The 53,432-nt window shown below is 65.8% G+C and carries 60 protein-coding genes and 1 riboswitch (2 of these 61 running past the window's edge); of the genes, 35 read left to right on the plus strand and 25 right to left on the minus strand.

All coding sequences use genetic code 11. The features are described 5' to 3' along the window. The 3 genes from murJ to G9Q80_RS17385 all read right to left on the minus strand — a co-directional run. Nucleotides 1-1,339, minus strand: the 5' portion of a protein-coding gene (gene murJ, locus G9Q80_RS17375) for a murein biosynthesis integral membrane protein MurJ (RefSeq protein WP_088714770.1). The gene continues 209 nt to the left of window position 1, outside the view; only the first 1,339 of its 1,548 coding nucleotides appear in the window; its start codon is at nt 1,337-1,339; the stop codon falls past the left edge of the window. Nucleotides 1,340-1,407: 68 nt separating this feature from the next. Next, nucleotides 1,408-2,007, minus strand: coding sequence for a hypothetical protein (locus G9Q80_RS17380; RefSeq protein WP_088714771.1), 600 nt, complete (start codon nt 2,005-2,007; stop codon nt 1,408-1,410). Then, a complete protein-coding gene (locus G9Q80_RS17385) occupies nt 2,004-2,753 on the minus strand; it encodes a hypothetical protein (RefSeq protein ID WP_088714772.1) in 750 nt (249 codons plus the stop codon). Before G9Q80_RS17385 ends, G9Q80_RS17380 begins: the two co-directional genes overlap by 4 nt. A gap of 256 nt (nt 2,754-3,009) precedes the next feature. Here G9Q80_RS17385 and G9Q80_RS17390 point away from each other — a divergent pair, with 256 nt between their 5' ends. Further along, nucleotides 3,010-3,444 carry a hypothetical protein gene (locus G9Q80_RS17390; RefSeq protein WP_088714773.1) on the plus strand — a complete coding sequence of 145 codons (435 nt, stop codon included), beginning with the start codon at nt 3,010-3,012 and terminating at the stop codon, nt 3,442-3,444. Here G9Q80_RS17390 and G9Q80_RS17395 read toward each other — a convergent pair. Both G9Q80_RS17395 and G9Q80_RS17400 read right to left on the minus strand, forming a co-directional pair. Then, on the minus strand, nt 3,441-6,236 hold the full coding sequence (locus G9Q80_RS17395) for a [protein-PII] uridylyltransferase (RefSeq protein ID WP_069208240.1): 2,796 nt from the start codon (nt 6,234-6,236) through the stop codon (nt 3,441-3,443). The two genes, G9Q80_RS17390 and G9Q80_RS17395, sit on opposite strands and share 4 nt — an antisense overlap. Next, nucleotides 6,196-7,383 carry a penicillin-binding protein activator gene (locus G9Q80_RS17400; protein WP_088671085.1) on the minus strand — a complete coding sequence of 396 codons (1,188 nt, stop codon included), beginning with the start codon at nt 7,381-7,383 and terminating at the stop codon, nt 6,196-6,198. Before G9Q80_RS17400 ends, G9Q80_RS17395 begins: the two co-directional genes overlap by 41 nt. 99 nt (nt 7,384-7,482) lie before the next feature. Between G9Q80_RS17400 and rsmI the strand changes: the two genes are divergently transcribed. The 4 genes from rsmI (at nt 7,483) to G9Q80_RS17420 (ending at nt 10,671) form a co-directional block, all read left to right on the plus strand. Beyond that, nucleotides 7,483-8,370 carry a 16S rRNA (cytidine(1402)-2'-O)-methyltransferase gene (gene rsmI / locus G9Q80_RS17405; RefSeq protein WP_074623089.1) on the plus strand — a complete coding sequence of 296 codons (888 nt, stop codon included), beginning with the start codon at nt 7,483-7,485 and terminating at the stop codon, nt 8,368-8,370. Further along, entirely contained in the window at nt 8,360-8,746 is a 387-nt protein-coding gene (locus G9Q80_RS17410) for a YraN family protein (RefSeq protein ID WP_088714774.1), read from the plus strand. The genes rsmI and G9Q80_RS17410 overlap by 11 nt, the downstream gene beginning before the upstream one ends. 90 nt (nt 8,747-8,836) lie before the next feature. After that, entirely contained in the window at nt 8,837-9,772 is a 936-nt protein-coding gene (gene gshB, locus G9Q80_RS17415; protein WP_088714775.1) for a glutathione synthase, read from the plus strand. Next, the gene (locus G9Q80_RS17420; RefSeq protein WP_088714776.1) at nt 9,769-10,671 is read left to right on the plus strand and encodes an alpha/beta hydrolase; all 903 of its coding nucleotides are present in this window, start codon (nt 9,769-9,771) and stop codon (nt 10,669-10,671) included. The genes gshB and G9Q80_RS17420 overlap by 4 nt, the downstream gene beginning before the upstream one ends. Here the strand turns inward: G9Q80_RS17420 and G9Q80_RS17425 are convergent. Next, nucleotides 10,637-12,151: a YifB family Mg chelatase-like AAA ATPase gene (locus tag G9Q80_RS17425; protein WP_088714777.1), complete on the minus strand. Its 1,515-nt coding sequence runs from the start codon at nt 12,149-12,151 to the stop codon at nt 10,637-10,639. The genes G9Q80_RS17420 and G9Q80_RS17425 overlap by 35 nt on opposite strands. Before the next feature lie 97 nt (nt 12,152-12,248). Next, a complete protein-coding gene (locus G9Q80_RS17430; protein WP_043141109.1) occupies nt 12,249-13,121 on the minus strand; it encodes a glutathione S-transferase in 873 nt (290 codons plus the stop codon). 212 nt (nt 13,122-13,333) lie between these two features. Between G9Q80_RS17430 and G9Q80_RS17435 the strand changes: the two genes are divergently transcribed. The 6 genes from G9Q80_RS17435 (at nt 13,334) to G9Q80_RS17460 (ending at nt 19,987) form a co-directional block, all read left to right on the plus strand. Continuing rightward, the gene (locus G9Q80_RS17435; protein WP_043141111.1) at nt 13,334-14,212 is read left to right on the plus strand and encodes an RNA polymerase factor sigma-32; all 879 of its coding nucleotides are present in this window, start codon (nt 13,334-13,336) and stop codon (nt 14,210-14,212) included. Next, nucleotides 14,209-14,994, plus strand: a complete 786-nt coding sequence (locus tag G9Q80_RS17440) for a ChaN family lipoprotein (protein WP_088714778.1) — start codon at nt 14,209-14,211, stop codon at nt 14,992-14,994. Before G9Q80_RS17435 ends, G9Q80_RS17440 begins: the two co-directional genes overlap by 4 nt. Nucleotides 14,995-15,089: 95 nt before the next feature. Continuing rightward, nucleotides 15,090-16,337 carry a bifunctional phosphopantothenoylcysteine decarboxylase/phosphopantothenate--cysteine ligase CoaBC gene (gene coaBC / locus G9Q80_RS17445; RefSeq protein ID WP_088714779.1) on the plus strand — a complete coding sequence of 416 codons (1,248 nt, stop codon included), beginning with the start codon at nt 15,090-15,092 and terminating at the stop codon, nt 16,335-16,337. A gap of 4 nt (nt 16,338-16,341) precedes the next feature. Then, nucleotides 16,342-16,812, plus strand: a complete 471-nt coding sequence (gene dut / locus G9Q80_RS17450; RefSeq protein ID WP_088714780.1) for a dUTP diphosphatase — start codon at nt 16,342-16,344, stop codon at nt 16,810-16,812. Continuing rightward, nucleotides 16,812-17,864: a HesA/MoeB/ThiF family protein gene (locus tag G9Q80_RS17455; protein ID WP_088714781.1), complete on the plus strand. Its 1,053-nt coding sequence runs from the start codon at nt 16,812-16,814 to the stop codon at nt 17,862-17,864. Before dut ends, G9Q80_RS17455 begins: the two co-directional genes overlap by 1 nt. A gap of 101 nt (nt 17,865-17,965) precedes the next feature. Further along, entirely contained in the window at nt 17,966-19,987 is a 2,022-nt protein-coding gene (locus tag G9Q80_RS17460) for a M3 family metallopeptidase (RefSeq protein WP_088714782.1), read from the plus strand. A 35-nt stretch (nt 19,988-20,022) separates the two neighbouring features. Here G9Q80_RS17460 and G9Q80_RS17465 read toward each other — a convergent pair whose 3' ends face one another. Beyond that, nucleotides 20,023-20,205, minus strand: a complete 183-nt coding sequence (locus G9Q80_RS17465; protein WP_074623097.1) for a hypothetical protein — start codon at nt 20,203-20,205, stop codon at nt 20,023-20,025. 77 nt (nt 20,206-20,282) lie between these two features. Next, nucleotides 20,283-21,308 (minus strand): TraB/GumN family protein, encoded by a 1,026-nt coding sequence (locus tag G9Q80_RS17470; protein ID WP_088714783.1) that lies wholly within the window; start codon nt 21,306-21,308, stop codon nt 20,283-20,285. A 53-nt stretch (nt 21,309-21,361) separates the two neighbouring features. Here G9Q80_RS17470 and G9Q80_RS17475 point away from each other — a divergent pair, with 53 nt between their 5' ends. Continuing rightward, nucleotides 21,362-22,036, plus strand: coding sequence for a DUF2161 domain-containing phosphodiesterase (locus G9Q80_RS17475; RefSeq protein ID WP_088714784.1), 675 nt, complete (start codon nt 21,362-21,364; stop codon nt 22,034-22,036). On the opposite strand, the gene G9Q80_RS17480 is transcribed toward G9Q80_RS17475, so the two are convergent. Both G9Q80_RS17480 and G9Q80_RS17485 read right to left on the minus strand, forming a co-directional pair. Continuing rightward, on the minus strand, nt 22,033-22,950 hold the full coding sequence (locus G9Q80_RS17480) for a DMT family transporter (RefSeq protein WP_223306195.1): 918 nt from the start codon (nt 22,948-22,950) through the stop codon (nt 22,033-22,035). The two genes, G9Q80_RS17475 and G9Q80_RS17480, sit on opposite strands and share 4 nt — an antisense overlap. 81 nt (nt 22,951-23,031) lie before the next feature. Continuing rightward, nucleotides 23,032-23,961, minus strand: coding sequence for an L-lactate dehydrogenase (locus tag G9Q80_RS17485; protein WP_088714785.1), 930 nt, complete (start codon nt 23,959-23,961; stop codon nt 23,032-23,034). A 154-nt stretch (nt 23,962-24,115) separates the two neighbouring features. Here G9Q80_RS17485 and G9Q80_RS17490 point away from each other — a divergent pair, with 154 nt between their 5' ends. From G9Q80_RS17490 to G9Q80_RS17530, 9 genes are all read left to right on the plus strand, one after another. Beyond that, nucleotides 24,116-24,460, plus strand: coding sequence for a hypothetical protein (locus G9Q80_RS17490; protein ID WP_074623099.1), 345 nt, complete (start codon nt 24,116-24,118; stop codon nt 24,458-24,460). After that, complete coding sequence (locus tag G9Q80_RS17495) at nt 24,453-25,073, plus strand: DedA family protein (RefSeq protein WP_088714786.1); 621 nt, start codon at nt 24,453-24,455, stop codon at nt 25,071-25,073. The genes G9Q80_RS17490 and G9Q80_RS17495 overlap by 8 nt, the downstream gene beginning before the upstream one ends. Before the next feature lie 146 nt (nt 25,074-25,219). Next, nucleotides 25,220-25,531 carry a co-chaperone GroES gene (locus tag G9Q80_RS17500; RefSeq protein WP_043141133.1) on the plus strand — a complete coding sequence of 104 codons (312 nt, stop codon included), beginning with the start codon at nt 25,220-25,222 and terminating at the stop codon, nt 25,529-25,531. A gap of 70 nt (nt 25,532-25,601) precedes the next feature. Continuing rightward, nucleotides 25,602-27,245, plus strand: a complete 1,644-nt coding sequence (groL, locus tag G9Q80_RS17505) for a chaperonin GroEL (protein WP_043141135.1) — start codon at nt 25,602-25,604, stop codon at nt 27,243-27,245. 186 nt (nt 27,246-27,431) lie between these two features. Further along, a complete protein-coding gene (gene clpS, locus G9Q80_RS17510) occupies nt 27,432-27,737 on the plus strand; it encodes an ATP-dependent Clp protease adapter ClpS (RefSeq protein ID WP_069208226.1) in 306 nt (101 codons plus the stop codon). A 170-nt stretch (nt 27,738-27,907) separates the two neighbouring features. After that, nucleotides 27,908-28,237: a hypothetical protein gene (locus G9Q80_RS17515; RefSeq protein WP_043141140.1), complete on the plus strand. Its 330-nt coding sequence runs from the start codon at nt 27,908-27,910 to the stop codon at nt 28,235-28,237. A 91-nt stretch (nt 28,238-28,328) separates the two neighbouring features. Continuing rightward, a complete protein-coding gene (locus G9Q80_RS17520) occupies nt 28,329-29,453 on the plus strand; it encodes a hypothetical protein (protein ID WP_088714787.1) in 1,125 nt (374 codons plus the stop codon). A gap of 43 nt (nt 29,454-29,496) precedes the next feature. Then, nucleotides 29,497-30,126, plus strand: a complete 630-nt coding sequence (rnhB, locus tag G9Q80_RS17525; protein WP_043141142.1) for a ribonuclease HII — start codon at nt 29,497-29,499, stop codon at nt 30,124-30,126. Nucleotides 30,127-30,214: 88 nt separating this feature from the next. Beyond that, nucleotides 30,215-31,324, plus strand: coding sequence for a site-specific DNA-methyltransferase (locus G9Q80_RS17530; protein ID WP_043141145.1), 1,110 nt, complete (start codon nt 30,215-30,217; stop codon nt 31,322-31,324). Nucleotides 31,325-31,435: 111 nt separating this feature from the next. Here G9Q80_RS17530 and G9Q80_RS17535 read toward each other — a convergent pair whose 3' ends face one another. Then, nucleotides 31,436-32,044, minus strand: coding sequence for a 3'-5' exonuclease family protein (locus G9Q80_RS17535; protein WP_088714788.1), 609 nt, complete (start codon nt 32,042-32,044; stop codon nt 31,436-31,438). A 154-nt stretch (nt 32,045-32,198) separates the two neighbouring features. On the opposite strand from G9Q80_RS17535, the gene G9Q80_RS17540 reads away from it, so the two are divergent. From G9Q80_RS17540 to G9Q80_RS17550, 3 genes are all read left to right on the plus strand, one after another. Next, a complete protein-coding gene (locus G9Q80_RS17540; RefSeq protein ID WP_088714789.1) occupies nt 32,199-32,882 on the plus strand; it encodes a cupin domain-containing protein in 684 nt (227 codons plus the stop codon). Between the two features lie 57 nt (nt 32,883-32,939). Then, entirely contained in the window at nt 32,940-33,830 is an 891-nt protein-coding gene (locus tag G9Q80_RS17545; RefSeq protein ID WP_088714790.1) for a DMT family transporter, read from the plus strand. 133 nt (nt 33,831-33,963) lie between these two features. Then, nucleotides 33,964-35,976 carry a methyl-accepting chemotaxis protein gene (locus G9Q80_RS17550; RefSeq protein ID WP_157903808.1) on the plus strand — a complete coding sequence of 671 codons (2,013 nt, stop codon included), beginning with the start codon at nt 33,964-33,966 and terminating at the stop codon, nt 35,974-35,976. 6 nt (nt 35,977-35,982) lie between these two features. Here G9Q80_RS17550 and aroC read toward each other — a convergent pair whose 3' ends face one another. After that, nucleotides 35,983-37,086 carry a chorismate synthase gene (gene aroC, locus G9Q80_RS17555; protein ID WP_088714792.1) on the minus strand — a complete coding sequence of 368 codons (1,104 nt, stop codon included), beginning with the start codon at nt 37,084-37,086 and terminating at the stop codon, nt 35,983-35,985. A 56-nt stretch (nt 37,087-37,142) separates the two neighbouring features. Continuing rightward, nucleotides 37,143-37,367, minus strand: coding sequence for a hypothetical protein (locus G9Q80_RS17560; protein WP_074623106.1), 225 nt, complete (start codon nt 37,365-37,367; stop codon nt 37,143-37,145). 67 nt (nt 37,368-37,434) lie between these two features. Beyond that, nucleotides 37,435-37,546, plus strand: a riboswitch (TPP riboswitch). 44 nt (nt 37,547-37,590) lie between these two features. Between G9Q80_RS17560 and thiB the strand changes: the two genes are divergently transcribed. From thiB to G9Q80_RS17575, 3 genes are read left to right on the plus strand one after another with little or no spacing between them, the layout of a single operon-like run. Continuing rightward, nucleotides 37,591-38,577, plus strand: coding sequence for a thiamine ABC transporter substrate binding subunit (thiB, locus tag G9Q80_RS17565; protein WP_088714793.1), 987 nt, complete (start codon nt 37,591-37,593; stop codon nt 38,575-38,577). Further along, nucleotides 38,553-40,070, plus strand: a complete 1,518-nt coding sequence (locus tag G9Q80_RS17570; RefSeq protein WP_088714794.1) for a thiamine/thiamine pyrophosphate ABC transporter permease ThiP — start codon at nt 38,553-38,555, stop codon at nt 40,068-40,070. The genes thiB and G9Q80_RS17570 overlap by 25 nt, the downstream gene beginning before the upstream one ends. Then, complete coding sequence (locus tag G9Q80_RS17575; protein WP_416045623.1) at nt 40,057-40,761, plus strand: thiamine ABC transporter ATP-binding protein; 705 nt, start codon at nt 40,057-40,059, stop codon at nt 40,759-40,761. Before G9Q80_RS17570 ends, G9Q80_RS17575 begins: the two co-directional genes overlap by 14 nt. Before the next feature lie 81 nt (nt 40,762-40,842). Here the strand turns inward: G9Q80_RS17575 and G9Q80_RS17580 are convergent, their stop codons facing one another. From G9Q80_RS17580 to petA, 3 genes are read right to left on the minus strand one after another with little or no spacing between them, the layout of a single operon-like run. Further along, nucleotides 40,843-41,619: a cytochrome c1 gene (locus G9Q80_RS17580; protein WP_043141161.1), complete on the minus strand. Its 777-nt coding sequence runs from the start codon at nt 41,617-41,619 to the stop codon at nt 40,843-40,845. Between the two features lie 20 nt (nt 41,620-41,639). Further along, a complete protein-coding gene (petB, locus tag G9Q80_RS17585; RefSeq protein WP_043141163.1) occupies nt 41,640-42,986 on the minus strand; it encodes a cytochrome b in 1,347 nt (448 codons plus the stop codon). 12 nt (nt 42,987-42,998) lie between these two features. Beyond that, nucleotides 42,999-43,592, minus strand: a complete 594-nt coding sequence (petA, locus tag G9Q80_RS17590; RefSeq protein ID WP_043141165.1) for a ubiquinol-cytochrome c reductase iron-sulfur subunit — start codon at nt 43,590-43,592, stop codon at nt 42,999-43,001. A 225-nt stretch (nt 43,593-43,817) separates the two neighbouring features. Here petA and G9Q80_RS17595 point away from each other — a divergent pair, with 225 nt between their 5' ends. After that, the gene (locus tag G9Q80_RS17595) at nt 43,818-44,471 is read left to right on the plus strand and encodes an outer membrane protein (RefSeq protein WP_043141167.1); all 654 of its coding nucleotides are present in this window, start codon (nt 43,818-43,820) and stop codon (nt 44,469-44,471) included. A 73-nt stretch (nt 44,472-44,544) separates the two neighbouring features. On the opposite strand, the gene G9Q80_RS17600 is transcribed toward G9Q80_RS17595, so the two are convergent. The 3 genes from G9Q80_RS17600 to G9Q80_RS17610 all read right to left on the minus strand — a co-directional run bounded on the left by G9Q80_RS17600 (nt 44,545) and on the right by G9Q80_RS17610 (nt 46,851). After that, nucleotides 44,545-45,150 (minus strand): glutathione S-transferase, encoded by a 606-nt coding sequence (locus G9Q80_RS17600; RefSeq protein WP_069208268.1) that lies wholly within the window; start codon nt 45,148-45,150, stop codon nt 44,545-44,547. A 61-nt stretch (nt 45,151-45,211) separates the two neighbouring features. Beyond that, entirely contained in the window at nt 45,212-46,135 is a 924-nt protein-coding gene (locus G9Q80_RS17605; RefSeq protein ID WP_088714796.1) for a tyrosine recombinase XerC, read from the minus strand. 8 nt (nt 46,136-46,143) lie between these two features. Next, nucleotides 46,144-46,851, minus strand: coding sequence for a DUF484 family protein (locus G9Q80_RS17610; protein WP_043141171.1), 708 nt, complete (start codon nt 46,849-46,851; stop codon nt 46,144-46,146). Nucleotides 46,852-47,035: 184 nt separating this feature from the next. Here G9Q80_RS17610 and G9Q80_RS17615 point away from each other — a divergent pair, with 184 nt between their 5' ends. Then, nucleotides 47,036-47,353, plus strand: coding sequence for an antibiotic biosynthesis monooxygenase family protein (locus G9Q80_RS17615; RefSeq protein WP_043141174.1), 318 nt, complete (start codon nt 47,036-47,038; stop codon nt 47,351-47,353). A gap of 7 nt (nt 47,354-47,360) precedes the next feature. Here the strand turns inward: G9Q80_RS17615 and G9Q80_RS17620 are convergent, their stop codons facing one another. Beyond that, entirely contained in the window at nt 47,361-48,050 is a 690-nt protein-coding gene (locus tag G9Q80_RS17620; protein ID WP_043141176.1) for a winged helix-turn-helix transcriptional regulator, read from the minus strand. Between the two features lie 254 nt (nt 48,051-48,304). Between G9Q80_RS17620 and G9Q80_RS17625 the strand changes: the two genes are divergently transcribed. Beyond that, nucleotides 48,305-48,718, plus strand: a complete 414-nt coding sequence (locus tag G9Q80_RS17625) for a universal stress protein (protein WP_043141180.1) — start codon at nt 48,305-48,307, stop codon at nt 48,716-48,718. 31 nt (nt 48,719-48,749) lie between these two features. After that, nucleotides 48,750-49,301: a hemerythrin domain-containing protein gene (locus tag G9Q80_RS17630; RefSeq protein WP_043141182.1), complete on the plus strand. Its 552-nt coding sequence runs from the start codon at nt 48,750-48,752 to the stop codon at nt 49,299-49,301. A 12-nt stretch (nt 49,302-49,313) separates the two neighbouring features. Here the strand turns inward: G9Q80_RS17630 and G9Q80_RS17635 are convergent, their stop codons facing one another. Then, on the minus strand, nt 49,314-49,820 hold the full coding sequence (locus G9Q80_RS17635) for a HugZ family pyridoxamine 5'-phosphate oxidase (protein WP_088714797.1): 507 nt from the start codon (nt 49,818-49,820) through the stop codon (nt 49,314-49,316). 114 nt (nt 49,821-49,934) lie between these two features. On the opposite strand from G9Q80_RS17635, the gene trxC reads away from it, so the two are divergent. Then, nucleotides 49,935-50,360 carry a thioredoxin TrxC gene (gene trxC / locus G9Q80_RS17640; RefSeq protein WP_069208213.1) on the plus strand — a complete coding sequence of 142 codons (426 nt, stop codon included), beginning with the start codon at nt 49,935-49,937 and terminating at the stop codon, nt 50,358-50,360. 64 nt (nt 50,361-50,424) lie between these two features. On the opposite strand, the gene G9Q80_RS17645 is transcribed toward trxC, so the two are convergent. Continuing rightward, entirely contained in the window at nt 50,425-50,943 is a 519-nt protein-coding gene (locus G9Q80_RS17645) for a hypothetical protein (protein WP_043141191.1), read from the minus strand. A 251-nt stretch (nt 50,944-51,194) separates the two neighbouring features. On the opposite strand from G9Q80_RS17645, the gene G9Q80_RS17650 reads away from it, so the two are divergent. Then, complete coding sequence (locus G9Q80_RS17650) at nt 51,195-51,449, plus strand: TFIIB-type zinc ribbon-containing protein (protein ID WP_088714798.1); 255 nt, start codon at nt 51,195-51,197, stop codon at nt 51,447-51,449. Between the two features lie 60 nt (nt 51,450-51,509). Beyond that, nucleotides 51,510-52,109, plus strand: a complete 600-nt coding sequence (locus G9Q80_RS17655) for a rhodanese-like domain-containing protein (RefSeq protein WP_088714799.1) — start codon at nt 51,510-51,512, stop codon at nt 52,107-52,109. A gap of 6 nt (nt 52,110-52,115) precedes the next feature. Here G9Q80_RS17655 and G9Q80_RS17660 read toward each other — a convergent pair whose 3' ends face one another. Further along, nucleotides 52,116-52,499: a VOC family protein gene (locus G9Q80_RS17660; protein WP_069208210.1), complete on the minus strand. Its 384-nt coding sequence runs from the start codon at nt 52,497-52,499 to the stop codon at nt 52,116-52,118. A 250-nt stretch (nt 52,500-52,749) separates the two neighbouring features. Between G9Q80_RS17660 and G9Q80_RS17665 the strand changes: the two genes are divergently transcribed. After that, a complete protein-coding gene (locus G9Q80_RS17665) occupies nt 52,750-52,956 on the plus strand; it encodes a cold-shock protein (protein WP_043141202.1) in 207 nt (68 codons plus the stop codon). A 170-nt stretch (nt 52,957-53,126) separates the two neighbouring features. On the opposite strand, the gene G9Q80_RS17670 is transcribed toward G9Q80_RS17665, so the two are convergent. Further along, nucleotides 53,127-53,432, minus strand: the end of a protein-coding gene (locus tag G9Q80_RS17670; protein WP_088714800.1) for an endonuclease NucS domain-containing protein. The gene runs 486 nt beyond the window's last position; the window shows 306 of its 792 coding nt (coding positions 487-792); its start codon lies beyond the right edge, outside the window — the gene reads right to left on this strand; its stop codon occupies nt 53,127-53,129.

The following is a 53,432-nucleotide window of genomic DNA, read 5'->3' on the forward strand; positions in this document are numbered from 1 at the left end:
GCCAGAGCCTCTGGCGGAAACGGTCATCGAAATGCGCCACCTCGCCCATCGCCTTGGCGCCACGCGCCAGTTGCCAGACCATGACCCAGCCCGCCAGCGTGGTGGCGATGGCGGGGGCAAGCCAGCCGATCATGGGCGCCAGCCCGATGGCCACGGCTGCGTTGATCACCATAGCCCAGACCGCGAAACGGAACGGGCTGCGCGTGTCCTCGCGCGCGAAATAGAGCGGTTGCAGCACCTTCTGCAGCACGAAGGCGGGCAGGCCGAGGCCGTAGATCGCCACCGCCACGGCGATGGCGGCGCTATCATTGGCCGTGGTGGCGCCACGTTCGAAGAGGACCGAAACCATCGGCAGCGGGATCGCCACCAGCGCCACGGCGGCGGGCACGGTCAGCGCAAGGCTCAGTTCGCCGGCGCGGGAAAAGGCGTTGCGCGCGCCGCTGTCGTCCTGCGCTTTCAGTCGGCGCGACAGGTCGGGCAGCAGGACGATGCCCACGGCGATGCCCACCACGCCCAGCGGCAACTGGTACAGCCGGTCGGCGGCATAGAGCCAGCCCACCGCCTTGTCGAAATGGCTGGCGACCTGCTGGCCCACCAGCAGGTTGATCTGCATCACCCCGCCTGCCAGCGCGGCAGGCACCGCGATCACCACGAGCCGCTTCATGTCCGGTGTCAGGCGCGGGCGCCCGGGGCGGATGCGCACGCCCGCGCGGTCGGCGGCCACCCAGACCAGCGCCAGCTGCGCCACACCCGCCACGGGCACCGCCCAGATCAGGTATTGCACCACGTCCCCGCCAAGCGCCGCCCCCATCCCCATCGCCAGGCAGACAAGGATGTTCAGCAGCACGGGCGCGGCGGCGGCGGCGGCGAAATGGCCGGTGGCATTCAGCGCGCCGGAAAACAGTGCCGCCAGCGAGATCAGCAGGATATAGGGAAAGACCACCCGCCCGAAGCCCACGGTCAGGTCAAAGCGCGCATCCCCGGCAAAGCCGCCCGCGGTGGCCCAGACCAGCGCCGGCATGAAGATCATCGCCAGCGCGGTCAGCGCCAGCAGCACCGTGGCCAGCCCGTTGAGCGCGTCGCGGGCAAAGATCAGCGGGTCTTCCTCGCCTTCGTATTTCTTGGAAAACAGCGGCACGAAGGCGGCGTTGAAGGCGCCCTCGGCAAAGAAGCGGCGAAAGAGGTTGGGCAGGCGAAAGGCCGCGACAAAAGCATCCATCACCGGGCCGGGGCCGATCAGGGCGAGGATCATGACCTCGCGGACGACACCCAGAACCCGGCTCATCAGGGTCCAGAAGCCGACGGTCATGACACCGGCGACAAGGCGGATGGGTTTCATGGGCGTGCTCGCTTGCTGCTCTGGTCCCTCGCTTAGCCGAAAGGGCCGAAGGGCGGAAGGGGCGCGGATCAGAGCAGCGTCCGCATCAGCGCGATGGCTATTGCGGCGGCGACAGCGAGGCAGAGGGCGAGAAAGCCAAGCACCTGAACCCAGCGGCTGAGCCGTGCAGACTCTGCCGCGATCAGCCCGGCAGCGAAGGGTTGGCCGCTTATGGTGCTGAGGTTGTCGAAGTGTTCGCTTGCCTTTCGCCTGTTCAGGCGGCGCAGGGTCCTGTCCAGGGACTCATGCTGTTCGCTGTCGCAGTGCGGCTTCAGGCGGTCGACGATCGCTTGCGTGGTGTCGGGCCGTGGTGCGGCCCCCAGGGTCGTGCGCGGGCCGAAGTGGTCGCAGAACACAGCGGGCAGATCAAGCTCGCCGCGAAAGCGGGCCTTGACGAAATCGGCATAGGCGGGGCGCCCGGCTTTATCCTTTGGCGGGGCATGTTCGGTGCCATAGTCGCCGTTTGCCAGCCGGCGGGACAGATCGGCGCGGCGATCCGCAACCTGGGAGAGATACCACAGGGCGCGGTCGACCTCGGCACGGGGCGATTTCGGCTCGGTCTCGACCGGTGGCGAGGCCTGGTCGGGAAACGGGCGCCAGTCCAGCGCGTCGGGCTTGCGAGCGCTCATGTCACGTCCTTGAGATTGTGGAAATACAGCAGCAGCGTGACCGCCGTGACGGCGGCCAGGAAGACGCAGAGCCAAGCGAGCAGCTTGACCTGCCCGCGCAGTTTGTCGCGTCGCTGGCGCAGGCCGTGTGCCTCATAGTCTGCAAGGGAGACGGCCTTTAGATTTTCGAGATGGCGATCCGGCGGAATGGCTTTCAGCCGGTCCATTGCCCAGTCCAGATCCTTCAGCCTGTCCGGTTCGTTCTGCAGCGTCGAGGTCAGTTCGTCGATGCTGTTGGGGCTGTCGGGCGAACGAAAAAAGACGATCGTTTCGGACCCAAGCTCCTTGGCAAATCGTTGCCGGATGTAGCGGTCGTAGCCTCTGGACGCGCGCATTTCGGTATTGAGCGCGCCAAAAGCGCCGTTGGCGGGATGATGCGGACCGAGTCCGTCGCGAACCGCCTGGTCCAGTTTGACGCGTCGTTGCGCTAGTCGGACAGTTTCTGCGACGGTTGCCTTGGCGCCTTGGGCGCGGCGCAGAAAATAGGCGCCGATGGTGGCGTCGGACGGGACGGCAGGCTGTGCGCCCGGGCCCGGGGTGCCGGGCTGTGCATTGGCCTGAGCCTGCCGCATGCGTTGCGCGCGCTCTTGCTGTTCGCGGGCGTGGACGCCGGCCATCGAATGTGGGTCGGGCATGCCGCCGGCGCCGACGGTCGGGCGGCCGCTGTGATAGCCCTGTGCCGCTTTGTCGTGCGGACCCCCTGCCATGCAAAGCCTCCTTTTCAATTCACCTTGGTCAATGGGGCCACAGCCCAATTGATGCGGCATCGCAAGTCAACCCCGGACCCTTTCGCGACATCGGGTCCGGTCATCGGTGAAAAAAGCCAAGGGGAAGCGGGTTGATTTATCGGGTAGAGTTCCGGCAGGATTAATCAACCGGAGTGATGATCCGGTGCTGCCCAATATCTCGTGACGGGTGATGTCGCTGGTTGCCCCTGAAGTCACCCCAAAAGGTCGTGTTCGCGTGCCAGTCACTTTCGAGGTCCTGCCCGGGTTCAACCTGGTACTCGTGCATTTCCGCGGAGAGGTCGGGACCGAAGAGCATATCGAGTCCTTTCTCGAATATGCGGCGCATCCGCTTTACGACCGGCATCAGCACGCCCTGGTGGACATGGCGGACTGTACGCTGCACGACGCCTATTTCGCGGATATGCAGCGGCTGGCCTACCGGCTCAAGGGCTATTACGCGGAGCGCGATCATGCCTCGCGCACCTCGGTATATGCGCCGGGCGACGTGGTCTATGGCATGTCGCGGATGTACCAGTCGATCACCGATGGTCTCAGCCCCTGGGAAACCGGGGTGTTTCGGACACGGGACGAGGCGATGGCATTCGTGGACGTCGCCCCCGAAAGCCCGCAGGGCGCAAGCCTGCGGGCGATCTGGAACGCGGACCGTTAGCCGCGCGCGCGCTCGGCGCCTTCCTCGATGGCCGAGCGCAGCTTTTTCTCGATCTGGTCGCGCTTGACCTTCGAGTGCAGTTTCAGCCCGAACATGTCCTTGACGTAGAAGGTGTCGACCACCTGTTCGCCATAGGTCGCGATCACGGCGGAGGCGACATAGATGTTCAGCCCCGCCAGCGTGCGGGCCAGGTCGAACAGCAGGCCCGGGCGGTCTCTGGTGTCGACCTCGATGATGGTGAAGATCTCGGACCCGTCGTTGTCGAAGGTGATGTGGGTCGGAACCTTGAAGGCCTTCTCGCGCTTCTTGAGCTTGTCCTTGGGCTTCATCGCCTCGCGGGCGACGACCTCTCCCATCAGGGTCTTGCGGATGGTGTCACGCAGGCGCGGGATGCGGGTGTCCTCGTAGGGCGACCCCTCGGCATCCTGGATCCAGAAGGCGGCGGTGGCGTAGCCGTCCTTGGTCGTGAAGGTGCGCGCATCCACGACATTGGCCCCGGAGAGCGCCAGCGCGCCGGTCAGGCGAGAGAAGATGCCGGGGTGATCCTGCAGCGCGAAACAGGCGCGGGTGGCGTCGCGGTCCTCGTCGGGGTGGATGTCGATGGCGATCTCGTTGTCCTTGAGGTCGCGCAGCAGCCGGGCAAAGACCACATGGGCGGTGACATGCAGGCCCTGCCAGTAGGGGTCGTAGTGGCGGCTGGTTTCCGCAGCCAGCGCCAGCGTGTCCCAGTCCGACAGCGCCTCGCGCAGGTTCTGGCGCGCCTCGGTGCCGCGGTTCTCGCGGTTGAGCGCCTCCATCCCGCCTTCGAGCGCGCGGCGTGTCTGACGGTAGAGCGCGCGGATCAGCGCGGCCTTCCAGTTGTTCCAGGTGTCCGGGCCGACGCCGCGGATGTCGCAGACCGTCAGCACGCAGAGCAGGTCCAGCCGCTCGCGCGTTTGCACCGCCTTGGCAAAGCCGCGCACGGTGCGCGGGTCGGCGATGTCGCGTTTCTGGGCCATGTCCGACATCAGCAGGTGATAGCGGACCAGCCATTCGACGGTGGCGCTTTCGGATTTCGACAGGCCCAGGCGCGGCGCGACGGTGCGTGCGATGCGGGCGCCGAGGATCGAGTGATCCTCGTTCCGTCCCTTGCCGATGTCATGCAGCAAGAGCGCGACGTAAAGCACGCGGCGATTGATGCCTTCCTTGAGGATGGTCGAGGCGACGGGCAGTTCCTCGGTCAGGTTGCCGTGCTCGATCTCGGACAGGTTCCAGATGCACTGGATGATGTGTTCGTCCACCGTGTAGTGGTGGTACATGTTGAACTGCATCATCGCCACGATGGGCGCGAATTCGGGGATGAAGGCAGATAGCACCCCCAGTTCGTTCATCCGGCGCAGGGCGCGTTCGGGATTGCCGTGTTTCAGCAGCAGGTCCAGGAACAGGGTCCGGGCCTCGTCATCCTCGCGGAAGGCATTGTCGATCAGGTGCAGGTTGGCCTTGACCAGGCGCATGGCGTCCGGGTGGATCAGCAGGCCGGTGCGCAGCCCTTCCTCGAAGACCCTGAGCAGGTTCAGCTTGTCGGACAGAAAGGCCGCGTCATCGGTGATGGCCAGCCGGTTGTGTACGACCTTGTAACCGTCCTTGACCTGGGGCGGACGGTGGAACAGGCGCTGGATCAGCGGCGCGCCCTTGGTGTGATCGGCCTCGAGCGAGGTCAGCAGGATGCGCGTCAGGTCACCCACCGAGGTGGCATGGCGGAAATAGTCCTGCATGAACCATTCAACGGCGCGGCGTCCGCCGCGATCATTGTAGCCCAAGCGGCTGGCCACTTCGACCTGCATGTCGAAGCTCAGCAACTCGTTGGCGCGTCCGGCAGCCAGGTGCAGGTGACAGCGTACCGCCCAGAGAAAACGCTCTGCCTGGACGAAGGTTTCGTATTCCTCGGGCCGGAAGACGCCGGTGGTCACCAGTTGCGAGACATCGTCGGTGTGGTGGACGTATTTGATCATCCAGAACATCGACTGCAGGTCGCGCAGCCCGCCCTTGCCCTCCTTGACGTTGGGCTCGACCATGTAGCGCTGGCCCTGCTTGTCGTGGCGGGCGTCGCGTTCGGCCAGTTTCGCCTCGACGAATTCGCGGGCGGTGGCGTTGAACAGGTCGTTCCACAGGGTGCGGTCCAGGTCCTCGGCCAGGCCGGCGTCGCCGGTCAGGAACCGGCTTTCCAGCATGGCGGTCCGGATGGTGAAATCCTCGGCCCCCAGCCGCAGGCAATCGCGCACGGTGCGCGAGCTGTGGCCGACCTTCAGCCGCAGGTCCCAGAGGATGTAGAGCATCGATTCAATGACGCTCTCGGCCCAGGGGGTGATCTTGTAGGGGGTCAGGAACAGCAGATCGACGTCCGAGAAGGGGGCCATTTCCCCGCGCCCGTAGCCGCCGACCGACAGCACCGACAGGCGTTCGGATTCCGTCGGGTTGGGCAGGCGGTGCAGCACCTCGGTTGCGACCTCGAAGGCCAGGTGCACGATGCAGTCGGTGATCCAGGTATAGGACCGCGTGGTGCGGCGCGAGCCGAAGGGTTCGGCGGCAAAGGCCTCTGCCACCTTGACGCGGCCTGCGTCGAAGGCCGCGCGCAATGTCTTGACCGTGTGCTTGCGCACGTCCGTTTCCGGCGCGCCCTTGGGCATCCCGGCGAAAAGCGTGCCGCGCACCGCCGGCAGATCAAAGATCTCTGCGGCGGGCGCGATCAGGTTGTCGGGAAGCGTCTCGGTCTCAGAGGCCGCCGCCTGGGAGGCTGCTGGGGGCAGGGTCAAGGATCACCATCTGTTTGTCTTTTACCGTGGCGACGGCCAGCGCGCGCTGGTTGGCACCATTGCTCATCAGGCGGAATACACCGCCCGTGCCGGTAAAGCCAGTCGAGGTGAGCGCCGTGGCCGACAGCGCATCGTTGCGGCCCTGCGCGGCCAGCGTGCCGATGGCGGAAATCCCGTCGTAGGCCAGGCCGGCCAGCGGATGCGGCGCGGTGCCGTAGGTGCTGTTGTAGCGGCCCGAGAAGCTTTCCAGCCGGGCCACGTTCGGCACCGCGAACCAGGCCCCGTCAGAGGCGGGCAGGCCAAAGAGATCGGGGCGCACGTCCCAGCGGGTCAGGCCGATGTATTGCACCTTCGCTGGGTCCACCCCGGCTCCGGGCAGGCGGTCCAGCAGGATCGGCATGGCCTCGTTGCTGGCGGCGGTGGTGATAAAGATGCTGTCGGCCGCGCCCGATGACACCACGCGGCCCGCGGCGCTGGCGGCGGCCGAGACGCCCTCAATCGAGAGCTGGTAACCCTGGCTGCCGACGATGTTGACGCCGTATTCCACGGCCGCCTTCTCGATTGCCAGCTTGCCCAGCTGTCCGGCCACGTCCTCGGAGTAGATCACCACCATGTTGGATTTGCCGTTGCGGCGGGCATGGGCCATCATCCGGCGGGCGGTGTTGTCAAAGGTCGCGCCCAGGATGAAGACGTTGCCGCCGGCGATGGTGGGGTTGTTGGAAAAGCCCAGGACGTTCACGCCTTCGTCGGCCACGGCGAGTCCGGCGGCGTTCACCGCGTCGGCACGCAGCGGGCCCAGGATGATCTTGGCGCCCTCGTCGACGGCCTTTTGCGCGGCAGCCGCGGCGGCGGGGGCCTGGCCGGCGGTGTCGTAGACGCGCAGGTCGATGGTCACACCCTCGCCCAGGTCGGCCATCGCCAGCCGGGCGGCATTTTCCAGCGAGGTGGCGATCGGCGCGGCGCCCTGGTCGGACTGCGGCACCAGGAGCGCCACGGGGATCGGTTTGCCGGTATTGATGCGTGGACCGTCGCCGCCTCCGCCGATATTGGTCAGCGCAGAGGGGTCACAGGCGGCAAGCGCAGCCGCGGCGGCCAGACCGGCCAGCGGGCGCAGCGCCTTGCGGAAATTGGAAAAAATGGCGAACATGGACGGTGGACTCCCTCGTTTCTTGCGCGACATGCGCGGCACGGGCGGCGCGCTGAGCGATTTGGCGACGATCATAGAGAAGGGCGAAAGGGGGGACCAGTGACGAATCCGGAAAGCGCCGGACAGGGCGGCGGATTGACGCCGGGACTGTACCTTGTGGCCACACCCATCGGCAATGCGCGCGACATCACCCTGCGCGCGCTGGACATGCTGGCCACGGCGGACGTCCTGGCGGCAGAGGACACGCGCAGCCTGCGGCGGCTGATGGAACTGCATGGCGTGGCGCTGGGGGATCGCCCGCTGGTGGCCTACCACGATCACAACGGCGCGCGGGCGCGTCCGCGCCTGCTGGCAGAGCTGGCGGCGGGAAAATCGGTGCTTTACGCGTCGGAGGCGGGGACGCCGATGATCTCGGACCCCGGGTTCGATCTGGCGCGCGCCGCCGCCGAAGCGGGGTTCGCGGTCACCAGCGCACCGGGGGCCAGCGCGGTGGTCACGGCACTGACGCTGGCCGGGCTGCCGACGGACAGGTTCCTTTTCGCCGGTTTCCTGCCCAACGCCGGCGGGCCGCGCAAATCGGCGCTGCGCGACCTGTCGGGCGTGCCGGCGACGCTGGTGTTCTACGAATCGCCCCGGCGCCTGCCGGAGATGCTGCTGGCCGCGCAGGATGTGCTGGGAGACCGCGAGGCGGCGGTCTGCCGGGAACTGACCAAGAAATTCGAGGAGGTCCGGCGCGGACCCCTGTCAGAGCTGGCCGATCACTACCGCGAGACCCCGGCAAAGGGCGAGGTGGTGGTGCTGATCGGCAAGGGGGATTCAGGATCCGTTAAGGAAATCGATCTAGAACAGGAGGTGAACAAGGCGCTGGAAACGATGTCGGTCCGCGATGCTGCGGATTTCGTGTCGGCGCGGTTCGGGGTGAAACGGCGCCCGGTCTATCAACTGGCCATGCGCCTCTCGGCAAAAGGAGAAAGCGATGGCGCTTGATTTCGCGGGTGTGGCGGGGCGGGGCGACACCGGGCGGTGCGGCTATCACGCGGGCCTTGCGGCAGAGGATGGTGTGGCCGCGGACTATGCCCGCCGGGGCTATCCGTTGCTGGCGCGGCGGTGGCGCGGTCGATCCGGTGAGATCGACCTCGTGCTGGGCGATGGCGACGGCGTCATCATCGTCGAGGTCAAGAAAAGCCGCAGTTTCGACCGCGCCGTCGCACGCCTGTCGCAACGCCAGATCGGTCGCCTGATGCGGGCGGGCGAGGAATTCCTTGGCACCATGCCGCGCGGGTCGCTCACGGATATCCGTTTCGACGTGGCGCTGGTGAACGGTCACGGTGAGATCAGGGTGATCGAAAACGCGCTTTACTGAGCGCTGGCCCTGCGCCCGTGCAGGGCTGCGGTGCATTGCACCCGGCCCCGTCCTGCGCCATCTATGGCGGGAAGATTGCAGGGGACGCCGATGAAGATCGCCTTTCAGATGGACCCGATCACCGGGGTCGACATCAACGCCGACAGCACGTTCCGCCTGGCCGAAGAGGCGCAGGCGCGCGGGCACGAACTGTTCTACTACGGGCCGGACCAGCTCGCCTACGAAGAGGGGCGGATCACCGCGCGCGGGCACTGGATGACCGTGCAGCGGGTGGCGGAGAAACCCGCCATCCTCGGTGACCGCGTGGCGGTCGACCTGGCGGACATGGACGTGATCTGGCTGCGCCAGGATCCGCCCTTTGACATGCATTACATCACCACCACGCACCTGCTGGACCGGCTCAAGGACGATGTCCTGGTGGTCAATGATCCCTTCTGGGTGCGCAATTCGCCGGAAAAGCTGCTGGTCCTGAACTTTCCCGACCTGACGCCCCCCACCGCCATCGCCCGCGACCTGGAGGTGCTGCGCGCCTTCCGCGAGAAACACGGCGATGTCATCGTCAAGCCGCTTTATGGCAACGGCGGCGCCGGGGTGTTCAAGCTGGGCGCCGCGGACGGCAACCTCAGCTCGCTCTACGAGATGTTCACAGGGTTCTCGCGCGAGCCGCTGATTGTGCAGAAATACCTGCCCGCCGTGTCCAAGGGCGACAAGCGGGTGATCCTCGTCGATGGCGAGGCGGTCGGTGCGATCAACCGGGTCCCCGCCAAGGGCGAGGTGCGCTCGAACATGCATGTGGGCGGGCGCCCCGAAAAGGTCGCGCTGAGCGAGCGTGACCGCGAGATCTGCGCGCGGATCGGGCCTGTGCTGCGCGACAAGGGGCAGGTCTTTGTCGGGATCGACGTGATCGGCGACTGGCTGACAGAGATCAACGTGACCTCGCCCACGGGCATCCAGGAACTGGAGCGGTTCGACGGCATCAACGTGGCCGCGACAATCTGGCAGGCAATCGAGGCCAAGCTGGCATGAGCCTGATGCGGCCGGTCCTGAACCGTTGGTTGCGGATGACGGAGCGGCCGCACCTGGAACGGGGCAAATCGGTGCCACGGCTGCGCGCCTCCTTTGAAAGGAAGGCGCGCTTTTTCTTCTTTGCGCCCAGGGGCACCCGCCAGCGGCGCGACGTGCTGGACGGTGTGCCGGTGCTGCGGGTCAACGAGGATCTGCCGGGTCCTTTGATCCTCTACTTTCACGGTGGTGCCTACGTCATGGGTTCTGCCGACACGCATCGGGCGATGGTCGCCTGGCTGTCGCGCGCAGCCCGGTGCCCGGCCTGCCTGGCGGATTACCGGCTGGCGCCGGACCATCCCTTTCCCGCCGCGCTTGAGGATGCGCTGACGGCCTATCGTGCGGTCATGGCGCATCCCGCCGGGGTCGTGCTGGGCGGCGACAGCGCCGGCGGCGGGCTGGCGCTGGCCCTGCTGGGCGAGATCCTGCGGCAGGGTCTGCCGCAGCCTCTTGGGAGTTTCGCGCTGTCTCCGCTGACGGACATGACGTTTTCGGGCGACAGCGTCACCCGCAATGCACAGAGCGACGTGGTCCTGCCGGCGAGCCGCACGCATGAAACGGCGATGCACTATCTGCCGGAAAACATGGATCGGCGCGACCCGCGGGTTTCCCCGCTCTGGGCCGCCTTCGCTGGCGCGGGGCCGGTCTGGCTGTCGGCGGGGGACAGGGAATTCCTGCTGGACGACACGCGGCGCATGGCGGCGCGGCTGCGCGAACAGGGGGTGACGGTGCAGGAGGACATCGCGCGGGACCTGCCGCATGTCTGGCCCATCTTTCACAACATCCTGCCGGAGGCGCGGATCACGCTGCGGCGGATCGCGCGCTGGATCAACTCTCTTTCGCAGACAGCAGCCGATAGCTGAGCGCCTCGGCCACGTGCGGGCGGCGGACCGTCGCGCTTTCGTCGAGGTCGGCGATGGTGCGGGCGACGCGCAGCACGCGGTGATAGCCGCGCGCGGTCAGGCCAAAGCGGTCGGCGGCGCGGGTCAGAAGCTCGCGCCCCTCGTCGTCGGGGGTTGCGATCTCTTCGAGGCGCTGGCCCTCGGCATCGGCATTGGTGCGCAGCGCGTCGTGATCGGCGAACCGGTTTGCCTGGACGGCGCGGGCGGCGGCAACGCGGGCGGCCACGGTTTCGGAACTGTCCCCCGTGGCGGGCAGGTCGAGGTCCGTGAAACTGACCGGGGGCACCTCCAGCCGCAGGTCGAAGCGGTCCATCAGCGGGCCTGAGATGCGACCCAGGTAGTCCTCGCCGCAGTTGGGGGCGCGCGAACAGGCCTGTGCGGGATCGGTGAGATGGCCGCATTTGCAGGGGTTGGCCGCGGCGACCAGCAGGAAACGCGCGGGATAGCGGATATGGGCATTGGCGCGGGCCACCACGACTTCGCCGGTTTCGATGGGCTGGCGCAGGGTTTCCAGCACGTTGCGCGGAAACTCGGGGAATTCATCCATGAACAGGACGCCGTTGTGGGCCAGGCTGGCCTGCCCCGGCTGTGCAGTGCGCCCACCGCCAATCAGGGCCGCCATCGAGGCGGTGTGATGCGGTTCGCAAAAGGGCCGCGTGCGCGAGATGCCGCCATCGGTCAGCAGGCCTGCGATGGAATGGATCATCGAGGTTTCCAGCGCCTCGATGGGGGTCAGGGGCGGCAGGATGCCGGGCATGCGGGCGGCCAGCATGGATTTGCCCGCGCCGGGCGGGCCGATCATCATCAGGTGGTGGCGCCCGGCGGCGGCGATTTCCAGTGCCCGCTTGGCGCGTTCCTGTCCCTTGACGTCGCGCAGGTCGCGCGCCGCAGGGTCTGTTGTCACCTCGCCCGGACGGGAGGGTTCCAGCACGTTGTCGCCGGAAAAATGCCGCACGATTTCCAGAAGGTTCCCGGCGCCGATCACCGTGCAGGCATCGACCCAGGCAGCCTCTGCGCCCGAGGCGCGGGGGCAGAGCAGGATGCGGTCTTCCTCGGCCGCGGCCATCGCGGCGGGCAGGGCGCCGACCACGGGCAAGAGGTCGCCGTCCAGCGACAGCTCGCCCAGGGCGACGGTCTGGGCCACCGCGTCCCGGGGCAGGATGTCGAGCGCAGCCAGCAACCCCAAGGCGATGGGCAGATCGAAATGAGAGCCGACCTTGGGCAGATCGGCCGGGGCCAGGTTGACGGTGATCTTTTTCGACGGCAGCGCGATGGCCAGCGCGCTCAGGGCCGTGCGCACGCGGTCGCGCGCCTCTGACACGGCCTTGTCCGGCAGGCCGACGATGGAAAAGGCGGGAAGTCCCGGAGTGACGGCGCATTGCACCTCGACCGGGCGCGCATTGACCCCCTCGAAAGCGACCGTATGGGCGCGCGTAACCATGAAACTCCCCACGTCAGACCGGGGCGAGCCTGCCCCGGACGTGGTTAGCAACTGGTTAACGCGTGGCGGGCGGGGTTAAGAATTTCCGCCGAAAGGGTCAGTTGGTGCCGTCGCGCATCGCCACGAATTTCGGCCAGGCGTCCGGATCGTTCACCGTCTTGTCGCGGCAGAAGGCGTTGCAGAAGCCAAAGATGCGCCCCTCGCTTTCCATCAGGTGCGTCACCGGATCCCCGGAATAGGGACAGGTGGTGTTTTCGGCCTCGCCCTTGTCGATGGCGCGGGCGGGACGCGGTGTCGGGCCGGGCCAGGGCAGTTGCGCATAGTCGCGGTCGTACCAGGGCAGGGTCGCACCGCGCGCCAGGCCCATAGCGCGCCAGCGGCGGAAGGCCGGGTCTGCCAGGTGCGCGGCGACGTAGCTGCGCGCCTGGTCGCCCACCGGCAGGGCATAGCCTGCAATCCGGGCCGCGACCGGCGCAAAGAAGGCATCGGCGACCGAGTAATCGCCGCAAAGCCAGGGCCCGCGCGAACGATCCAGTGCAAAGCCCCAGATCGTCTCGATGCGGGCCAGGTCGGCCTGCAGCGCCTCGGACACGGGCGTGTCGGAATAGGCGGCGCGCAGGTTCATCGGGCAAAGCTCGCGCAGGGTGCCGAAGCTGGAGTGCATCTCGGCCGCGAGGCTGCGGGCGGTGGCGCGCATTGCGGGATCGCTGGGCCAGTGGCCCGCGTCTGGGTGGCGGCTGGCGAGTTCTTCGGCCAGGGCGAGGCTGTCCCAGATCACGGTGCCGTCTGACAGGACCAGAGTCGGCACCGTGCGGGCCGGGGAAAAGCGCGACATCTGTTCCGCCACGCCGGCCTTCATGAAATCGACGATCTCGATCGTCGCGGGAATGCCGAAGCGGTGGAACAGCAGCCAGGCCCGCAAGGACCAGCTGGAATAACTGTAATCGCCAAGAAAAAGCTTGTCGGACATGGAACCTCTCCAATCGATTGTGCGTTGCACTACAGCACGTGTGGCGCGGCTGGAAATCAGGATTCGTGGCGATCGGGATCACGCCGGCAGATGGATGCGTGCAGATTGATCGAAAACCCACAGACACAAAAGTGATCTGCGTGTCCGCCACGCGCGTATTACGATCAGGAGGCCCGGAAAATCGGGGGCCCGAGATCACCAGGGGAGCGGAAATGGCACTTGATTCATTCAATGACCAGAGCTTGTCGCGCCGGGCCATGAAGGCCGAACTGCTGGACGCGGAAACCGAGTTGAAACTGGCTTACGCGTGGCGGGACGACCGTGACGAGGAGGCGCTGCACCGGCTGATCCAGGCCTACATGCGGCTGGCCATCTCGATGGCCGCAAAATTCAAACGCTACGGCGCACCGATGAACGACCTGATCCAGGAGGCGGGGCTGGGCCTGATGAAGGCCGCCGACAAGTTCGACCCGGACCGGGGCGTGCGGTTTTCGACCTACGCGGTCTGGTGGATCAAGGCTTCGATCCAGGATTACGTGATGCGCAACTGGTCGATGGTGCGCACCGGCTCGACCTCTTCGCAGAAATCGCTGTTCTTCAACATGCGCCGGGTTCAGGCCCGGATCGAACGTGAGGCGGCGGCCTCGGGGGAGGAACTGGACGGGCATCAGCTGCGCCACAAGATCGCCACCGAAATCGGCGTGCCGCTGCGGGATGTCGAGATGATGGAAGGACGGTTGTCCGGGTCGGATTACTCGCTGAACGCCACGCAGTCGGTCGAGGACGAGGGCCGGGAGTGGATCGACACGATCGAGGATGACGGTGCGCAGGCCTCGGAGATTGTCGAGAATGAACACGACCGCGAACAATTGCGCGACTGGCTGGTTCAGGCGATGGGCGCGCTGAATGAACGCGAGCGGTTTATCGTGCGCGAACGCAAGCTGCGCGAGGAGACGCGGACGCTTGAATCGCTGGGCACCGAACTGGGGCTGAGCAAGGAGCGCGTGCGCCAGCTGGAGGCGGCGGCCTTCGGAAAGATGCGCAAGGCGCTTGAGGCGCAAAGCGGGGAAGTGCATCACTTCCTGGCATGAGACATGTGATCCTCGGCCTGTTGCTGTTTGCCGGGTCCGCTGTGGCGGACACGCTTTCTGACGCCGACGTGCTTTTTCTTGGCGAGGTGCACGACAACCCTGCCCATCACGCGCGCCAGGCCGAGATCGTTGCAGAAGTGCAGCCCCGCGCCATCGTCTGGGAGATGCTGGACCCCGAGGCCATGCCCGGGATCACACCCGACCTGATTGCCGACGAGGCGGCGCTGGGCGCGGCGCTCAACTGGGCTGACAGCGGTTGGCCCGCGTTTTCCATGTACTACCCGATTTTTGTGGCGGCCCCCGAGGCCGCGCATTTCGGGGCGCAGGTGCCGCGCGATGCCGCACGGGCGGCTATGTCGCAAACCCTGGTCGAGGTTTTTGGCGAAAACGCCGCGCGGTTCGGGCTGGACCGGCCGCTGCCGGTCGGGCAGCAGGAAAGGCGCGAGGCCTTGCAGATGGCGGCGCATTGCGATGCTTTGCCCGCCGATATCCTGCCCATGATGGTGGACATCCAACGCCTGCGCGACGCGCGCCTGGCCGCTGCCGCGCTGGAGGCGCTTGAGGCCACCGGTGGCCCCGTCGCGGTCATCACCGGCAACGGGCACGCCCGCAAGGACTGGGGCGCCCCGGCCCTGCTGGCGCTGGCGGCGCCCGATGTTTCGATCCTGGCCCTTGGGCAGGGCGAAAACGAGGGGGCGGCGCCTGACGGTGGGTTCGACCTGATCGAAAGCGCGCCGCCCGTGGATCGCCCGGACCCCTGCGAGGCATTTCGCGCGCGGTGACATCCGGACGACGCGCGATTGCCGCCGGCGTGCCCGGCCATTGTCTCGGCTCGCGGCTGGGCTTACAACCGCATCAAAGCGAGTGGGGCGGGGCCATGCTGAACGGGAAACGCATTCTTCTGATCATCGGGGGCGGGATCGCGGCTTACAAATGCCTCGACCTGATCCGGCGCCTGCGCGAGCGTGGCGCGGCGGTCACGCCGGTGATGACCCGTGCCGCCGAGCAGTTCGTGACGCCGCTGTCGGTTTCGGCGCTTGCGGGCGAAGAGGTGCACCGCGATCTCTTTGACCTGACGAAAGAGGCCGAGATGGGCCATATCCAGCTGAGCCGCGTGGCGGACCTCTTGGTGGTGGCGCCCGCGACCGCCGACCTGATGGCGAAGATGGCGGGCGGCCACGCGGATGACCTGGCCACGACATTGCTGATGGCGACGGACACGCCGGTGATGATTGCCCCGGCCATGAACCTGCGGATGTGGGAACATCCCGCGACGCAGCGCAACCTGGAGGTTCTGCGCGGCGACGGAGTGCGGGTCGTCGGCCCCAACGCGGGCGACATGGCCTGCGGCGAACATGGGCCGGGCCGCATGGCCGAACCGATGGAAATCGTCGCTGCGGTCGAGGATTTCTTTTCCGACGGTCCGCTGGCCGGGCGGCGTATCCTGATCACCTCCGGCCCCACCCATGAACCCATCGACCCGGTGCGCTATATCGCCAACCGCTCGTCCGGGGCACAGGGCACGGCGATCGCCGAGGCCCTGCGCGACATGGGCGCCGAGGTGGTCTTTGTCACCGGACCCGCCGAGGCGCCGCGCCCGGCGGGTGTCGAGGTGATCGAGGTCGAAAGCGCGCGTGAGATGCGCGCGGCGGTCCTGGGCGCGCTGCCGGTCGAGGCGGGGATATTCGCGGCGGCGGTGGCGGACTGGCGCGTGGCCAGCGCCTCGGGGTCGAAGATCAAGAAGCAGGGGGGCAAGTTGCCGGTGCTGGAGTTCGCCGAGAACCCCGACATCCTGGCGGAGGTGTCGCAGCTTGCCGAAGGGCGCCCCCGGCTTGTGGTGGGCTTTGCGGCAGAGACGGATGACGTGGTCGCCAATGCCACGGCGAAACGCGCGCGAAAGGGCTGTGACTGGATCGTAGCGAATGATGTCTCGCCGGCGACCGGGATCATGGGCGGGGCGGAGAACGCGGTTGTCCTGATTTCGGAGGGGGGCGCCGAGACCTGGCCGCGCGCGTCGAAACGCGAGGTGGGCGCGCGACTGGCGGGACGGATCGCCGAGGCGCTGGGTGTCTCCCCGCGGGCGCCGGGGCCCTGGGACGGTGCGCGTGGCACGGGCGGAGTTTAGGTATTTGAACCAAGAAGAAGCACAGGTCGCGATTGCCTTCGATTGGGTTGCGGGGGCGGACAAGGGACTGGGACTGCCGCGCTATGCCACGCCGGGCGCGGCGGGGGCGGACCTGCGAGCCAACCTGCCTGATCGCGGGGAAATCGTCTTGGCGCCGGGGGCGCGGGTGCTGGTGCCGACGGGGTTGCGGATCGCGATTCCGGACGGGTTCGAGGTGCAGGTGCGTCCGCGCTCGGGGCTGGCGCTGAAACACGGGATTACCCTGCCCAATACGCCGGGGACCATCGACAGCGATTATCGCGGTCCCCTGGGGGTGATCGTGATGAATGCGGGTGGGACGGAATTCGTGATCGCCCACGGCGACAGGATCGCGCAGATGGTTGTGGCGCCGGTGGTGCGGGCGGTGTTTCGGGAAGGGCCGCTGGACGAGACCGCGCGTGGCGCGGGCGGTTTCGGGTCGACGGGGCGTGGCTGATGGTATTCGTGCTGGCGCTGGCTGCGGTGATCTGGGGCATCGGGCACCTGATGAAGGTGCCGAAAGTGGCGCGCTTTTACATGCTGGGCCTGCTCTATATCGTGGTGCTGATGGTGCAGGTGGTGTTGCCCCCAGGCCATCCCCTGCGCGAGGCGACGGGTGGCAGCGCGGCGCTCTGGCTGATCCTGGGCGGCTTCGTGGTGCTGGGATTTGCCTATGCGTTGGGCCTCCGCCGGTTGAAGGCGCGCGCGGTCCGGAAGGAGGCGGCAGAGGCGCCGGCGCCCGATCCGTCGAAGTTCCGCGAGGGGGAGCTGGAACGCTATGCCCGGCATATCGTGCTGCGCGAGCTGGGTGGTCCGGGGCAGAAGCGGCTGAAAGAGGCGAAGGTGCTTGTGGTGGGTGCGGGGGGGCTTGGCTCTCCGGCGCTCTTGTACCTGGCGGCGGCGGGTGTGGGCACCATCGGCGTGATCGACGATGACGAGGTGGACAGCGGTAACCTGCAGCGGCAGGTGATCCACACCGATGCGCGCATCGGTATGGCCAAGGTCTTTTCCGCGCAGGCGGCGATGGAGGCTCTGAACCCCTATATCGCGGTGCGCCCCTACAGGCGGCGGCTCGATGCCGAAAGCGCCTCGGCGCTGTTGGAAGAATATGACGTGGTGCTGGACGGGACCGACAATTTCGACACCCGTTACCTGGTGAACCGGGCCTGCGTGGCGGCGGGCAAACCGCTGATTTCCGGGGCGCTCAGCCAGTGGGAAGGGCAGGTGTCGGTCTTTGATCCTACCCATTCCGGGCCCTGTTACCAATGCATCTTCCCCGAGGCCCCGGCGCCGGGGCTGGCGCCGAGCTGTGCGGTGGCCGGGGTGCTGGGGCCCTTGCCGGGCGTCGTCGGCAGCATGATGGCGGTCGAATGTATCAAGCTGATCTCCGGCGCGGGGGCCGTGTTGCGGGGCGAGATGCTGATTTACGACGCGCTCTGGAGCGAGACCCGCAAGATCACATTGAAGCGCCGCGAGGATTGCCCGGTCTGTGGCGGGACGGCGGGGTGAACCCCGCCCTACGCGGGTTCACGTCCGGAGAAACCCTTGTTGCGATTGAAGCGGGCGGCGCGGGCGCCTAGCTTTGCCGCAACGACACAGGAGAGAGCCATATGACAAACCCCTTGCTTGTCGACTGGGACACGCCCTTTGGCATCGCGCCGTTCGCCGATATCTCGGACGAGGATTTTGCCCCGGCGCTGGACGAGGCGCTGGCCGCGCACCTGGCCGAGATCGAGGCGATCGCCGACAATCCCGAGGCACCGACATTCGACAACACCATCCTGGCGATGGAAGGATCGGGCGCAGCGCTGGACAGGGTGCTGGGCACCTTCTTCAACCTGGCGGGGGCAGACAGCAACGACAAGCGGCAGGAATTGCAGCGCGATTTCAGCCCCAGGCTGTCGGCGCATTCCTCGGCGATCTATTCCAACGCGGCGCTCTTTGCCCGCATCCGGGATCTTTGGGACCAGCGTGAGGCGCTGGACCTCTCCGAGGAAGAGGCGCGGGTGCTGTACCTGACGCACCGCGATTTCGTCCGTGCGGGTGCGGCGCTGGAAGGCGATGCGGCGGAGCGGATGAAAGAGGTCAAGTCGCGGCTGGCGGTTCTGGGGACGCAGTTCACCCAGAACCTGCTGAAGGACGAATCCGCCTGGTCGATGGAGCTTGCCGAGGATGATCTTGAAGGCCTGCCGGAGTTTGTCGTGGATTCGGCGCGTTCCGCCGGTGAGGCGGCAGGCACGGGCGGCCCGGTGGTGACCCTGTCGCGGTCGCTGATCGTGCCCTTCCTGCAATTCTCGCCGCGCCGCGCCTTGCGCGAAAAGGCCTGGCGGGCCTGGGTGATGCGCGGAGAGAACGGCGGCGAGACCGACAACCGCGGGATCGCGGGCGAGGTGCTGAAGCTGCGCGAGGAGCGGGTCAAGCTGCTGGGCTATGCCGATTTCGCGGGGTTCAAGCTGGAGACCGAGATGGCGGGCACGCCCGACAAGGTGCGTGAGCTGTTGATGGCGGTCTGGGAACCGGCAAAGGCGGCGGCCCTGAAGGATGCCGCCGAGATGGAGCAGATGCTGCACGCCGATGGCATACCGGGGCCGCTGGAACCCTGGGACTGGCGTTACTACGCGGAAAAGCGGCGCAAGGCGCAACATGATCTCGACGAGGCCGAGCTGAAGCCCTACCTGCAGCTTGACCGGATGATCGAGGCGGCCTTTGCCTGCGCCAACCGCCTGTTCGGGCTGGAGTTCGCGCCGCTGGGGGTGCCGATGTACCATCCCGATTGCCGCGCTTTCGAGGTGACACGGGACGGGAAACACGTTGCGGTCTTTATCGGGGACTATTTTGCGCGGTCCTCGAAACGCTCCGGCGCCTGGTGTTCGGCCTTTCGGATGCAGGCGAAACGGCCCCAGGAAAAGACGCCGATCGTGGTCAATGTCTGCAACTTCGCCAAGCCGTCGGCGGGCAAACCCGCGCTTTTGTCCTATGATGATGCGCGCACCTTGTTCCATGAGTTCGGCCACGCGCTGCACCAGATGCTGTCGGATGTGGAATTCGGATCTGTTGCCGGGACGTCCGTTGCGCGCGATTTCGTCGAATTGCCGTCACAGTTGTACGAGCATTGGCTGGAGGTGCCGGAGGTGCTGGCGGAATTCGCCACCCATGCCGAGACCGGAGAGCCGATGCCCAAGGTGCTGCTGGACAAGGTGCTGAAGGCGGCGAATTTCGACATGGGGTTCCAGACGGTGGAATACGTCGCCTCGGCGCTGGTGGACCTGGAGTTCCATTCCGGCGCGGCGCCTGCCGATCCGATGCAGAAACAGGCGGAGGTTCTGGAAAGCATCGGCATGCCGCGCGCCATCGTGATGCGCCATGCGACGCCGCATTTCGCCCATGTCTTTGCCGGGGACGGCTATTCCTCTGGCTATTACAGCTACATGTGGTCCGAGGTCATGGATGCGGACGCCTTCGAGGCCTTCGAGGAAGCGGGCGGGGCCTTCGATCCGGAAACCGCGCAAAAGCTGGAACGGTTCATCCTGTCCCGTGGTGGATCGGTGGAGGCCGAAGACCTTTACATGCAATTCCGGGGCCGGATGCCCGGGGTCGAGGCGCTGCTGAAGGGGCGCGGGCTGGCGGCCTGATCATGGCAGGGGCGCCGCGACGCGCGGCGCCCTTTTCATTTCTCGGGCGGGTCGGTCAGAAGGTTGATCACGGTGGCTCCGACGATCCAGATGGCCAGCATCAGGAAAGTGGCCAGCCCGTAGGAATACAGGTTCCCGATGTAGCCGCCCAACCCGGCGACCAGCCCGAGAGCGCCGTTCACACCCTGCAATTCCTTTCGTTTCGCCCTGAGATTCATTGCCGACTCCTTTTTGCGGATCGGCGGCAGGGTAAACGGTGCTGAGGACGGATGTCCTTGATCTGGGTCCGATCAGCTCAGAACGGCACCCGCTCCAGCGCAAAGCCCTCGTTCTCGAGCAGTTGCAGCACGCCGTGCTCTCCGGCGAGATGTGCGGCGCCGAAGGCGGCGACGACATAGCCCTCGCTGTTGTCCAGTGCCTCTGTCAGGACCGGAATCCAGGCGCGGTTGCGGCCGGAAATCAGCGCATCGTCCAGCACTTCGAAGACCTGGGCGTTTTCCGCGGGCGTCAGCGGCGTCAGCCGGGGCGACAGCACCTCCAGCACGATCTGGCTGGCGGCGTGGGCCTCGCCGAAATAGGCGGTCAGCATGGTCTCGAACAGGTTCTCGCCATCCTCGGGCGTGCTGAGGGCGGACCGGACCATCAAAAGCTGCGTGTCCAGGGGCATGTCCGAGAAGGCTGCGAACCCGGTTTCATAGGGTTCCAGCGACTGCGTCGGCACGCCGGCCGCCAGCGCCGCGCGTTCCAGACGGGCGTCCAGCCCGTTGGCCTCGGCCAGTTGCGCGGTCATGCAGGGCGGGATCGCCAGCAGGATCGAGACATACCAGGGACGCATCCGGGCGGCCATGAAGGGTGGCATCCCGCGCAGGCGCATTGCCTGGGACAGGCGGTTCCATTCGTCTTCGGGCAGGAGTTCGGGCAGGGTGCTGTCGGGCAGCAGCAACATGTCCATCCGGGTTTTCAGCGCGGTTTCCAGCGCCTCTTTTTCCGGCGCCGCCATTTCCAGCAACAAGAGGTCCGCGCCTTCGACCAGCGGGGCAAGCCGCTCTGCCGGGGCGTCCATGCGCGGGTCGCCCAGGTGCAGCGTGCCGACCAGGTGCAGGGTCTGGTCGCCGCGTGTGGCGCGCCAGTGGTTCCCTTGGGCATAGGGCGTCGCGGCAAGCTGATCCTCGAAGCGTGCCCTTTCGCTGTCGGTCAGCGTACCCATCAGGTCGCGCCCCTGGCAACTGGCGTAGAGCGGGGCGGTACAGAGGCCCAGAAGGGTCAGGGCGATCAGGATCAGGCGCATGGGTTCGCTTTCCGGTTTGGGCCCCTTGTGCATAGTCCGGCGGGCAGGTTCTGGACAAGGGGAAGCCCCGCGCAGAGACTGCAGGGATGGAACGGGAGAGCGATTTATATGCGCCGGTCAAGGCCTTGCTGGAAACGCAGGGCTACACGGTCAAGGGAGAGGTCGGCGCGGCGGACCTTGTCGCCCTGCGCGATGACGAGCCGCCCGTCATCGTCGAGCTGAAATTGCGGATCACCCTGTCGCTGTATCACCAGGCCTGTGCCCGGCTGTCGGTCAGCGATCATGTCTATATCGCCGTGCCGCGCCCGACCGGGCCCAGCACGCGAAGGGCGTTGAAGGACAACCTTGCCATGTGCCGCCGTCTTGGCCTGGGTTTCATCACCGTGCGCGCGGATGGCACGGTCGAGGTGCAATGCGATCCCGGCCCCTATGTACCGCGGCGCAACAAGGCCAAGGCGGCCAAGCTGCTGCGCGCCTTCGAGCGGCTGCGCGGCGATCCGAACGAGGGCGGGGCGACGCGGCACGGCATCGTGACCGGCTATCGTCAGGATTCGCTGGCCTGTGCGGCGCATCTGGCCGAACACGGGGCTTGTCGCGGGCGCGACGTGGCCAGCGCCACCGGTGTTGCGATGGCCACGCGGATCATGCGGGACAACCACTATGGCTGGTTCGAACGTCAGGGCAAAGGCGTCTACGCCCTGACCGAGACCGGCCGCGAGGGGTTGAAACACTGGGCCTACAGCTGGGAGGTCGGACGTTAGTCCGTGCCGCGCTTGGCTGCCAGCCGTTCCCGGTGCAGCGTATACAGCCCCGAGGCTACGATGATCCCGCAGCCCAGCAGCGTCCAGCCGTCGGGCAGATCCGAAAAGACGACGTAGCCGTAAAACGTGCCCCAGATGATCAGCGAGTAATGCATCGGCGCGACGACAACCGCCTGCGCGATGTCGAGGGCACGGATCACCAGGATTTCGCCCAGGGCGGCGGTGACGGCGAGGCCCGCCACGATGAGCCAGAGCCCGAACCCGTCCGGCGTGCGCCAGACAAAGGGCAAGGTCAGGCTGACCACGGTGATCGCCGTGAGCGAGGTATAGGCGACCGTGGTCATCACCGAATCCGTCCCGCTGAGGCTGCGGGACAGCACCTGGCGCAGCGAAAAGAAGCCGGCGGCGGCCACGGCAAAGCCGATGGCGGGATGGAAAACGCCCATCCCAGGGCGGATCACGATCAGCATACCGACGAACCCGATGCCCACAGCGACCCAGCGCCGGACGCCCACGGGTTCGCGCAGAACGACCGCGCCAAGGACGGTGACGACGAAGGGCGCGATGAACGTCACGGCCACGACGTCCGCCAGTGGCACGAAGCTGACCGCAAGGACGAAACAGAGGGCAGAGCAGACCGCCGTCAGCCCGCGCATGATCTGAAGGCCCGGCAGCCGCGAGCGCAGGATATGCGGACCACGCAGTGCGATCAGGACCAGCACCCCGAGCGCCAGCCCGATCTGGCGGAACCAGACCACTTGAGCCGGATGCAGGCTGTCGGTCAGGAACTTGGCCTGCACGTCGCAGGCGGCAAAGCAGAAAAAGCCCGACAGCATGAGGACGATACCGCGTAGATTGTCGGATCGCGACGGCGGCGGGGCACTGCGCAAGGGCGCGACGGTGGGCGCTGGCATGGGGAGCTCTTGGCTGGGGACTGCGCGGCTTGCGCATTGCCTGGCAGCCTAGACCTCTTGGCGGCGACATGAAAGGGGGGCTCAGACCGGCACGGCGGCAGCGGTATCGCGCAACATCTCGGCCGAGGCGCGCAGGGCGTCGGCCTCGGCTGGCGAAAGGTCGGGCACCAGGTCCTCTGTCACGCCCTGCGCGCCCACCACCCGGGGCACCGAACAGGCGACGTCCTGCACGCCCATGACGTCTCCCAGGGTCGAGACGGTCAGCACCGCGCCCTCGTCCTGCGCGATGGCGGACACGATCCGGGCCAGACCGGCGCCGATGCCGTACCAGGTCGCGCCCTTGCCCTCGATGATGGTATAGGCGGCGCGCCGCACGCCATTATCGATCCGGTCGCGGACCTCGGGCGTCAGCGGCGCGCCGACCTGTTCGGCGAACCCCTGTACGGAGATGGACCCGGCACGGGCGGCGGACCAGGCCAGCACCTCGCTGTCGCCATGTTCGCCCAGGACGTAGGCATGGACGGACCGGGGCGCGATCCCCAGGTGACGGCCCAAGAGCCAGCGAAAGCGCGCGGTATCAAGGATCGTGCCCGAGGCGATGACGCGCCCCGGTGGCAGGCCCGAGAGCACCTGCGTGATCTGTCCCATGATATCGACCGGGTTCGAGGCGACCAGCAGGATCGCATCGGGGCAGACGCGCATCACCTCACCGACCACCGAACGGAACACGGCGGCATTGCGGCCCAGCAGCTCCAGCCGGGTTTCCCCCGGTTTCTGCCCGACACCGCAGGCCAGGATCACGATGCCGGAACCGGCCAGGTCGTCGTAGTCGCCCGCGTCGATCTGGGTGGCCCCGGCGAAAGGGGCGGCATGGGCGATGTCCTCGGCCTCGGCCCGGGCGCGGGCCGTGTCGATGTCAACCAGCACGATGCGCGAGGCGGCGCCGCGCAGGGTGCAGGCAAAGGCGGCGGCGGCGCCGACCATGCCGCTGCCGATGATTCCCAGTTTCATGGCGCGATTCCCCCGTGTTGACCTATGGCCAGCCTAGGGACGCGCCCGCCCGAAGGGCAAACGCTGCGACGGAATTTGTGCGCGGCGGCGTGTCACTGCTGCGTCAGGTGGCAGGTTGGGGTTAGGCTGTGGGCAATCATGCAGGAGGCGGGGAATGCGACGGTTGTGGCGCGAGGCGCCCTTTCTGACGGCGGGATTGACCGTCGCGCTGCTGGTGGCGGCGGTCTTTGCCGTTCGGCTGGTCTCGGGGATGCTGTACTGGGCAGATCCCCGGCATCAGGACATGCCCATCGCGGCCTGGATGTCGCCCCGCTTTGTCGCGATGAGCTGGGACGTCCCGCGCGAGGTGGTGATCGAGGCCCTGCAAATGGTGCCGGACGGCGAAGGCCCGAGGCCGTTGGAGCGTATGGCGGCGGAGCGCGGCGTTCCGGTACAGGTGCTGATCGACGACCTGGAAGCGGCCATTGCCGCCTGGCGCATGGCGCATCCGGATGAGTGACTGGGCCTTCGAACTGGTGTCTGCCTGGGGGCTCTGGGTGGTGGCGGGCTCTGCCTTCGTGTCCTGCCTTGCGGTGCCGGTGCCGACCTCGCTGGTGATGCTGGCAGCGGGGGCCTTTGCGGCGGCGGGGGATCTTGTGCTGTGGCAGGTCTGGCTCTCGGGCTGGCTGGCCGCGCTGGCCGGCGACAACACCGGGTTCCAGGTCGGGCGCTGGGGCGGACAGCCTTTCCTGGGATGGGTGGCGCGTCGCACCGGGCGGCACAGGCTGATCGCCCGGGGCGAGGCGGTGGTCGAAGCGCGGGGCGGTGTCGGTGTCTTCCTGTCGACCTGGCTGCTGGCGCCGCTTGGTCCCTGGGTCAACCTCGTTGCCGGGTCGCTGGGTCTGTCGCGCTGGCGGTTCGCCCTCTGGGACACGGCGGGAGAGACGATCTGGGTGACGGCCTATGTCGGCCTGGGCTTTGCCTTCGGGACCCAGATCGACCGCGTGGCCGAGGTGGTCAGCGACTGGGGCGGACTGGTTTCGGCGCTGGCTGTGGCGGCGGCATTTGCGCTGGCGCTGGGGATCAAGTTGCGCCGCCGGAGGGCCGGTTCCCGTCCGGCCAGGGCCGATTGACGATAAATTTCTGTCACGCTCTTGTTGACTCGCGCCATGCCATTCCTTACCTCAGCGCCGTTAGCACTCGCCTGGTGTGAGTGATAACGGGGTCTGCCCACGACGGGGGACCTCACGGGAGTAACTTTGAGCTAGGAGACTCGAAGATGGCATTCAAACCGCTTCATGACCGCGTGCTGGTCCGTCGCGTCGAGAGCGACGAAAAGACTGCTGGTGGGCTGATCATTCCCGACAGCGCCAAGGAAAAGCCGGCAGAAGGCGTGGTTGTCGCGTGTGGCGAAGGTGCACGCAAGGACAGCGGCGAGCTGATCGAGATGGCCGTGAAAGAGGGCGACAAGGTCCTGTTCGGCAAGTGGTCCGGCACCGAAGTCAGCGTCGGTGGCGAAGAGCTGCTGATCATGAAGGAAAGCGACATTCTGGGCATCATCACGGACGACGCAGCCGCAGCCGCGGCCTGAACGCCTGTCGTGATCGAGGGCGGCCCGACGGCCCCCTGATATGACCCCATCTGTCTACTGGAGAAGATAAATGTCCGCAAAAGACGTGAAATTCGATACCGACGCCCGCACGAAGATGCTGAAGGGTGTCAACATCCTGGCCGACGCGGTCAAGGTGACCCTGGGCCCCAAGGGCCGCAACGTGGTTCTGGACAAGTCGTTCGGCGCCCCGCGCATCACCAAGGACGGTGTGTCTGTCGCCAAGGAAATCGAACTGGAAGACAAGTTCGAGAACATGGGCGCGCAGATGGTGAAGGAAGTTGCTTCCCGCACCAACGACGAAGCCGGTGACGGCACCACCACCGCGACCGTTCTGGCCCAGGCCATCGTCAAGGAAGGCATGAAGGCGGTTGCCGCCGGCATGAACCCGATGGACCTCAAGCGCGGCATCGACCTGGCCACCGCCAAGGTCGTGGACGCGATCAAGAACGCTGCCCGCACCGTCGAGAACTCGGACGAAGTTGCGCAGGTCGGCACCATCTCGGCCAACGGCGAAGCCGAAATCGGCCGCCAGATCGCTGACGCGATGCAGAAGGTCGGCAACGAAGGTGTCATCACCGTCGAAGAGAACAAGGGCCTCGAGACCGAGACCGACGTCGTCGAAGGTATGCAGTTCGACCGTGGCTACCTGTCGCCCTACTTCGTCACCAACCCCGACAAGATGATCGCAGATCTCGAAGACTGCATGATCCTGCTGCACGAGAAGAAACTCTCGTCGCTGCAGCCGATGGTTCCGCTGCTGGAATCGGTGATCCAGTCGCAGAAGCCGCTGCTGATCATCGCGGAAGACGTCGAAGGCGAAGCGCTGGCGACCCTCGTGGTCAACAAGCTGCGCGGCGGCCTGAAGATCGCAGCCGTCAAGGCACCGGGCTTCGGCGACCGCCGCAAGGCCATGCTGCAGGACATCGCGATCCTGACCGGCGGCCAGGTCATCTCCGAAGACCTCGGCATGAAGCTGGAAAACGTCACGATGGACATGCTTGGCACCGCCAAGAAGGTCACGATCACCAAGGACGAGACCACCATCGTCGACGGTGCTGGCGAGAAGGCCGAGATCGAAGCGCGCGTTTCGCAGATCCGCACCCAGATCGAAGAAACCACCAGCGACTACGACCGTGAAAAGCTGCAGGAACGCGTGGCCAAGCTGGCCGGCGGTGTGGCCGTCATCCGCGTTGGCGGCATGACCGAAGTCGAAGTGAAAGAGCGCAAGGACCGCGTGGACGACGCTCTGAACGCGACCCGCGCAGCCGTGCAGGAAGGCATCGTCGTCGGCGGCGGCGTGGCCCTGGTTCAGGGTGGCAAGGTGCTCGACGGTCTGACCGGCGCGAACAGCGACCAGAACGCAGGCATCTCGATCGTGCGCAAGGCGCTGGAAGCTCCGCTGCGCCAGATCGCAGAGAACGCCGGTGTCGACGGTTCGGTCGTGGCTGGCAAGGTCCGCGAATCCGACGACCTCAAGTTCGGCTACAACGCGCAGACCGATGAATATGGCGACATGTTCAAGTTCGGCGTCATCGACCCGGCCAAGGTTGTCCGCACCGCTCTGGAAGACGCAGCCTCGGTTGCCGGCCTGCTGATCACCACCGAAGCGATGGTGGCCGACAAGCCGCAGAAAGAAGGCGCAGGCGCCGGCGGCGGCATGCCCGACATGGGCGGCATGGGTGGCATGATGTAATACGGCTGCTTTCCCTTCGGGGAGGCCAGCCGGGCGGCAGGCGGGGATACGCCATCTGCCGCACCGCCATCAGATCACGCAGGGGCGCCTTCGGGCGCCCCTGTTCGTTTCCTGGGATGGACTGGACCGGGACAGGGGGACCTGTCACTCTGGCCTGACGGCGACCGTCAGCCGGGGAGATGCGCCATGAGCGGGATCGCAGCGCCGCCCAAGACCGAGAAGAAGACCCGGACCGAGCGGCCCAGGCTCTACAAGGTCATCCTGCTGAACGACGATTTCACCCCACGCGATTTCGTGGTGGCGGTGCTGAAGGGTATCTTTCGCATGACCGAGTCCGAGGCGCTGGGCGTCATGCTGACCGCGCATCGGCGGGGTGCCAGCGTGGTGGCCGTCTTTACCCGTGAAGTGGCCGAAACCAAGGCGCAGCAGGGCAATGATGCAGGCCAGTCGGCGGGCTATCCGCTGACCTTCACCACCGAGCGAGAAGAATAGAAAAGCCGCACCACCCCTGTTCCCTGCCGTCGCTTTGCCGTATTCGGGAACGGGTCCGGCGCGTTCCGACTTGCCGCCGCAGGCCGGGCGCGCATACAACTTTCACGAGATCGGGGCTCGTCGCGGGCCTGCAATCTGTTAGACTCTCTCAATACGATAACGAGGAAGCCATGAGTCGGCGCGATGCGAGAAAAGCCCTTGTCCTGGGGCTGCCGGAGCCCCTGCGCAAGGCGCTTGTCCGCCAGTCCGTGGCGCATGTCCCCTTGGCTTATCTAGTGCGCCAGACCCTGCGCCGTGCCCTGGATGCCGGGATCGGCTGGGAGAAAACCGTTTCTTCGGGTGACCGTCGTCCGATCCTTGTCCAGCTCAGCTGCGAGGAACGCGCGCGGCTGGAAATGTGGATCTCGTCGCGCAAGGTGTCCGAGGAAGAAGCTGTGTTGTCCCTGATCTCGGCCCTGCTGGACGAAGAAGCCACCGCAACCGATACCAAAAAGGGTTGAGCCTGCTCCCTGACCCGCGCTTTAAGGCAGCGCAGGGTGTCTGTGGTGATGCGTCGCCCGGAAGATGCCCGATGCGGCAGGGAGTTTGCGCATGTTGAAGAATCTGCTGGTGATCCTGAGCCTGATGCTGGCCGTTCCGGCCCTGGCGCAGGACGAAGAGGCCGTGCTGGGCAACGACGTCTACAAGGCGGGCCAGTCCGTTCGCATGGGGGAGGACGGCCGTGACGATGCCTTCCTGGCGGGCGAAGGGGTTCGGCTGGCCGCGCCGATCACCGGCAACGCGCATATGGCGGGACGCTGGGTCGATATCGCGGCCGACCTGGGCGGAAGCCTCTATGCGGCGGGTCAGCGTGTCCGGATCGAGGGCGCGGTGGCCGGTGATGCCGCGGTGGCGGGCTACACGATCACGGTCGACGCCCCGGTTGGGGGCGACCTGCGGGCCTTCGGTTCGGAGGTTTCGGTGACGGCCCCGATCGGCGAAAGCATGATCCTGAACGGCGAGATCGTTGAACTGGACGCCCCGGTGGCGGGCGACGCGGTGATTTCGACCCGCGAACTGACCTTCGGGCCCGGCGCCCGGATCGACGGCACCTTGACTCTGTACGAGGAAGAGGTGGGCACGCTGCTGGTGCCCGAGGAGGTGGTGCCGGCGGAACGGATCACTCGTGTCAAGCTGCGGTTCAAGCGCGTCAGCGGCGCCTTCCAGCATCCCGGCGGCGGCGACAAGCGCAGCTTTGCCGATGAAGCCGCCGACTACCTGACCTGGGGCGTCATCATCGGCCTGATCGCCGCGATGGCGGCCCTGATCGCACCCAGGGCGATGGGGGGCTTTGCCGATGACCTGGCTGCGCGCCCCTTCCGCAATGTGCTGTCGGGGTTCCTTGGGCTTTCGGTCTTGCTGGGCGGTGGCGTGCTGGTGGCGCTGACCCTGATCGGCGCCCTGCTGACGCCCTTCTTTTGGCTGGCGGCGCTGGCGCTGGGGCTGGCGGGCCTCGTGGTGGGCGCCTACGGCCTGGGCGCCACAGTAATTGGTGCCGCATTCTCTCTGCCCAAGTCCTGGATCTTTCGGGTCCTGGCGGGGTTTGTCGGGGCCATGCTGACGGCGGTAATCGGACTCGTGCCCTTCTTGGGCTGGATCGTCGTGATGGCTATCCTGACGGCAGGCGCCGGGGTCTTGTCGAAACGCCTGCCGATCCTGTCGCGGCTGGCGGACTGATCCCGGGCTTGCCTCGGGGCGGGCCTTCGGGTTCAACCGGGACATGGGACTGACGATGGAACTGGAAGAGTCGCTCTGGGCGCGTGGATGTACCTGCGTGGCCGGGGTCGACGAAGTGGGACGCGGACCGCTGGCAGGGCCCGTGGTGGCCGCAGCGGTCGTCCTGAACCGCGCCTCGATCCCCGAGGGGCTGAACGACTCCAAGAAACTGACAGCGAAGCGGCGGGACCTGCTGACGCCCCTGTTGCGCCAAAGCGCGCAGGTGGGGCTTGGCGTGGCCAGCGTCGAGGAAATCGACGCGCTCAACATCCTTCAGGCCAGCCTGCTGGCGATGCGGCGCGCGGTGGCGGATCTGCCGGTCGTGCCCGACCATCTCCTGATCGACGGCAATCGCCTTCCGGTGGATCTGCCCTGCCCGGCGACCCCGGTCGTGGGCGGGGACGGGCGCTCTCCATCCATTGCGGCGGCCTCAATTGTGGCGAAAACTTGGCGCGATAATGTCATGAAGGAGGCCGCGACACAGTTTCCCGGATACGGCTGGGAAACAAACGCAGGCTACCCGACGAAGTGTCACAAATCTGCACTCCGAGATTTGGGGGTGACCCCATATCATAGACGTTCCTTCGCCCCCGTGCGCGATATCTTGTGGCAAGCGAAAAACACAAGTGACTGATTCAAAAATAGAATTGACCGCGAATCACCTTTGACTCATCTTTTGCCCAACCAATGAGCGCACAAGCGCCGCGGGACAGAGGCAGAGAATGACGACGATGACCAAGGTAACGGGCGCAGATGCGCTCCCTATCAACACGATCCTGTCCGGGGACTGCATCGAGGTGATGCAGAGCCTGCCGGAGTCTTCGGTGGACCTGATCTTTGCCGATCCGCCCTACAACTTGCAGTTGAAGGGTGCGCTGCATCGACCGGATAACTCCCAGGTGGACGCGGTAGATGACCACTGGGACCAGTTTTCGAGTTTTGCCGCCTACGACAAGTTTACCCAAGACTGGCTCGCAGCGGCGCGCCGATTGCTCAAGCCCGACGGGGCGATCTGGGTGATCGGCTCCTATCACAACATCTTCCGGGTCGGGGCCGCGTTGCAGGACGCCGGATTCTGGATTCTCAACGATGTTGTCTGGCGCAAGTCCAACCCGATGCCGAACTTCCGTGGCAAGCGGTTCACCAACGCGCATGAGACGATGATCTGGGCGTCCAAGGGCGAAGGCGCGAAATACACCTTCAACTATGAGGCGCTGAAGGCGCTGAACGAAGGCATCCAGATGCGCAGCGACTGGGTTTTGCCGATCTGCAACGGCGGGGAACGCATCAAGGACGCCAACGGCGACAAGGCGCATCCGACGCAGAAACCGACCTCCCTGTTGCACCGTGTGCTGGTCGGCTCGACCAACCCGGGTGACGTGGTGCTTGACCCGTTCTTTGGCACCGGCACGACCGGCGCCGTGGCCAAGATGCTGGGACGTGACTGGATCGGGATCGAACGCGAGGCCGCCTATCGCGACGTCGCGGAAAAGCGCATCGCCAGCGTGCGGGCCTTTGACAAGGTCGCGCTGGAGGTCAGCGCCTCGAAACGCGCCGAGCCGCGCGTGCCCTTTGGCCAGGTGGTCGAACGCGGCATGCTGCGCCCGGGCGAGGAACTGTGGAGCATGAACGGCCGCCACAGGGCCAAGGTGCGCGCCGATGGAACCTTGGTGGGCAATGACGTCAAGGGCTCGATCCACCAGGTGGGGGCCAAGCTCGAAGGTGCGCCCTCGTGCAACGGCTGGACCTACTGGTGCTTCAAGCGTGACGGCAAGACCGTGCCGATCGACGTCCTGCGCCAGCAGATCCGGTCTGAAATGGCCGAACGGTAGGACTGACCCTTACCCGAAATCACCATGAACACCGCCGATGCCGCGCATAGCCCGCGGCACGAACTGGCCCCGCTTGCCCTTTGGCAGGCGGGGCATTTTTCTGTCCCGGCCTCAGCCGAAATCCGATGCGGTCAGCCGGTTTTGCCGCAGGTGGTGTTGCAGGACATAGGTCACCGACAGCGCGTCATCCAAGGCATCGTGGCCGCGCAGCGGCGGGTGGTCCAGCTTGTAGTAATCGGCCAGCCGGTCGCTGCGGGTCTGCCGCAGATCCTCGTAGGGCATCCCGGCCTTCAGCAGCAGGTCGCAGGCATTGCCAAACCGCGAGGCGGGCAGGGGCGCGGGGATGCCTTCGATGTAGCAGCTGATGGCGACCATGTTGAATTCGTCCTTGCCCCAGGACCACAGCCGCTTGTTCCCTGCAAAGTCCCGCGTCCGGGCAAGCGCTTCGGCCAGGGGCAGGCCCTCAGTGTCGATCTGTTCCTGGGTGATCCCGGTCAGACGGGTAAAGAACGGGTCCAGTTGCCAGGGCGCGCCCTGCCGGTCACGGGGGGTCACATACAGCCGCAGCGTGTCGAGCAACGGGAAGTCCCCGTCCAGACCCAACTTGGCCACGCCGATCTGGGCGACGACGGGGTCGGGATCGTAGGGCCCGCACCAGAAACGCGAGGGGGACCCCTCGGCCGTCAGGAACTCACAATCGAAAATCAGGGCGAAACTCATCCAATCCACTCCACCTAAACGAAACTGGCGCCACGCTAGTCCCGGAACCGGCAGGCCTCAACGGGATTTGCGCGCCAAGGCTGGTCAGTGGGGGTGGACAGGCTAGATTGGGGTGCACAGGGTCTGCACGGGGATCAGCCGCAGGAGGCGCGAGATGGAACTGAATGCCGATTTCTCGAAACGGGTGGTGATCCGGCCCGAGGATTACCAGTGGCGTCCTTCGCCCGCCAACGGGGTAGAGCGGATGATGCTGGACCGGATCGGCGACGAGGTGGCCCGCGCCACGACCATTGTCCGTTTCGCGCCGAACAGCCAGTTCGACGCGCATACGCATGGCGGCGGCGAGGAATTCCTGGTCCTGCAGGGCGTGTTCTCTGACGAGCACGCGGACTACCCGGTCGGCAGCTATGTTCGTAACCCGATCGGCACCGCGCACACGCCTCATATCGGCCCAGACGGCGCGACCATCCTGGTCAAGCTGTGCCAGTTCGATGCCGCCGATACCGAGCAGAAGGCCGTCGCCACGCAGGCTGCGGCGTTCGAGGACGTGGCGCCGGGCCTGAGTCAGCTGCTGGTCCATGACGTCCCCGGGGAACGCGTTCGGATCGTCCGCTTTGCGCCGGGTACGCGGCTGGGGCCCCATGCGCACCGCGGCGGGGAAGAGGTCTATGTGATCGAGGGGCGGTTGCAGGACGAACACGGCAGCTATCCGGCTGGCAGCTGGATCCGCAGCCCCGACGGTTCCGGCCACGCGCCTTTTTCGGACGACGGTTGTCTCCTCTATATCAAGACCGGCCACCTGTCGGCCGTCGCGGACGGGAGCCGGGCGGCAGAGTAGCGCGGGCACGCGCAGAGCGGTCTTTCGGTCGCCCGCGAAAGCGCCTAATGCTTTGGCATGGATATTCGCGCGATCTTGATGGGCCTCGCCTTCGCGGTGATGTGGTCCTCGGCCTTCACCTCTGCCCGGATCATCGTTGCGGCGGCCCCGCCGCTCTCGGCGCTGGCCCTGCGCTTCCTGATCTCGGGTCTGTTGGCGGTGGCGATCGCCTGGGCGATGGGGCAGAGCTGGCGGCTGACCCGGGGCCAATGGCGTGCGACGATCGTCTTTGGGGTCTGCCAGAACGCGCTCTACCTGGGGCTGAACTTCGTCGCCATGCAGACGGTCGAGGCCTCTCTGGCGGCCATCATCGCCTCGACAATGCCGCTGCTGGTGGCGCTGGCCGGGTGGCTGTTCCTGGGAGAGACCCTGCGTCCGCAGGCGCTGTTCGGGCTGGTCGCCGGCATGGCGGGCGTGGCCATCATCATGGGCGCGCGGTTCGGCGGCGGGCTGGACATGGTGGGTGTGCTGTTCTGTGTTCTTGGCGTCATCGCGCTGACCGTTGCCACCCTGTCGCTGCGCGGGGCGACCTCGGGCGGGAACTTCATGATGGTGGTTGGCCTGCAGATGCTGATCGGCAGTGCGGTGCTCTGGGTGCCGGCCCTGACGCTGGAGACCGTGCAGATCGACTGGTCTGCCTCGCTGATCGCGGCCTTTGTCTATACCACGCTGGTGCCTGGCTTGGCGGCGACCTTTGTCTGGGTGCTGCTGGTCAACCGCATTGGTGCGGTGCGTTCCGCGACCTTCCACTTTCTCAACCCGTTCCTGGGCGTGGCCATCGCCGCAGCCTTCCTGGGCGAGGCGCTGCGACCGCTCGACCTGTTGGGTGTGGCCGTGATCGCAGCCGGCATCCTGGCGGTGCAATTGGCCAAGATCCCCGCCTCCGGCCGCGAAACTGCCAAGAATTGAATGTGAAATTCCGCCGCTGCGGAAAGTTTTGTTTACCTGCTCCCCGCTACACCCGCTCTGACGCGTGGGCAATTTGCCCGCAAAACAGATGTGAGGGCGATTCATGGGAAGGTTTTCGATCCGAATTCAGGTGATGCTGCTGGCATCGGCCTTTATCGCGACACTGCTGGTACTCTCGGTCATTTCCTGGACGGTGAAATCCGAACTCACGGCCAAGCTCTACCACACTTCCGACATGTTCTCTCAAAGCCGGCTTCTGGGCGACCTCACGAACAGGATGCAGAGCGCGGAACTGGCGATGATGCTGTTCGTTGCCGGCGATGACGCCAAGATGGCGGACATGCGGGCCGAGTTGACGGCCATGTCCGACCGTTTTGCAGAGGTGCGGACAAGCTTTGCCGACACCCGCGTGTCCGAGGCGCAGCGCCCCGAAATGGCGACCCGCCTGGCTGAAATGGCCGAACGGCTGGCCGCCCTGGACGGTGAGGTCGAGACGCTGGCCGGGCTGACCCTGTTCGACCGCAAGGCCTTTGCCTACAGGACCATTCTGCCCTCGCTGGAGGAAACCCGCAGCGAGCTGTTGGCGATGACCGATGCCCTGGCCGCCGATGTGACGCAGCTGGAAACCGAGGCTGCTACCGTGGCCGCGGCCTCCGACATCAAGCAGCTGCTCGGGAACGGGCTGGTGGTGGCGGTTGCGCTCATCCTGGCTTTCATCTTTGGCCGGTCCTTGTCCCTGCCGATCCAGCGCGCCCGCGACGCTGTCCGGCGCCTTGCCCAGCACGACTACGAGTTCGAGCTTTCCGATACCGCGCGGGCCGACGAGGTGGGGATGATCTCGCGCAACCTCGAGGATCTGAGGGCCAAGCTGCTGGCTGCGGACGCCGCCGAAAAGCGTATGGTCGCCGAGAATGGCCGACGGGTGGACCTGTTCCAGGCCTTCAGTGCCGCGATGAGCCAATTGCGCGGCGGCGATCTGCAGAATCGTATCGACGAGGGTGAATGGCACGATCTCGGGGACAGCTACGTGCAGCTTTGCGCCGATTTCAACAGCCTGGCCGACACGCTTGACGATCTGGTCGGCTCGCTGCGGCAAAGCGCCGACGCGGTTGCGAGCAACGCCAACGAATTGTCCAGCATGTCCGACGAGATGTCGCGCCGCTCCGAGGTTCAGGCGGCAACGCTGGAGGAATCGGCCGCTGCGCTCGACGAATTGTCAGCCAGCGTGCAGTCGGCCTCGGCCCGGGCGCAGGAGGTCGATACCAAGGTGGTCGAAGGCCGTCGCCGGGCGGAGCAGGGCGGCGAGGTCATGGCAAGGGCGCTTGAGGCGATGGGGTCGATCGCAAAGTCCTCTGACCAGATTTCGCAGATCATCACCGTCATCGACGACATCGCCTTTCAGACCAACCTGCTGGCCCTGAACGCGGGGGTCGAGGCCGCGCGCGCCGGCGAGAGCGGCAAGGGCTTTTCCGTGGTCGCCTCCGAGGTGCGGGGGCTGGCGCAGCGCGCATCGGAATCCGCAAGCGAGATCAAGGAACTGGTGACGAACAGCAGCAAGCAGGTGGAAGACGGTGAAAAGCTGGTCCAGGAGACCAGCGAAACCCTGACCCATATCGTGCAAAGCGTGACCGAAGTGTCCGAAATGGTCTCTGGTATCGCGACCTCGGCCCGTGACCAGGCCAGCGGCGTGCAGGAAATCAATGTCGGCGTGGGTGAACTGGACAAGGTGACACAGCAGAACGCCGCGATGGTCAGCCAGACCAATGCCGCCAGCCAGCAACTGCGTGTCGAGGCCACGCGCCTGTCCGATGTCCTGGCGCGGTTCTCTGTCCGGGATCTGCCCGTTGCCGCGAACACCTGGGAAGAGCCGGCAGATGAGCCATACACGGTGGACAGCGTCGAGCCGGAGGCGCCTGTCCTGGAACAGGACCAAGACCCCGCGCCCTACGATGCGGACGATGCCTATGGTGACATGATCCCGGACACGGAAACCCTGGTGCATGGCAGCTGGGCTGCTGAAGACCTGGAGCCGTCACCCGTCGAAGTGGAGGTCGAGGAGATCGACAATTTCGAGCAAACCGCGCCGGAGCCGGCACCGGCCTACAAGAAGGCCGTTGGTGACGATGCCCTGTGGAAGGATTTCTGAGGGGGCTTAGCCCCCGATGCGTCCGCCCGCGTCCCCCACCTGGCCGCGATGCAGCAGCAGGTGATCGAGCAGGACGCAGGCCATCATAGCCTCTCCAACCGGGACGGCGCGGATGCCCACGCAGGGATCGTGCCGCCCCTTGGTGACGATCTCGGTCTCTTCGCCGCTCAGGGTGATGGTCTTGCGCGGGGTCAGGATGGACGAGGTCGGCTTGACCGCGAAACGCACGACGATTTCCTGCCCGGTCGAAATGCCGCCCAGGATGCCGCCGGCGTGGTTGGAACTGTAGACCGGGCCGTTCTCACCCATGAAGATCTCGTCGGCATTCTGGCTGCCGGTCAGCGCCGCCGAGGCCATGCCCTCGCCGATCTCGACGCCCTTGACCGCGTTGATCGACATCATCGCGGCCGCAAGGTCGGTGTCCAGCTTGCCATAGACGGGGGCACCAAGGCCGGCAGGCGTATTGCGGGCGACGACCTCGATCACCGCGCCCACGCTCTCGCCCGACTTGCGCAGTCCATCCAGGTAGTCGGCCCAGGTCTCGGCGGCCTGGGGATCCGGGCACCAGAAGGGGTTGGCATCGATCTGGGCATCGTCGAAACGCGCCCGGTCGACGCCGTGGCTGCCCATCTGCACCATGTAGCCGCGGATCTCGATCCCCGGCACCAGCGCCGTCAGCGCCGCGCGCGCGAGCCCGCCGGCGGCCACGCGGGCCGCAGTTTCCCGCGCAGAAGAGCGCCCGCCGCCGCGATAGTCGCGCAGCCCGTATTTCTGGAAATAGGTGATGTCGGCGTGGCCGGGGCGGAACTTCTGCGCGATCTCGGAATAATCCTTGGACCGCTGGTCGGTGTTCTCGATCATCAGCTGAACCGAGGTTCCGGTGGTCCGGCCCTCGAAGACGCCGGACAGGATGCGCACGGCATCCGGTTCGCGGCGTTGTGTCGTGAACTTGTTCTGCCCCGGTTTGCGCCTGTCCAGCCAGTGCTGCAGCTGCGCCTCGTCGATCTCGATCCCCGGCGGGCAGCCATCGACCGTGGCCCCCAGAGCCGGCCCGTGGCTTTCGCCCCAGGTGGTCACACGGAAGAGATGTCCGAATGTGTTCAGGCTCATGGCTGCGTCCCCTTCGTTTCCGCGCGGGATACGCAAGCCGGGGCACAATGCCAAGACTATTCGAGTCCGTCGCGCCGCCTCTGGGCCAAATCGCCCACGGCATCCGTCGCCCGGTCCACGGCGATCACGATGAAGGTGGAGAGCCAGAGCGGCATTTCAAAGGCCGCGATCCAGCCGAAAATAAGATAGATGAGCCAGATAACCCCCAGCTCGAGACACAGAATGATCAAACGCGTTTCCCCAAGGGCGCCTCCTTTCTCCTGAATTTTCGGGATACGCATTCCTTACCATAATACACGGAAAATATCACGGTTTTTCTTGATGTTCCGTGGCGTCGCGACTAGGGTCCGGCCTACCTCGGGGTGGCGGCGCATGAGCCGTCTGAGATTTCCGTACCACGGATCAACCCGTTGAACCTGAACCGGTTAACACCGGCGGAGGGAAGGTATGGGCCCGATGACGGGACTCCAATCTTGCCCTTGCGCCGCAATATTGGAGGACTCAATGAAGTCACTTGCCTTCACTGTTGCCGCGGGATGTCTGAGCGCCGGCCTTGCCTTGGCCGAAACGCCTGTCCTGACGGTCTATGCGCCCGACTACTTCGTTTCCGAATGGGGGCCGGGGCCAAGGATCGAAGAGCTGTTCGAGGCGCGCTGCGACTGCGATCTGCAATTCAAGCCCGGCGACCTCTTGCCCCGTATCCTGCTGGAAGGCGACCGGACCGAGGCCGACGTCGTGATCGGCCTGAACACCGACGTGACGAAGAAGGCCCGTGAATCGGGCTTGTTCGCAGAACACGGGGTGGACCTGTCGCCGCTGACCCTGCCGATCGACTGGACGGACGAGGTGTTCCTGCCGTTCAACTACGGGCACACTGCCTTTGTCTATGACTGCACCCGCGTGGATGCGCCGCCTGCCAGTTTCGACGCGCTGCTGGAGGCGCCAGACGACCTGCGGCTGGTGATCCAGGATCCGCGCACCTCGATCTCGGGGCTGGCGCTGGTGCTTTGGGTGCAATCGGTCTACGGCGACGAGGCGCAGGCCGCCTGGGAGAAACTGGCGCCCAAGATCGTCACCGTGACCAAGGGCTGGTCCGAATCCTACGGCCTCTTCACCGATGGCGAGGCGGACATGGTGCTGAGCTACACGACCTCGCCCGCCTATCACATCATCGCCGAAGAAGATGAGACGAAGAAGGCCGCGATCTTCCCCGAGGGGCATTATTTCATGGTCGAACTTGCCGCCCGGCTGGCCACCAGCGACCAACCCGAACTGGCCGGCGCCTTCATGGAGTTCATCCTGAGCGAGGACTTTCAGGGCATGATCGCCACGGGCAACTGGTCGATCCCGGCGGCGCTGGACAGCGACAAGTGGCCGGATGGCTTCCAGAAGCTCGACCTGCCGGAGAATGTGCTTTTCTATTCCGAGGATGAGGCGGCGGCCCTGCGTGGCGAGGCGATCGAGGCATGGCGCCGCGCGCTCTCGCAATAGCGGCGGCCCTGGCCCTGGCGGTCCTGACGCTGGGGCCGGTGGGCGTTGTTCTGGCCCGGGCCGGGGGCTTTGGCGCCTTCGGCCCGGGGGATTGGCAGGCATTGCGGTTCACGCTCTGGCAGGCCTTCCTGTCGGCCACGTTCAGCGTTGTCCTGGCTGTGCCCGTGGCCAAGGCCTTGGCGCGCCGCCGCTTCGCCGGGCGCGGGGTCTTGGTGACGCTGTTGGGGGCGCCCTTCATCCTGCCGGTGATCGTGGCGGTCATGGGGTTGATCGCCGTTTTTGGCCAGGCGGGGCTGGTGAACAGGCTGTTGGGGGCGCTGGGCGGACCGAACCTCGACATCTACGGGTTGCACGGGGTCGTGCTGGCGCATGTCTTTTTCAACCTGCCGCTGGCGGTCAGGATGCTTTTTTCCGCCTGGGCGGCGGTCCCGGCCGAGCATTTCCGGCTGGCGGCCTCCCTGGGCCTGGCGCCGCGGGCGCAATGGCGCGTGATTGACGCGCCGCTGATCCTGCGGGTACTGCCGGGGGCGTTTACGGTGATTTTCGTGATCTGCCTCACGAGCTTTGCGGTGGCGCTGACGCTGGGTGGCGGGCCACGGGCGACGACGGTGGAGCTGGCGATCTACCAGGCGATGCGGTTCGATTTCGATCTTGGCCGGGCGGCAGCGCTGGCGGTGATGCAGCTGGTGCTGGCGCTGGCGGCTGGTCTGGTGGCGCTGCGCGTCGCGGGGCAGGCCGGATTTGGTGCCGGGCGTGATCGCATCCTGCCGCGCTGGGACGGGCAGGGTGGCCTGGCGCGTGGTTGGGATGGCATGTGGATCGTCGCGGCGGCGCTGTTCCTGCTGGTGCCACTGGCGGCGGTTGTCCTGCGCGGTTTGCCGGGCCTTCTGCTGATCACGCCGGACACGCTGCGGGCAGCGGGGCATTCGCTGATGGTTGCGCTGGGGTCCACGGTGCTTTGCATGGCCTGGGCCTTGCCGCTGGCCACGCGGCGGGGCGAGTTGCTGGCCCTGCCCGCCATCGCGATTTCGCCGCTGGTTCTGGGGACGGGGCTGTTCCTGATCCTGCGCAACTTCGTCAATCCCTTCGACATGGCGTTGCCGGTCACGGGGTTGGTCAACGCGCTGATGGCGCTGCCCTTTGCCCTGCGCATCCTGCGGCCCGAGGCCGAGGCGGTCACGCGCGACTATGGGCGGCTGCGGGCCAGCCTGCGGATGACGCCATTGGCCTGGCTGCGGCTGGTCTGGCTGCCCCGCTTGCGGCGCCCGATGGGATTTGCCGCCGGGCTGACGGCTGCACTGGCGATGGGAGATCTGGGCGTGATCGCATTGTTTGCGGATCCGGACCGGGCGACCCTGCCGTTGCAGGTCTATCGCCTGATGGGATCCTACCAGATGGAGGCGGCGGCCGGTGCGGCGCTGTTGTTGTTGTGTACCAGCCTGGGATTGTTCTGGCTGTTCGACAGAGGAGGACGCCTGGGTGCTGAAGCTTGAAGACCTGCAAGTGGCGATGGACAGCGGGACGCTGCGCGCGGACTTGGCGCTGGTGCCGGGACGCCGGGTGGCGCTTGTCGGGCCGTCCGGCGCCGGGAAATCCACCTTGCTGGACGTCATCGCCGGTTTCAGGGAGGTCGCGGGCGGTCGCGTCACTTGGCAGGGGCGCGACCTGACCCATGTGCCGCCGCAGGCGCGGCCCGTGTCAATCCTGTTCCAGGACAGCAACCTGTTCCCGCACCTGACGCTGGAGCGGAACCTGGGCCTTGCCCTGCATCCCGACGGCCGCCGCCCGGATGCCGAGGCGCGGGCGCGTATCGAGGGCGCGTTGCGGCGCGTGGGGCTGGACGGCATGGCCGGGCGCAAGCCGGGCACCCTGTCCGGCGGCCAGCAGGGGCGCGCAGCCCTGGCCAGGGTTCTCTTGATGGCGCGTCCGGTGATCCTGCTGGACGAACCCTTTGCCGCCCTTGGGCCAGCCCTGAAACGCGAGATGCTGGACCTTGTGCGCGAGGTTGCAGACAGCCTGGCGGCGTTGGTGGTCATGGTGACACACGATCCGCGCGATGCAGAGGGGTTTGCCCATGAGGTCGTGCTGGTGGCCGAGGGCAAGGCGCAGGCGCCCGTGGCGGCAGATGCCTTCTTTGCCGATCCCCCGCGGGCCTTCCGCGACTACGTCGGCGTGGCAAGGTAGGCCCGGCCAAAGCACCCGCCGAGACCAAAAGGAAAAGCCCCGCCGGATCGGCGAGGCTTTGTCTTGTTCGGCTTGGCCGGATCAGGCGGTCGGCTTGCGCTTGATCGGGGCCCAGAGGCGCTTGTTCACGAGGTACAGCAGCACCGAGAGCACCACCAGGAAGAACACCCCGACAAAGCCCGCCTGCTGGCGCTGCATCATCTTGGGTTCCGCGGTCCACATCAGGAAGGCCGCCACGTCAGCCGAGATATGGTGCAGCGAGTTGCTGTGACCATCGTCGAACTCGGTGTCTTCGCCGTAGAGCGGCGGCGCCATCGAGATCCAGCCGCCCGGGAAAGCGTGGTTCTCATAGAGAGTCGCGCCTGCCTCGGTCTTTTCCTCGCCGGTGTAGCCGGTCAGGAGCGAGGCAATGTATTCCGCGCCGCCCATGCCCTTGAACATCTGGTTGATGCCCAGGCCGTAGGGGCCGTGGAACCCGGCGCGCGCCTTGGCCATCAGCGAAAGGTCCGGTGCCCCGGCCGCAGTGTTGGCCGGGAAATGGTCGGTCGGCTTGGCCGTGCGGAAGTCGTCAAGCTCGGGGTCGAAGACCTCGAAGTTGGCGGCGTATGCGATGACCTGCTCTTCGCTGTAGCCCAGCTTTTCGAGGTCACGCAGCGGGACGTACTGCAGGCCGTGGCAGGCCGAGCAGATCTCGGTGTAGACCTTCAGGCCGCGCTGCAGCTGGTTCTGGTCCCAGGTGCCGAAAGGCCCCTCGAACGAGAACTTGAAGTCCTCGACATGGGCCTCGCCGCCGGCGGCATGAGCGCCACCGGCCAGACCGAAGGCCACGAGGGCCGCGAGGGTGAGTTTCTTGAACATCTCTTACGGTCCTTCTTGTCTTATTCCGCCGGGGTCGCAGCGCCTGCGCCCTTGGCCTCATCCTTCGGCGGGTAGTGCGCGTCGAAATCGGCCTCGATGGTGTCGGGCTGGGCCAGCGGCTTTTCGATGACACCCAGCAGCGGCAGGATCACCAGGAAGTAGGCGAACCAGTAGGCCGAGGCGATCAGCGAGAAGCTGGCGTAGGGCTCTTCGGCAGGCATGGCACCCAGCCACATCAGCGCGAAGAAGTCGATGACCAGCAGCCAGAACCACCACTTGAACATCGGGCGGTAACGGCCCGAACGCACCGAAGAGGTGTCCAGCCAGGGCGCCAGCGCCATCACGATGATCGCGCCGAACATCGCCAGCACGCCAAAGAACTTTGCGTCGATGATGCCGCCGGTCACGAAGGAAGCCAGCTGCACCAGCCAGACGTCCGAAGTGAAGGCACGCAGGATCGCGTAGAAGGGCAGGAAGTACCATTCCGGGACGATGTGCGCGGGCGTCGCCAGCGGGTTCGCCTCGATGTAGTTGTCCGGGTGGCCCAGGTAGTTCGGCATGAAGCCGACGATGGCGAAGAAGATCGCCAGGATCACGGCCAGAGCCAGCAGGTCCTTGATCACGTAGTAGGGCCAGAACGGAACGGTGTCCTTCTCGGCTTCGGCCTTGGACCCGCGACGCACCTCGACACCCGTCGGGTTGTTGTTGCCGGTGGTGTGGAAGGCCCAGATGTGCAGCGCAACCAGGGCGGCGATGACCATCGGCAGCAGGTAGTGCAGCGAGAAGAAGCGGTTCAGCGTAGCGTTGTCCACCGCCGGTCCGCCCAGCAACCAGGTCTGGATCGGCTCACCGATGAAGGGAATGGCGCCGAAGAGGCCGGTGATGACCGTCGCACCCCAGAAGGACATCTGACCCCAGGGCAGAACGTAGCCCATGAAGGCTGTGCCCATCATGCAGAGGTAGATCAGCATGCCGATGATCCAGGTCACCTCGCGCGGGGCCTTGTACGAGCCGTAGTAGAGGCCGCGGAAGATGTGCGCGTAGACGGCGACAAAGAACAGCGAGGCGCCGTTCATGTGCAGGTAGCGGATAAAGTGACCGCCGTTCACGTTGCGCATGATGTGTTCGATCGAGGCAAAGGCCAGGTCGACATGCGGCGTGTAGTGCATCACCAGGACGACCCCGGTGGCAATCTGCAAAACGAGGCAGAACGTCAGGATGATTCCCCAGACCCACATCCAGTTCAGGTTTTTGGGGGTGGGGATCATGATCGTGTCATAGAGCAGGCCGACGATCGGAAGGCGGCTATGCAGCCACTTTTCGCCGCCGGTCTTCGGCTCGTAATGGTCGTGCGGGATTCCAGCCATGTCTTGTGCTCCTTAACCCAGCAGGATGGTGCTGTCGTCGACCCACTCGGCGGGCGGGACAGGCAGGTTTTCGGGGGCGGGACCTTTGCGGATGCGGCCCGCGAGGTCGTAGTGCGACCCGTGGCAGGGGCAGAACCAGCCGCCAAAGTCACCGGCGTTGCCCAGCGGCACGCAACCCAGGTGGGTGCAGACACCCATTTGAACCAGCCAGGCCTGCGCGGGCTGACCCTCGGGCGAGGGCAGGGTGCGGTTGGCATCGGTGGCCGGTGCCGCCGAATCGGCGAGGTTGGCGTTGCGCGCATTGGTGTCGACCACGTTCTGGCCGGCGGCAAATGCCTCTTCCTGTTGCTGCGCCTCGGCGATCTCGTCCTCGGTCCGGTGACGGATGAAGACCGGCTTGCCCAGCCACTTGACCGTGAGCTGAGTGCCAGGCGCGACGCCCGAGACGTCGACCCGAATCGTGGACAGTGCACGCACGTCCGCCGAGGGGTTCATCTGGTTGACCATCGGCCAGACGGCAGCGCCGGTCGTGACGACCCCGGCGCCGGCGGCGGCGTAGTAGAGGAAATCCCTTCGGGTGCCTTCGTGGTCTTCTGCGTGGGACACGAGGTTCGCTCCATTGCTGTAGGGGCCGTCGGCCCGCGGTAAAACCCATGGTTTCCGGAGCCTCGAAAGACTCCGGACCCCGCTCAGGGTCGGTATCTAGCCGGGAGGCGGTAAGGGGTAAAGGATGCAAAAGGCTCACACTCCACGCTCGCGCGAATCTGTCGCGGTTGAAACCACCCTTCTGCAGTGATTATCTCGCCCGCGAGCAAAGTTAGGGGCAGCACGATGCGGCGACTGATTCTTTCCCTCGGCATTCTGATCGGTCTGGCGGCCCCGGCGGCGGCAGAGATGGAACTGTCGATCTACACCGGCTGGCAGACGCTGCCTCACAGCCGCATCTCGGGGGACCTGCCCAACGGTGGCGGCAGCTATGACCAGCTTGTCGGCTGGGAGGGCAAACCCTTTGTGATGCCTCCCTATTATGGCGCCCGCGCCACCTGGTGGCGGAGCGAGTCGCTGGGCTTTGGCGTGGAATATACACATACCAAGGCCTATGCCGACGACGGCACGCTCAAGGCGCTGGGCTTTTCCCAACTGGAATTCACCGACGGGCACAACGTGCTGACCGCGAACGTGATGCGGCGCTGGAAGAACCAGTGGGGCCAGTTCACGCCCTATGTCGGGGGGGGGCTGGGCATCGCCTTTCCGCATGTGGATGCGGATCACGCCAGTGGATCGCGGACCTACGGGTTTCAGCTGACCGGCCCCGCGATGCGCCTGACGGCTGGCACCAGCTACCAGATCAACGACCGATTCTCTGTCTTCGGCGAGTATCAGTTCACCTATTCGGTGAACGAGGGCACATTCGAGAATGGCGGCACCTTCAAGACCGACATCAAGACCAATGCGCTGAACGTCGGGCTTTCGATGCACTTCTAAGTCAGGTAGCCGGGTCGCAAGCCCGGCCTTTGGACATGCGTGAGGGCGGACCGGGGTCCGCCCTTTTTCATGTTCAGCCGCTGGGCGTGGTGGCGATCATGGCAGGGCGCTGGGAAAACTCGGCGTACCAGGCGGCCAGCGTATCGCGGCCGGTGCGCCAGGACCGGGCCTCGTGGCGGAAATCCAGGTAGCCAAGCGCGCAGCCGATCGCGATATGGCCCATGTCCATGCGGCCGTGCAGATGGCTCATCCAACGGGTGCCAAGCGCATCCAGCGCGCGGGACACCTTGGCCCATTGGCCTTCGATCCAGTCCATCGACACCTTTTCGGGCGGGCGAAAGCGTTCCTCGTAGACGATCAGGACGGCCGCCTCCATGATCGCATCGCCCGTTGCCTCCAGCGTCAGCGTGTCCCAGACCCGGCTGTCCGGATAGAGGCCCGCCTGCGCGCGGGCATCCAGGAACCGGCAGATCACCCGGCTGTCATAGAGCGTGGGGCCGTCCGAACGCATCAGGGCGGGGATCTTGCCCAGCGGGTTGGCCGAGATCAGCGCCGGATCGGGCGTGATGGGCGTGGTGGCGATGTCCGCCATCTCGACATCGTCCAGCTGCCCGGTTTCGTGAAGCGTGACCAGCACCTTGCGGACAAAGGGCGAGGCCGGCGATTGAAGTAGCTGCATGACGGGTATCCGGATGTGGTTGATCGTGTTGCGCACAGCAAAGCACTTGCGGGCGTGGGTGTCACGCCTTGGGGTGCGTCGCCGCGTAGACCTTCATCAGGTGCACCTCGTCGACGGCGGTATAGGCCTGGGTCGTCGACAGCGAGGCATGGCCCAGCAATTCCTGGATCGCGCGCAGGTCGCCGCCGGCAGCCAGCAGATGGGTGGCAAAGCTGTGGCGCATGGCGTGGGGCGTCGCGCTGGCGGGCAGGCCCAGCTGCATCCGCGCCTTTTCCGTGACCTTGGTGACGATGCGCGGGTTCAACGGCCCGCCCCGTGCGCCCCGGAACAGTGCCTGGTCCGGTTCGACGGGATAGGGACACAATGCCAGGTAGCTGTCGACGGCCTTGATCGCCACTGGCAGCACCGGAACCAGCCGTTCCTTGCCGCCCTTTCCGAGGATTCGCAGGGTGCTGCCCAGCGGAAGGTCGCGCCCCTTCAGCCCCAGCGCCTCGGAAATCCGCAGGCCGCAGCCATAGAGCAGCGTGACCACCGCGGCATCGCGGGCACCCTGCCAGCTGTCGGTGCTTTGCATCTCGACCGTGTCGATCATGGCGCGCGCGGCGTCTTCGGTCAGGGGGCGGGGCAGTTTCTTCTGGAACTTGGGGGCAGGGGCCGACAGCACGGCGGTGGCTTCGAACCCTTCGCGACGGGCCAGCCAGCGGTAAAAGCTCTTGACCGCGGACAGCTTGCGCGCGACCGAGCGTGCGCCGACCTCACGCCGTCGCAGATGGGCCATCCAGGACCGCATGTCGGTGGTGGTCACAGCCGACAAGGGGGCCAGCCCCTGCGGTTCCGCGTGATGCGCCGTCAGGAAGGCGATGAAATCCAGCACATCCGCGCGGTAGGCGTTCAGCGTGTTTTCCGCCGCCCCGTCCAGCGCCTTGCATGCCTCCAGCCAGTTGGCCAGGGCGTCGCGCGCGGCGGGTGAGATGTCCAGGCTCATGCCGGGCCTCAGGCCAGCCATCTCCGCATCGCGCGTTCGAAGACGCCGCCGAAGAAGGACAAAAGGTCGGTGCCCTGTTGCGGTGTGAACTGGTGCGGGTCCTCGGATCCCATGACCAGCAGGCCGGGCAGGCGACCCGGGCCGAAATCCAGCCGCAGGCAGGCCTCGGAGCGGATCCATTCGGCGCGTTCGCCAAAGATCGCCTCATTGCCGCGCTGAAGCTGGCGCAGGACCACTTGGCGCAGCGGTGCTTCGCGGCCCTCGCCGACATAGGTTTCCACGAAACCCGGCTCCGCCACCGAAAGCACGTCGCCCAGGCGGCTGACCACCGGATCGTCGTCCTCCTGCGCGGTTTCCAGGACAAGGCGGATGTGATCGACGCGCAGGATCTGCGCGACCTCGCCACCCAGGTCGTGGAGGAAAGGCTCAAACTCTACCGGGTCCAGCATGCGCAGGACGGCGCGGTGAATCTGGTTGGTTCCGGCAAGGTTTTCATAGGCCGCGGCAATGACGCTGCGGTGAGTGTCCTCGAGCCGGTCAAGCCGCGCCTCGAGCCGTTCCATCGCGATGCCGCGCAGGTCGATGATATTGCCGCCCATCGCACGTTCGTTCGCGGCGATCAGGGCCTGCATCAGGTCCTTGTCGTCGAGGATGATGTCGGGACGCGAGATGATCGAATCGCGGATGGATTCCTCGATACGCTGGGTGCTGCTCATGGGCCTATTGTCCTGCTCGTGCTGCGCTTGGGCGCTTGTTTTTCGCGCGATTGGCACTGTGTCGCCCGTCGCGCCCTTTGCTGTCAAGGAAATCCGCCCCGCGCAAAACCTGTCTTTCCCTGATCGCGCGGGTTTGGCCACGCCCGCGATCCGTGCCAAACTCGGACCACAAGGAGGAGCGCCCATGCCCAAGATTTCCGTGACCTCTGACGCCCAGACCGTCATCACCACCTTCGAGACCAGCCCGGGCCAATGCCAGGACCTGCTGGATGCGCTGCAGGCCGCTTATGCCGAGTTCATCTCGAAACAGCCGGGGTTCATCGCCGCGGGCCTGCACGTCAACGACGCCCAGACCCGGATTGCCAACTACTCGCAATGGGAAAGCCGGGATGATTTCCTGGCCATGTTGCGGTCATCCGAGATGCGCGCGCGCAACAAGGAGTTGAACGCGCTCTGCCGGAGCTTCGAGCCGGTGCTCTACGAGGTGGCCGCCACCTATTGATCGACGGTCAGGCGGCGATGGCCCCGTCGAGACAGGCCGCGGTGAAACGATAACCCGACCCGCGTACTGTCTCGATGTCCACGGCGCCGTCCGAGGCTTCGAGGCAGGCGCGCAGGTTGCAGACGTAAACGTCGAACACCCGCGGGTCCGGTTCATCCTCGAGCCCGTAGATATGGCCCAGCAGGGCCGCGCGGCTGACCAGCCGGCGCGGTCTCAACGCGATGTACTCCAGAAGTTCGTAAAGTTTCGGGCTCAGCTTGACCGGGCAATCCTGCAGGTAGGCCTTGCGGCGCAACAGGTCGACAGCCAGCGGGCCATAGCTCAGCATCGGTTGCGCAAGACCATGTGCGCGTCGCGCGATGGCAGAGAGGATCATGACCGCCTCCTCGGGCGGGGCGGATGCGTCCAGGACCGTGTCGGCCCCTGCTTCCAGCCAGCGGACGATCTGCCCGTGCGAAGCGTCCCGCGCCATCAGTGCAATGGGCAGGTCGGGATGGCTGCGGCGCAGGTGGGGCAGGGACAGGCCGGTGAGGGCCAGTTCCTCGGCGTCGAGGATCAGCAGGTCTGCCTCTGTCATCCGCAGGTAGTGTGGAATGTCTTCGGGCCGGTCCGTCCGGGTCAGCAACACCCCGGTGTTGGTCAGTTCCTTGGCAAGCGCAATGAGGGACCAACTGGTTTCGGCGATCAGGTAACGCACGTCGCAAACTCCTTGCCATACGAGACGGGCGGGCCACCCTCGGCTCCGCCAAACTTGGCACTCCGGTCCTGCCTGACCGTTCTGGCAACGGCAAAAGGACCTGTCTGCGGCGCGTTCTGACACCGGCTTATGGTTGTATGGGGGGATTGTGGTGGGATTATGACCGAGCGATGTCCGCCGTTTGGCACATGACCTGTATCAAGGAAATCGACGCCCTGTGGTCCCATGTTTGGCGACACGGGAGGAGACACATCATGTACAAGAACATCCTGGTTCCCATTGCCTTCGACGAGGAAAGCGACACGCGGATCGGCGCGGCGACCTCGGTGGCCCGGCGGCTCGCGGCAGAGGGCGCGCGGATCACCTTTCTGCACGTGCTTGAACAGGTGCCGGGCTATGTCGCCAGCTACCTGCCCGCCGACTATGCCGCGCAGGCGCGCAAGGTGGTCGAGGACGAGTTGAACGACATGGCCGCAACGGTTCCGGGCGGTGTCGGCCTGGTGGTCTCGGGCCATTCCGGGCGGACCATCCTGGACTGGGCGTCGGACAACGACACTGACCTGATCGTCATTGCCTCGCACCGACCGGGGATGCAGGACCTGTTGCTTGGGTCCACCGCGGCCAAGGTTGTGCGCCACGCGCAATGTGCTGTGCACGTGCTGCGTTGACTTTGTACTGACCCGCATCAATCTGCGGGCCATGACCAGTGAAATCGACCTCTCCCGCCGTGACCGCCTGCCGGACGCCCTATATGCCCTGCGCGAGGACTACCCGCGCGAGGCGTGGCAAAGCCATGACAACTTTGGTGGGCTGGTGGCCTTCTGGATGGACCGCCATGTGATGTTCCGGCGCCTTTGCGAGGCGCTGCGGCAGGATGCCGAGGCCGCGTCGGACGGCAGCATGGACCCGCGCCAGATGCAGCAGCGGCTTGTCCGCTATGGCAGCATGTTGTTGCAGCAACTGCATGGCCACCACCAGATCGAGGACATGCACTATTTCCCCAAGCTGATCGACCGCGAGGCGTCGCTTGCCCGCGGGTTCGAGATCCTGGATCGGGATCATCACGCGATGGACGGGTTGTTGCAGCAGTTCAGCGATGCTGCGAACGGCGTTCTTCAGGGCAAGGTGGAGGCGGGGACCTTCCAGAGCCATGTCGCGGGGTTCGAGGCGCTTTTGCTGCGTCACCTGGACGACGAGGAAGACCTGATCGTGCCGATCCTGCTCAAACACGGCGCGCAGGGGCTGGAATAGCGATTGCGGCGCCTAGCCCCGTTGCGACCGGGCTGGGGCAAGATCGCTGGCGGTCAGGTGATAGGCCTTGCCGAACCCGCCATTCATCAGCGCGTCCGTCACGCGAAAGCGCAGCAGGTGGAAGTCGCCGAAATCGATGTAGAGCTTGGCCTTGGGCCGCTGCGACAGGTAGTGATCGCGCAAGGCCGCATGTCCGGGCGCGTCGCGGGGTACCAGTTCGGCGGTCACATGCAGGGTCAGGCGCGGGTGAGTCAGGGGATCGCCCCTGTCCTCCGGCTCTCCGACCAGCAGCGCACAGGCCGGGTTGGCGACAAGCGCAGCCGTATGGGCCGAGAGGGTCGAGACCAGCGACAGCGGCGCACCATCGGGATCGGTGGTCAGGGCAATGCGGGTGACAGAGGGCGTGCCAGTGTCCGGCCGGGTGACGGCCAGCGCGGCAAAACTGGCCTCTTCGATCAGGCGCCGCGCCAGCGCGCGTGCCTCTGCATCCACCGGACGGAACGGGTTGGTTTCGGTCATGGCGACCCTCTAATCCTCTCTCTTCCTTCGGGTGCGGATTTTTGCATCAGGACGCTTGATGCGGGCAATGCCTGATCGCATATAAAAATACGAATGTGAAATGGAGGATCTCCGATGGCGGGCAAGAAACTGACCTGTCTGGACTGTGGCCAGGTGAACCGCGTTCCGGCCGAAAAACTGGGCGCCGGGCCGAAATGTGGGACCTGTGGTGCCGCGCTCATGCCGGGCAAGGCGGTCGAGGTGGATGCCGCGACCCTGGCCAAGGCCGCCCGCACCGACGAGGTGCCGCTGGTGGTGGATTTCTGGGCCCCCTGGTGCGGCCCATGCCGGATGATGGCCCCGGAATTCGGCAAGGCGGCCACAGCCCTGAACGGCGAGGCGCGGCTGGTCAAGCTGAACACGGAGGATTTCCCGCAGGCCGGTTCCCAACATGGCATCCGGGGAATCCCGACGATGGTGAGCTTTGCCGGGGGCCGCGAGCGCAAGCGCCAGTCCGGCGCCATGCCTGCCGGTCAGATCGTCGGCTGGGTGCGCGGCTGAGGACAAATTGACAGGCGCTTTCCCGTTGGGAGGCGCCTGTTATTCGGGTGTCTTGCCCAATCGGTCAGAACGGATCCTGCGATCCGACGATCGTGTCCCAGCATTCAAACAGCGCGTCGATGGCACGCGACGATCCGCTGAGCGAGAAGGTTGCCTGTCGCTGCTGTTTATCGTTGTAGACGTAGACAGAATTTCCGCGCTTGAGCTGAACAAGGAACTTGGCCGCCTTCTCGGCGTCGGTCATGCTCAGCGCGATGCCCGTTCCCTCACCGCTACCGTCCATGTTCCAGCGGTTCCGGTCGACATCGACGACAAAACTCACCGGGCGCGCCTCGAGATTCCAGCGCGGGTCGAAGATGAAGAGAGCGAAAGCCTCGTTCTGGTAGGCGACCAGGTTGAATTTCTGCGTGCTGCCGTTTTCGACCCCGGCGGTGCACCAGTAGCTGTCGCTGCTCTGGCTGTAGGTCACGTCGACCTGCCATTGCCGGTGCTGCATCAGGGTGCGCGTGTCGTAATCCTGCGCCGCGACGGCGGCGGGCAGGAAGGGTAGGAGAAAGGCCAAGATCAATCCGAAGCGTGCCATGAAAAATCCCTGTCTTATGCGATAGCCTGCATCATAGCGCGGTTTTCCCGTAACCGGAACGTTTCCGGTCGAGTGTTGCGGTGGGGCCAATGGCGCCCAGGCGTGGCCGCGATCCGTGCGGCGGCGGTTGTCTTTACTGGATATCGTCTCATCCCGGCATCGTCAGGTCGGGAAATCCGCAGGATCGTCCCGGTGAAATCCTGCCGGGGGGCCCCTATCTGGATATGAACCTGCAGCAGAGGAGAGCGCCCATGAAATGCCCGATCGACGGAAACGAGCTGATCATCACGGATCGCGCCGGGGTCGAGATCGACTATTGCCCCAAGTGCCGGGGTGTCTGGCTGGACCGTGGAGAGCTGGACAAGATCATCGACCGGAGCGCCGAACAGATGACCCCGCCGCCACAACAGGCTCGGCGCGCCGAGCCCGCGCGCCACGAGGACGACGGGCGTTATCGCAAGAAGAAACGCCGGGGCTTTCTCGATGAGTTGTTCGATTTCGACTGACGGCCCCCGTGGCGGGCGCTAGGCTCTGCGTGGTTCCAATGGTTGCCTCGGGAGGAGTTCATGAAACACCTGGTATCGTCCGTATTCGCCTTGGCCCTGGCCGTGCCGGCCGGCGCCGATGAGGTCGCGATCTCGCGCGGGATGTCCTCTGTCACCGTGCCGACACCCTCTGGCGGCGAGGTCACGATTTCCCGCGTGCAGGACCCGGACGCGGTGATCGAGGGCGATTTCGCCCGCATCGCCCGCCCCTGTCCCAGTTTCTGCATCCAGCCCGTTTCGCCTGCCGAGGGTGTCACCACCGTGGGCGAGCTGGAGTTGCTGGCCGCGCTGCAGGACCCGGACGTCATGGTGATCGACAGCCGCGTGCGTCCCGACTGGGAAACAGGCACAATCCCCGGCTCGGTCTCGATCCCCTACACCGAGATGGTGGACCGCCTCGGCGAGCTCGGCTGCGAGATCGACTTCGAGGGATTCGTCTGCGAGCCGGAGTCGGTGCGCCAGGTGGTCCTGTTCTGCAACGGCCCCTGGTGCGGACAATCCCCCACCGCCATCCGCCGCATGATCGAGGCAGGCTATCCCGCCGACAAGATCAGCTATTACCGCTGGGGGATGCAGGGCTGGCGGATGCTGGGGCTGACCGTGGCGGGTGGTGAGATCTGAGCCAACCTAGGTCGGCAGCTCGGCCTTGTCGAAATCGACATGGATGTGGTTGCCGTCCGGGTCGCGGAAATTGACCTGGACGATGGGGAATTCCGGCACCTCGTCGAGGCTGTAGGGAACGCCCCACTCGTCCAGGCGGGCCAGGAAGCCCGCCATGCCGGTGGCGCGAAAGGCGAAATGTTCCAGTGTGTTGTCGCGGACCGCTTCACGCTGGCCGGGGATGTCCACCAGGTGAACATAGGGCCTGTCGCCCAGGTAGAGCCAGGCCCCGCCGACCGTGAACGGCGGGCGGGGACCGGGATGAAGGTCCAGAACCTCTCCGTACCAGCGGATCATGGCATCGAGGTTCGCAGTACGGACATTGACGTGATCGAAGGCGGTGAGGGGCATTGTCTGGCTCCGGCCTGGTTCCGGTCTGATAGCGCCAACATGGCATGGCTTGCCTGATCGGGAAAGAGGCGAAGCCCCGCCGGTTCGTCACGAAATCCTTGCCAGAGCGTCCGAGATCTGCGATTGAGACTTTGCTAAGTCCTTCTCTTCGATACCTGTCTTCCTTCACCGGCACGCAGTCACTCGATCAAGACGCGCCTTCGCCGAGCCGCTGCATGCTGCGAGCGGCATAAATACAAGGAATAGACGGATGGCCAATGGCACCGTGAAATGGTTCAACTCCACCAAAGGCTTCGGCTTCATTCAGCCGGATGCAGGCGGCAAGGACGTGTTCGTGCACATCTCTGCAGTCGAGCGTTCGGGCCTGACCGGCCTCGCCGACAACCAGAAAGTGACCTACGACCTCGAATCCGGCCGTGACGGCCGCGAGAGCGCAGTGAACCTGGAACTCGTCTGAAGCCAATCGGCTTTGGTATGATGTGACGCGGTCCCGGTCGGGGCCGCGTTTTTTTGTTTGTGGGGGTGGTTGGGGCAAAGCTCGACCCTAAGCTTGGCGCCCGACGGGCCATAGGCCCTTGATCCAGGCTAGGGGAGGCTGCTTGTTAGTTGGTTTTCCTTTTGTGTTTTCTATTTTATTCTCCGAACGTTGAAATTGATCTCATATTCAACCAAGTTGACGTTCTCTATCATAGAACAAGCGAGTCTGAGGTCGTCCGATATCTTGTTGGCCACAATGATACCGCGAACCTCCTTTTCGGGGCGGAAGTTTTCCTTGATCCACCCCATATAGCGCGCCAACTGTCCTGCAACGCGGTCATATGTGTTGCCGACTTTGAGCTCTATCACTACGAGTCTATCCTCGGCATCTACACCAAGAATGTCTATTCGACGCCGGCCTACCACGAATTCTACGCCGACAAGACCATCATCGTC

The sequence above is a fragment of the Mameliella sp. LZ-28 genome, from assembly GCF_012274245.1.
Classification (GTDB): domain Bacteria; phylum Pseudomonadota; class Alphaproteobacteria; order Rhodobacterales; family Rhodobacteraceae; genus Antarctobacter; species Antarctobacter albus.

Bases quoted from the DNA above. Each gene is read 5' to 3' on its own strand.
- G9Q80_RS17530 (WP_043141145.1), top strand. From the start codon at position 30,215: ATGACGACGATGACCAAGGTAACGGGCGCAGATGCGCTCCCTATCAAC.
- G9Q80_RS17520 (WP_088714787.1), top strand. From the start codon at position 28,329: ATGTTGAAGAATCTGCTGGTGATCCTGAGCCTGATGCTGGCCGTTCCG.
- G9Q80_RS17635 (WP_088714797.1), bottom strand. From the start codon at position 49,820: ATGACCGAAACCAACCCGTTCCGTCCGGTGGATGCAGAGGCACGCGCG.
- G9Q80_RS17420 (WP_088714776.1), top strand. From the start codon at position 9,769: ATGAGCCTGATGCGGCCGGTCCTGAACCGTTGGTTGCGGATGACGGAG.
- G9Q80_RS17490 (WP_074623099.1), top strand. From the start codon at position 24,116: ATGCGACGGTTGTGGCGCGAGGCGCCCTTTCTGACGGCGGGATTGACC.
- G9Q80_RS17475 (WP_088714784.1), top strand. From the start codon at position 21,362: ATGGAACGGGAGAGCGATTTATATGCGCCGGTCAAGGCCTTGCTGGAA.
- G9Q80_RS17605 (WP_088714796.1), bottom strand. From the start codon at position 46,135: ATGAGCCTGGACATCTCACCCGCCGCGCGCGACGCCCTGGCCAACTGG.
- G9Q80_RS17650 (WP_088714798.1), top strand. From the start codon at position 51,195: ATGAAATGCCCGATCGACGGAAACGAGCTGATCATCACGGATCGCGCC.
- G9Q80_RS17665 (WP_043141202.1), top strand. From the start codon at position 52,750: ATGGCCAATGGCACCGTGAAATGGTTCAACTCCACCAAAGGCTTCGGC.
- G9Q80_RS17425 (WP_088714777.1), bottom strand. From the start codon at position 12,151: ATGGTTACGCGCGCCCATACGGTCGCTTTCGAGGGGGTCAATGCGCGC.
- G9Q80_RS17455 (WP_088714781.1), top strand. From the start codon at position 16,812: ATGGTATTCGTGCTGGCGCTGGCTGCGGTGATCTGGGGCATCGGGCAC.
- G9Q80_RS17495 (WP_088714786.1), top strand. From the start codon at position 24,453: ATGAGTGACTGGGCCTTCGAACTGGTGTCTGCCTGGGGGCTCTGGGTG.
- coaBC (WP_088714779.1), top strand. From the start codon at position 15,090: ATGCTGAACGGGAAACGCATTCTTCTGATCATCGGGGGCGGGATCGCG.
- G9Q80_RS17660 (WP_069208210.1), bottom strand. From the start codon at position 52,499: ATGCCCCTCACCGCCTTCGATCACGTCAATGTCCGTACTGCGAACCTC.
- G9Q80_RS17440 (WP_088714778.1), top strand. From the start codon at position 14,209: ATGAGACATGTGATCCTCGGCCTGTTGCTGTTTGCCGGGTCCGCTGTG.
- G9Q80_RS17465 (WP_074623097.1), bottom strand. From the start codon at position 20,205: ATGAATCTCAGGGCGAAACGAAAGGAATTGCAGGGTGTGAACGGCGCT.
- G9Q80_RS17645 (WP_043141191.1), bottom strand. From the start codon at position 50,943: ATGGCACGCTTCGGATTGATCTTGGCCTTTCTCCTACCCTTCCTGCCC.
- thiB (WP_088714793.1), top strand. From the start codon at position 37,591: ATGAAGTCACTTGCCTTCACTGTTGCCGCGGGATGTCTGAGCGCCGGC.
- G9Q80_RS17470 (WP_088714783.1), bottom strand. From the start codon at position 21,308: ATGCACAAGGGGCCCAAACCGGAAAGCGAACCCATGCGCCTGATCCTG.
- G9Q80_RS17535 (WP_088714788.1), bottom strand. From the start codon at position 32,044: ATGAGTTTCGCCCTGATTTTCGATTGTGAGTTCCTGACGGCCGAGGGG.
- G9Q80_RS17610 (WP_043141171.1), bottom strand. From the start codon at position 46,851: ATGAGCAGCACCCAGCGTATCGAGGAATCCATCCGCGATTCGATCATC.
- G9Q80_RS17570 (WP_088714794.1), top strand. From the start codon at position 38,553: ATGGCGCCGCGCGCTCTCGCAATAGCGGCGGCCCTGGCCCTGGCGGTC.
- rnhB (WP_043141142.1), top strand. From the start codon at position 29,497: ATGGGACTGACGATGGAACTGGAAGAGTCGCTCTGGGCGCGTGGATGT.
- G9Q80_RS17430 (WP_043141109.1), bottom strand. From the start codon at position 13,121: ATGTCCGACAAGCTTTTTCTTGGCGATTACAGTTATTCCAGCTGGTCC.
- aroC (WP_088714792.1), bottom strand. From the start codon at position 37,086: ATGAGCCTGAACACATTCGGACATCTCTTCCGTGTGACCACCTGGGGC.
- G9Q80_RS17625 (WP_043141180.1), top strand. From the start codon at position 48,305: ATGTACAAGAACATCCTGGTTCCCATTGCCTTCGACGAGGAAAGCGAC.
- G9Q80_RS17410 (WP_088714774.1), top strand. From the start codon at position 8,360: ATGGCGCTTGATTTCGCGGGTGTGGCGGGGCGGGGCGACACCGGGCGG.
- G9Q80_RS17500 (WP_043141133.1), top strand. From the start codon at position 25,220: ATGGCATTCAAACCGCTTCATGACCGCGTGCTGGTCCGTCGCGTCGAG.
- clpS (WP_069208226.1), top strand. From the start codon at position 27,432: ATGAGCGGGATCGCAGCGCCGCCCAAGACCGAGAAGAAGACCCGGACC.
- G9Q80_RS17580 (WP_043141161.1), bottom strand. From the start codon at position 41,619: ATGTTCAAGAAACTCACCCTCGCGGCCCTCGTGGCCTTCGGTCTGGCC.
- G9Q80_RS17460 (WP_088714782.1), top strand. From the start codon at position 17,966: ATGACAAACCCCTTGCTTGTCGACTGGGACACGCCCTTTGGCATCGCG.
- G9Q80_RS17545 (WP_088714790.1), top strand. From the start codon at position 32,940: ATGGATATTCGCGCGATCTTGATGGGCCTCGCCTTCGCGGTGATGTGG.
- G9Q80_RS17600 (WP_069208268.1), bottom strand. From the start codon at position 45,150: ATGCAGCTACTTCAATCGCCGGCCTCGCCCTTTGTCCGCAAGGTGCTG.
- trxC (WP_069208213.1), top strand. From the start codon at position 49,935: ATGGCGGGCAAGAAACTGACCTGTCTGGACTGTGGCCAGGTGAACCGC.
- G9Q80_RS17540 (WP_088714789.1), top strand. From the start codon at position 32,199: ATGGAACTGAATGCCGATTTCTCGAAACGGGTGGTGATCCGGCCCGAG.
- G9Q80_RS17550 (WP_157903808.1), top strand. From the start codon at position 33,964: ATGCTGCTGGCATCGGCCTTTATCGCGACACTGCTGGTACTCTCGGTC.
- G9Q80_RS17380 (WP_088714771.1), bottom strand. From the start codon at position 2,007: ATGAGCGCTCGCAAGCCCGACGCGCTGGACTGGCGCCCGTTTCCCGAC.
- G9Q80_RS17630 (WP_043141182.1), top strand. From the start codon at position 48,750: ATGACCAGTGAAATCGACCTCTCCCGCCGTGACCGCCTGCCGGACGCC.
- G9Q80_RS17595 (WP_043141167.1), top strand. From the start codon at position 43,818: ATGCGGCGACTGATTCTTTCCCTCGGCATTCTGATCGGTCTGGCGGCC.
- G9Q80_RS17480 (WP_223306195.1), bottom strand. From the start codon at position 22,950: ATGCCAGCGCCCACCGTCGCGCCCTTGCGCAGTGCCCCGCCGCCGTCG.
- G9Q80_RS17560 (WP_074623106.1), bottom strand. From the start codon at position 37,367: ATGCGTATCCCGAAAATTCAGGAGAAAGGAGGCGCCCTTGGGGAAACG.
- G9Q80_RS17515 (WP_043141140.1), top strand. From the start codon at position 27,908: ATGAGTCGGCGCGATGCGAGAAAAGCCCTTGTCCTGGGGCTGCCGGAG.
- G9Q80_RS17485 (WP_088714785.1), bottom strand. From the start codon at position 23,961: ATGAAACTGGGAATCATCGGCAGCGGCATGGTCGGCGCCGCCGCCGCC.
- G9Q80_RS17655 (WP_088714799.1), top strand. From the start codon at position 51,510: ATGAAACACCTGGTATCGTCCGTATTCGCCTTGGCCCTGGCCGTGCCG.
- petB (WP_043141163.1), bottom strand. From the start codon at position 42,986: ATGGCTGGAATCCCGCACGACCATTACGAGCCGAAGACCGGCGGCGAA.
- G9Q80_RS17400 (WP_088671085.1), bottom strand. From the start codon at position 7,383: ATGTTCGCCATTTTTTCCAATTTCCGCAAGGCGCTGCGCCCGCTGGCC.
- G9Q80_RS17435 (WP_043141111.1), top strand. From the start codon at position 13,334: ATGGCACTTGATTCATTCAATGACCAGAGCTTGTCGCGCCGGGCCATG.
- G9Q80_RS17615 (WP_043141174.1), top strand. From the start codon at position 47,036: ATGCCCAAGATTTCCGTGACCTCTGACGCCCAGACCGTCATCACCACC.
- G9Q80_RS17385 (WP_088714772.1), bottom strand. From the start codon at position 2,753: ATGGCAGGGGGTCCGCACGACAAAGCGGCACAGGGCTATCACAGCGGC.
- groL (WP_043141135.1), top strand. From the start codon at position 25,602: ATGTCCGCAAAAGACGTGAAATTCGATACCGACGCCCGCACGAAGATG.
- gshB (WP_088714775.1), top strand. From the start codon at position 8,837: ATGAAGATCGCCTTTCAGATGGACCCGATCACCGGGGTCGACATCAAC.